The sequence below is a fragment of the Salibacterium halotolerans genome (genome assembly GCF_900115625.1).
Classification (GTDB): Bacteria; Bacillota; Bacilli; order Bacillales; family Marinococcaceae; genus Salibacterium; species Salibacterium halotolerans.
The window spans coordinates 1-45,914 of sequence record NZ_FOXD01000025.1; the positions used below are offsets into that span (position 1 = coordinate 1).

46 protein-coding genes are annotated in these 45,914 nt (G+C 50.7%); 7 read left to right on the top strand and 39 right to left on the bottom strand.

Annotated elements, in window-relative coordinates:
• Positions 1-207: 207 nt before the first annotated feature.
• The 6 genes from BM124_RS15750 to BM124_RS15775 all read right to left on the bottom strand — a co-directional run bounded on the left by BM124_RS15750 (position 208) and on the right by BM124_RS15775 (position 7,133).
• A complete protein-coding gene (locus BM124_RS15750) occupies positions 208-1,284 on the bottom strand; it encodes an Rpn family recombination-promoting nuclease/putative transposase (RefSeq protein WP_093338954.1) in 1,077 nt (358 codons plus the stop codon).
• A gap of 75 nt (positions 1,285-1,359) precedes the next feature.
• On the bottom strand, positions 1,360-1,611 hold the full coding sequence (locus tag BM124_RS15755) for a hypothetical protein (RefSeq protein WP_093338956.1): 252 nt from the start codon (positions 1,609-1,611) through the stop codon (positions 1,360-1,362).
• Between the two features lie 46 nt (positions 1,612-1,657).
• Positions 1,658-2,914 carry a glucuronate isomerase gene (locus BM124_RS15760; protein WP_093338957.1) on the bottom strand — a complete coding sequence of 419 codons (1,257 nt, stop codon included), beginning with the start codon at positions 2,912-2,914 and terminating at the stop codon, positions 1,658-1,660.
• A complete protein-coding gene (locus BM124_RS15765; protein ID WP_093338959.1) occupies positions 2,911-4,401 on the bottom strand; it encodes a tagaturonate reductase in 1,491 nt (496 codons plus the stop codon). The genes BM124_RS15760 and BM124_RS15765 overlap by 4 nt, the downstream gene beginning before the upstream one ends.
• A gap of 12 nt (positions 4,402-4,413) precedes the next feature.
• A complete protein-coding gene (locus BM124_RS15770) occupies positions 4,414-5,913 on the bottom strand; it encodes a UxaA family hydrolase (RefSeq protein WP_093338960.1) in 1,500 nt (499 codons plus the stop codon).
• A gap of 203 nt (positions 5,914-6,116) precedes the next feature.
• Positions 6,117-7,133: a LacI family DNA-binding transcriptional regulator gene (locus tag BM124_RS15775; RefSeq protein WP_093338962.1), complete on the bottom strand. Its 1,017-nt coding sequence runs from the start codon at positions 7,131-7,133 to the stop codon at positions 6,117-6,119.
• Positions 7,134-7,375: 242 nt separating this feature from the next.
• Between BM124_RS15775 and BM124_RS15780 the strand changes: the two genes are divergently transcribed.
• A complete protein-coding gene (locus tag BM124_RS15780; protein WP_170841178.1) occupies positions 7,376-8,005 on the top strand; it encodes a helix-turn-helix domain-containing protein in 630 nt (209 codons plus the stop codon).
• Positions 8,006-8,018: 13 nt separating this feature from the next.
• Here the strand turns inward: BM124_RS15780 and BM124_RS15785 are convergent, their stop codons facing one another.
• Both BM124_RS15785 and BM124_RS15790 read right to left on the bottom strand, forming a co-directional pair.
• Entirely contained in the window at positions 8,019-8,471 is a 453-nt protein-coding gene (locus BM124_RS15785) for a hypothetical protein (protein ID WP_093338965.1), read from the bottom strand.
• A 324-nt stretch (positions 8,472-8,795) separates the two neighbouring features.
• Positions 8,796-10,313 (bottom strand): C40 family peptidase, encoded by a 1,518-nt coding sequence (locus BM124_RS15790; RefSeq protein WP_170841179.1) that lies wholly within the window; start codon positions 10,311-10,313, stop codon positions 8,796-8,798.
• Positions 10,314-10,491: 178 nt separating this feature from the next.
• On the opposite strand from BM124_RS15790, the gene BM124_RS15795 reads away from it, so the two are divergent.
• Positions 10,492-11,793, top strand: coding sequence for a DUF2254 domain-containing protein (locus tag BM124_RS15795; RefSeq protein ID WP_093338968.1), 1,302 nt, complete (start codon positions 10,492-10,494; stop codon positions 11,791-11,793).
• Between the two features lie 341 nt (positions 11,794-12,134).
• Here the strand turns inward: BM124_RS15795 and BM124_RS15800 are convergent, their stop codons facing one another.
• Positions 12,135-13,133 (bottom strand): C40 family peptidase, encoded by a 999-nt coding sequence (locus BM124_RS15800; protein ID WP_093338969.1) that lies wholly within the window; start codon positions 13,131-13,133, stop codon positions 12,135-12,137.
• Between the two features lie 224 nt (positions 13,134-13,357).
• Between BM124_RS15800 and BM124_RS15805 the strand changes: the two genes are divergently transcribed.
• The 4 genes from BM124_RS15805 (at position 13,358) to BM124_RS15820 (ending at position 18,528) form a co-directional block, all read left to right on the top strand.
• Positions 13,358-15,016 (top strand): S-layer homology domain-containing protein, encoded by a 1,659-nt coding sequence (locus BM124_RS15805; RefSeq protein WP_170841180.1) that lies wholly within the window; start codon positions 13,358-13,360, stop codon positions 15,014-15,016.
• A gap of 392 nt (positions 15,017-15,408) precedes the next feature.
• Positions 15,409-17,847: a heavy metal translocating P-type ATPase gene (locus BM124_RS15815; RefSeq protein WP_093338973.1), complete on the top strand. Its 2,439-nt coding sequence runs from the start codon at positions 15,409-15,411 to the stop codon at positions 17,845-17,847.
• A gap of 249 nt (positions 17,848-18,096) precedes the next feature.
• Positions 18,097-18,273 carry a hypothetical protein gene (locus BM124_RS19045; protein ID WP_170841181.1) on the top strand — a complete coding sequence of 59 codons (177 nt, stop codon included), beginning with the start codon at positions 18,097-18,099 and terminating at the stop codon, positions 18,271-18,273.
• A gap of 18 nt (positions 18,274-18,291) precedes the next feature.
• Complete coding sequence (locus BM124_RS15820) at positions 18,292-18,528, top strand: hypothetical protein (RefSeq protein ID WP_139217142.1); 237 nt, start codon at positions 18,292-18,294, stop codon at positions 18,526-18,528.
• On the opposite strand, the gene BM124_RS15825 is transcribed toward BM124_RS15820, so the two are convergent.
• The 15 genes from BM124_RS15825 to BM124_RS15890 all read right to left on the bottom strand — a co-directional run bounded on the left by BM124_RS15825 (position 18,525) and on the right by BM124_RS15890 (position 30,370).
• Entirely contained in the window at positions 18,525-18,716 is a 192-nt protein-coding gene (locus BM124_RS15825) for a hypothetical protein (protein ID WP_093338976.1), read from the bottom strand. The genes BM124_RS15820 and BM124_RS15825 overlap by 4 nt on opposite strands.
• A 14-nt stretch (positions 18,717-18,730) precedes the next feature.
• On the bottom strand, positions 18,731-19,165 hold the full coding sequence (gene fabZ, locus BM124_RS15830) for a 3-hydroxyacyl-ACP dehydratase FabZ (RefSeq protein ID WP_093338978.1): 435 nt from the start codon (positions 19,163-19,165) through the stop codon (positions 18,731-18,733).
• Between the two features lie 53 nt (positions 19,166-19,218).
• Positions 19,219-19,506, bottom strand: a complete 288-nt coding sequence (locus tag BM124_RS19345; protein ID WP_093338979.1) for a DNA-directed RNA polymerase subunit beta — start codon at positions 19,504-19,506, stop codon at positions 19,219-19,221.
• Between the two features lie 45 nt (positions 19,507-19,551).
• Complete coding sequence (locus tag BM124_RS15840) at positions 19,552-20,394, bottom strand: flagellar hook-basal body protein (RefSeq protein ID WP_093338981.1); 843 nt, start codon at positions 20,392-20,394, stop codon at positions 19,552-19,554.
• A gap of 24 nt (positions 20,395-20,418) precedes the next feature.
• Positions 20,419-21,249: a flagellar hook-basal body protein gene (locus BM124_RS15845; protein WP_093338982.1), complete on the bottom strand. Its 831-nt coding sequence runs from the start codon at positions 21,247-21,249 to the stop codon at positions 20,419-20,421.
• 15 nt (positions 21,250-21,264) lie between these two features.
• Positions 21,265-22,269: a rod shape-determining protein MreB gene (gene mreB, locus BM124_RS15850; RefSeq protein ID WP_093338984.1), complete on the bottom strand. Its 1,005-nt coding sequence runs from the start codon at positions 22,267-22,269 to the stop codon at positions 21,265-21,267.
• Between the two features lie 243 nt (positions 22,270-22,512).
• Positions 22,513-22,791, bottom strand: coding sequence for a sporulation transcriptional regulator SpoIIID (spoIIID, locus tag BM124_RS15855; RefSeq protein ID WP_139217143.1), 279 nt, complete (start codon positions 22,789-22,791; stop codon positions 22,513-22,515).
• Positions 22,792-23,104: 313 nt separating this feature from the next.
• On the bottom strand, positions 23,105-24,766 hold the full coding sequence (locus BM124_RS15860) for a sodium:solute symporter family protein (RefSeq protein WP_093338985.1): 1,662 nt from the start codon (positions 24,764-24,766) through the stop codon (positions 23,105-23,107).
• 3 nt (positions 24,767-24,769) lie between these two features.
• Positions 24,770-25,105, bottom strand: a complete 336-nt coding sequence (locus tag BM124_RS15865; RefSeq protein ID WP_093338987.1) for a DUF4212 domain-containing protein — start codon at positions 25,103-25,105, stop codon at positions 24,770-24,772.
• Between the two features lie 109 nt (positions 25,106-25,214).
• Complete coding sequence (locus BM124_RS15870) at positions 25,215-25,400, bottom strand: hypothetical protein (protein ID WP_244504373.1); 186 nt, start codon at positions 25,398-25,400, stop codon at positions 25,215-25,217.
• A 484-nt stretch (positions 25,401-25,884) separates the two neighbouring features.
• Positions 25,885-26,775: a M23 family metallopeptidase gene (locus BM124_RS15875; protein WP_170841182.1), complete on the bottom strand. Its 891-nt coding sequence runs from the start codon at positions 26,773-26,775 to the stop codon at positions 25,885-25,887.
• Between the two features lie 81 nt (positions 26,776-26,856).
• Positions 26,857-27,849 (bottom strand): stage II sporulation protein D, encoded by a 993-nt coding sequence (spoIID, locus tag BM124_RS15880; RefSeq protein WP_093338990.1) that lies wholly within the window; start codon positions 27,847-27,849, stop codon positions 26,857-26,859.
• A gap of 540 nt (positions 27,850-28,389) precedes the next feature.
• On the bottom strand, positions 28,390-29,706 hold the full coding sequence (gene murA / locus BM124_RS15885; RefSeq protein ID WP_093338991.1) for a UDP-N-acetylglucosamine 1-carboxyvinyltransferase: 1,317 nt from the start codon (positions 29,704-29,706) through the stop codon (positions 28,390-28,392).
• A 199-nt stretch (positions 29,707-29,905) separates the two neighbouring features.
• On the bottom strand, positions 29,906-30,091 hold the full coding sequence (locus BM124_RS19195) for a hypothetical protein (RefSeq protein WP_212634974.1): 186 nt from the start codon (positions 30,089-30,091) through the stop codon (positions 29,906-29,908).
• Positions 30,092-30,139: 48 nt separating this feature from the next.
• Positions 30,140-30,370, bottom strand: coding sequence for a DUF1146 family protein (locus tag BM124_RS15890; protein WP_093338993.1), 231 nt, complete (start codon positions 30,368-30,370; stop codon positions 30,140-30,142).
• Between the two features lie 397 nt (positions 30,371-30,767).
• Here BM124_RS15890 and BM124_RS15895 point away from each other — a divergent pair, with 397 nt between their 5' ends.
• A complete protein-coding gene (locus BM124_RS15895; RefSeq protein WP_170841183.1) occupies positions 30,768-31,268 on the top strand; it encodes a DUF1722 domain-containing protein in 501 nt (166 codons plus the stop codon).
• A 335-nt stretch (positions 31,269-31,603) separates the two neighbouring features.
• Here BM124_RS15895 and BM124_RS15900 read toward each other — a convergent pair whose 3' ends face one another.
• The 15 genes from BM124_RS15900 to BM124_RS15970 all read right to left on the bottom strand — a co-directional run bounded on the left by BM124_RS15900 (position 31,604) and on the right by BM124_RS15970 (position 45,569).
• A complete protein-coding gene (locus tag BM124_RS15900) occupies positions 31,604-32,005 on the bottom strand; it encodes a F0F1 ATP synthase subunit epsilon (protein ID WP_093338996.1) in 402 nt (133 codons plus the stop codon).
• A 26-nt stretch (positions 32,006-32,031) separates the two neighbouring features.
• Positions 32,032-33,444 (bottom strand): F0F1 ATP synthase subunit beta, encoded by a 1,413-nt coding sequence (atpD, locus tag BM124_RS15905; RefSeq protein WP_093338998.1) that lies wholly within the window; start codon positions 33,442-33,444, stop codon positions 32,032-32,034.
• Between the two features lie 39 nt (positions 33,445-33,483).
• Positions 33,484-34,347, bottom strand: coding sequence for an ATP synthase F1 subunit gamma (gene atpG, locus BM124_RS15910; protein ID WP_093338999.1), 864 nt, complete (start codon positions 34,345-34,347; stop codon positions 33,484-33,486).
• Between the two features lie 54 nt (positions 34,348-34,401).
• Entirely contained in the window at positions 34,402-35,910 is a 1,509-nt protein-coding gene (atpA, locus tag BM124_RS15915; protein WP_093339001.1) for a F0F1 ATP synthase subunit alpha, read from the bottom strand.
• A gap of 22 nt (positions 35,911-35,932) precedes the next feature.
• Positions 35,933-36,472: a F0F1 ATP synthase subunit delta gene (locus BM124_RS15920; protein ID WP_093339002.1), complete on the bottom strand. Its 540-nt coding sequence runs from the start codon at positions 36,470-36,472 to the stop codon at positions 35,933-35,935.
• Positions 36,469-36,960 (bottom strand): F0F1 ATP synthase subunit B, encoded by a 492-nt coding sequence (gene atpF / locus BM124_RS15925; RefSeq protein WP_093339004.1) that lies wholly within the window; start codon positions 36,958-36,960, stop codon positions 36,469-36,471. The genes BM124_RS15920 and atpF overlap by 4 nt, the downstream gene beginning before the upstream one ends.
• Positions 36,961-37,054: 94 nt before the next feature.
• Positions 37,055-37,261: a F0F1 ATP synthase subunit C gene (atpE, locus tag BM124_RS15930; protein WP_093339005.1), complete on the bottom strand. Its 207-nt coding sequence runs from the start codon at positions 37,259-37,261 to the stop codon at positions 37,055-37,057.
• Positions 37,262-37,323: 62 nt separating this feature from the next.
• Complete coding sequence (atpB, locus tag BM124_RS15935; RefSeq protein ID WP_093339006.1) at positions 37,324-38,052, bottom strand: F0F1 ATP synthase subunit A; 729 nt, start codon at positions 38,050-38,052, stop codon at positions 37,324-37,326.
• Positions 38,053-38,130: 78 nt separating this feature from the next.
• A complete protein-coding gene (locus BM124_RS15940) occupies positions 38,131-38,517 on the bottom strand; it encodes an ATP synthase subunit I (RefSeq protein ID WP_093339008.1) in 387 nt (128 codons plus the stop codon).
• Positions 38,514-38,753, bottom strand: coding sequence for an AtpZ/AtpI family protein (locus tag BM124_RS15945; protein WP_093339016.1), 240 nt, complete (start codon positions 38,751-38,753; stop codon positions 38,514-38,516). Before BM124_RS15945 ends, BM124_RS15940 begins: the two co-directional genes overlap by 4 nt.
• 344 nt (positions 38,754-39,097) lie before the next feature.
• The gene (locus BM124_RS19555; RefSeq protein ID WP_280139756.1) at positions 39,098-41,365 is read right to left on the bottom strand and encodes a S8 family serine peptidase; all 2,268 of its coding nucleotides are present in this window, start codon (positions 41,363-41,365) and stop codon (positions 39,098-39,100) included.
• A 354-nt stretch (positions 41,366-41,719) separates the two neighbouring features.
• The gene (gene upp, locus BM124_RS15955) at positions 41,720-42,349 is read right to left on the bottom strand and encodes a uracil phosphoribosyltransferase (protein ID WP_093339019.1); all 630 of its coding nucleotides are present in this window, start codon (positions 42,347-42,349) and stop codon (positions 41,720-41,722) included.
• A gap of 225 nt (positions 42,350-42,574) precedes the next feature.
• Entirely contained in the window at positions 42,575-42,769 is a 195-nt protein-coding gene (locus BM124_RS19050; protein ID WP_170841184.1) for a hypothetical protein, read from the bottom strand.
• Between the two features lie 875 nt (positions 42,770-43,644).
• Complete coding sequence (locus BM124_RS15965; protein ID WP_093339010.1) at positions 43,645-44,886, bottom strand: serine hydroxymethyltransferase; 1,242 nt, start codon at positions 44,884-44,886, stop codon at positions 43,645-43,647.
• A 125-nt stretch (positions 44,887-45,011) separates the two neighbouring features.
• Entirely contained in the window at positions 45,012-45,569 is a 558-nt protein-coding gene (locus BM124_RS15970; protein WP_093339020.1) for a TIGR01440 family protein, read from the bottom strand.
• Positions 45,570-45,914: the final 345 nt, after the last annotated feature.

Consider the following 45,914-nt stretch of genomic DNA (forward strand, 5'->3'; position numbering starts at 1 on the left):
AAGTCTATCCCTCTACAATAGGAGATTTTTTTAGGCTTGTAAATGAAAAATAACCCATAAATGATACTATAAGGAAGTTGTTTGCAAGACTAGTGGTTTTCCCTATCGATTCTCCGTTTTTCTGTATCGTTTCTCCGTTTTTCTCTATCGATTCGCGGAGCCATGCCATCATTGACGTAAAAAACTGCCGGAAATTCCGCAGTTTGATCAGGAAGATGAGTTATCTTTTATTGATCGAACGGTTTCTTCGTCTAACCCGGTCAGTAGGCAGACTTCTTCGATCTCCATTCCCTTTTTCAGCATAATCTCTGCTACATCCTGATGACCCTGTTCACGCCCCTCTATGTGGCCCGATGCATGGCCTTCTGCACATCCCTCTGCACGTCCCTCTGCACGTCCCTCTGCATGTCCCTCTGCACGTCCCGTTTCATGTCCCTTTTCATGACCTTGTTGATGACCCCTTTGGTGACCTTTCTTTTCAGCTTCTTCTTCAGCCTCCTGCAAACGAAGTTCTGCTTCTTTTTCCCGGACAAGGTCGTCTTTGATTTGCATCCAGCGTCTTTCATACGCAATTCTATTCTTGATCTTGTCACTGAGGTATTCCCACTGTTCAAATGCGCCTTTCAGTGATTTGTCGCTCATTGCGATCTCCTCCAATTCATGATAAATGTCTTCGTATATCTGTTGATTGCGGCGGTCCACCATGCCGAGAAGCAGAAGCCATTTGGCAAGCAGGTGATGGGTGGTGTCCAATTTTCCTTTTCTCCAATGGATGATTAGGGTTGGTATTTCAATAAAGTGCATTTCAAGGTGGTTGGTCAGTTGATGGAAATGGTGCCGGTTTTGTATGGCGTAGGAATGGTGAAAGTCGGGTGCTTTTTCTTCCGGGAGCGGGAAATTCAGTATATTGATCATGATAACGGGCTGGAGCTTCCGATACGGCTCTCCCTGCCTGATGCGGGAACGATAGAGACCGGACCAATAATATAACGAGCGTTTGACCATATCATACTCATTTGTGAACTGGATTTCAATATTAATATATTCCCCTTTTTCGGTCAGCGCTAAGATATCAAGTCTCGATTTTTTGTCTTCTTCCTGATCTCCGGCAAATTCGGTGTTTTCGAATGAAATGTCATGTATGGTCTCGTTTCCCTCCCGATTCAATACAGCATTCAGAAATTCAATGGTAAGATCTTTGTTCCGATCCACGCCGAAAAGCTGTTTAAATGCGTAATCAATCTTCAAATCCATGAGTTCGTCCGGACGCAGCCGCTTTAACATTGTTCTTCGCCTCTATTCTGTTGTAATAGACTTTCTTCATTCATTATAACATGGAAAAAGAACAATTGTTCGGTTTTAGAGAAAGAACTTTTGTTTCGGTTGCGGCGTTTTATCGATTGATTTGGCGCAGGATTGAATTGTTTCTTCTTTATCTCGATTGATTTTCCTCATTTCAGTCTTTTTCTCTATCGATTCTACGTAAAATTCAATCGATTCTTCTTTTTCTCTATCAATTCTCTGCTCCTTTGCTGTTTTTCCTATCAATTCTCCGATTTTCTGCATCGATTCTCCCCATTTCCGCATCACAACCCGTGAATTCCGCGTCACTCCACTTAAAAAACCCCTGCTTCCAGAAGAAGCAGGGGGCATCTCTTTATTTTCGATAGTCTTTCTCGAGGAAGTTCCAGAAGTTTTCGTGGAACATGGCGGCGATGTCTTTTTGGATGTCTTCTTTGGCGACGGGCCAGCCGGTGCTGCGGACGTCTTCGTATTTTTCGGTGAGGACGTCTTTGAGCACGGTTTTGGTGTGGCGCCATTTGTAGACGACCTGTTCGAGCACGCGGGCGTCGGAGTGCTGCGGGATGAAGCTCGTGTTGAGGAGCTCGAGGCGCATGCGCGTGACTTCGTTCACGATGACAGGGTTATTCATAAACCACCAGCAGCCAAATATCATCAAATGCCGGAATTTACGCGCGAGGACGGCGAGTTCGTGCTGATTTTCACGCGACAGCATCGTGACGAGAAATTTATTTTCCTGGTTTTCGGCGAGCAGGTTCTCAAGCGCCCGGATGTCAGCTTTTCCGACGAAGTCACCGGCGTCGATCAAATCCGGGTTGACCCGTTTTTTCACACCGATCATGAGCGCGAACGGAATGTTATGTTTTTTCGTAACGGGAAGAATGCAGTCGCGGATGACGCGGCCGCGGTCGCTTTCTTCCGGGTAGGCGAAGCTCGGCGGCAGCGACACGGCCATGTAGAGCGGATTCATGATTTCGATCCAGTCTTCGAGGAATCGGTTCACTTCTTTGATCGTGCCCCCGTTCCAATCGTCCTGAACCTCGTATCCCCATTCCCTCAGCTTTTCTTTCGTGTTCTGAAAATCGTTTAAGAGCGGGTCGATGCGGAGTACCGCGTGAAAGGCGTCCTGCGGTCTGGTGCCCTCAAGCCAGATAGCACGTTCCTGTTCATCAAACGGATCATTTGTCATCACAATGTTGGAAACATTCGCCTGTTTCATGACGGCACCGACCTGGGCTTCTGCGGTGCGCCCGGCGAATTCGGCACGGTACGTATCCAGATTTTTCGTTTTCGGGTCAATGCCCATTTCTTTCAGCGTCGTCAGCACGCCGCGGGCCGCTTCGCTGACAGGGGTGCGTTCGACGAACAGCTTCTGCCAGATGAGTTCGGCCTGTTCTTTTTCCTCCATCCGCCAGAAGAGAGCCGGGTCCATGTCGGTCCAGCGCATGACTTCGGCGACGAGATAGTGATAGGTGAGCAGTTCGTCGATGTCCCAGAGCAGAATATCACCGAAATTCGGGGAAAAAAGATGCGTATGAATGTCGGTAATTTCCTGATTTTCGATGGCCTCTTCCACTGTGTTACGGATTCCTTTTTCTGTTGTAAGAATCATTGAATCTCCTCCTTTGCGTCAATATGAAACTGCTGAAGCACCGAAACGGCACCGTTTTCAAGCAATGCATCGATATACTCACCAACAAGCGGTGCATGGACGGAATCGTCCGTACACTCCTCCACGAGCGCGGCCGTAGAAAGTTCCTGCCTTTCGTGTCGGCGCCACAAGTCATACATTTTGTTTACCTTTTCCTCGGAATCGCGCAGCAGCATATCCCGGCCGAGCGCATACCCCTGTACTTTCTCCTGTCCTTTTTCCTGCGGCTGATAATACACAAGCAGCGCCGCCAGCGCCAATGTGAAATACTGGTTTGCCGGATCACGGCTGTCCCATTTCTCCCATATCGGCTGCACACGGGTGCCGAATTTCTGCATCCCATTCTGGCCGAGGTCGGTGAGCATGTGCCGCTGGTACGGGTTGTCAAAACGTTCGAGCACATCCCGGGCAAACCGGTCTTTTTCCTCCTTGTCGTACGGCAGCACAGGCTTGATAGCGTGATCCATGGCACCCTCGACAAAGGCGCGGATATCCGGATTCTGCATTGCTTCGTAAACCGTGTCCACCCCGTATAGGAAAGCAGGCGCGAACATCATCGTATGCGGCGCGTTCAGGAGTCGGATTTTCAGTTCCGCGTAATCCTCAACCGGACCGAAGACGGCGTTCAGTCCGGCATCCTCGAGCGGCAGCACGCGGCGCGCCCGCTCCCCACCTTCAATGACAAACAGATGATACGGTTCCGCCACGGTGAGCAGGCGGTCCTCGTAACCGAGCTTTTCCTGATATTCTTCGATACCCGCGGGATAGCCCGTCACAATTCGGTCCACAAGAGTCTGACAGAATTCATTGTGCTCTGTCACCCATTTCCGGAAGTCCCCGCTGAGCGACCAGTCCTCGATTTTGCGCAGAACGATGTCTTTCAGCACGTCCCCGTTCCGCTCAACGAGTTCACACGGCAGCAGGACGAGTCCCTTATCCGGGTCCCCATCAAACGCCGTGTACCGTTCATACAGAAGCTGCGTTGTTTTTCCCGGAAAAGAAAGCGGCGCCGCGTCCCGGTTCCAGTCTTCTTCCTGATACACGATTCCCGCTTCCGTCGTATTGGAAGTAAGGACTTCAAGCCCCGGCGCGCGTGCAACCGCCACCGCCTTCTCCCATTCCTCGTACGGATTGATGGAAGTGGAAATAGCCGTCACGAGATCGGCGCGGTCGATGGTTCTGCCGTCGAGCCGTCCCCGGAGCTGCACGGTGTAGGCGTTATCCTGAGCGTGCAGGTCCGGAATCTTGCGGCCATGCGGGGTCGGCTGAAGGGCTGCCACACTACCGTTAAAGAGCCCCTGCCGGTTCATATGCTCGATCATCCAGTCCAAAAAGCCGCGCATAAAATTTCCTTCGCCGATCTGCAGTACTTTGACCGGAAGATCCGCATTGTTCTTTAACTGATCCGGGTTGTTTTTTTTCAAATAATCATAGGATAACCGCTCCATGTTCGCCCTCCTTTACAAAATAACTCCGTCTTTGAAAATCGCGATCTCTTTGAAATTATATTTCTCATTCTGTGTCTGTTTCGTGCCGGACGCCCAGGCAATCATGTCATCCATGAACTCATCGGTCAGCGTCTCGAGCGGCTTGCCTTCGACAAATTCTCCGGCATTAAAGTCAATCCAGCGCTTCTTCTTCTCGGCAAGCGCCGTGTTGGTTGAAATTTTCACCGTCGGAACCGGTCCGCCGAACGGGGTGCCGCGTCCTGTGGTGAAAAGAATGATGTGGGCACCCGCTGCCGCCAGGTTGGTCACCGATACGAGATCGTTGCCGGGTCCCTGCAGCAGATTCAGCCCTTTCGTTGTTGCACGGCCGGCGTATTCGAGTACATCCACAACCGTCGCGCTGCCGCCTTTCTGCACGCAGCCGAGCGACTTCTCTTCGAGTGTCGTGATACCGCCGTCCTTATTGCCCGGCGATGGATTTTCATAGACGTTCTGGTCGTGGTCGAGAAAATACTGCTTAAAATTGTTGACGAGCTTGACCGTGTTATCAAACACCTCCTCGTTCTGCGCGCGGCTCATCAGCAGTTTCTCCGCGCCGAACATTTCCGGTACTTCGGTAAGAATCGTCGTGCCGCCATGGGCAATCAATCGATTCGAAAACGAGCCCACGAGCGGATTCCCCGTAATGCCGGAAAGGCCGTCGGAGCCGCCGCATTTTAAGCCCACTTTCAATTCGGAGACCGGAACCGGTTCGCGCTTGAAGCTGTTGGCGTAAGCGGTGAGTTCTCCGATCAGTTCCATTCCTTCTTCAATCTCATCATCCACGTCCTGCGCGCCGAGATACACCACTTTGCCGTTCGTTTTCTCCCCGATCATTTCCTGGAACGATTTGATGGTATTATTTTCACAGCCGAGCCCCATGACGACGACACCGACCGCATTCGGGTGCAGAACGAGGCTCGAGAGGACGCGCTGTGTGTTCGTAAGGTCATCGCCGAGCTGTGAACAGCCGAAGGGGTGCGGAAAATGGAATACGCCGTCCACTTCATCACTGTCCTCAAGCTCTTTGGACGCCATATCGGCGAGCAGTTCCGCCGATTTATTAATACAGCCGACCGTATTGATGATCCAGATTTCATTGCGGATGCCGACTTCCCCGTTCGGCCGGCGGTAGCCCTGAAACGTAAGCTCATCAACCGGGGCTTGGGCAGCCGGCTCCTCCCGCGGCTCATACGTGTAGTCGAGTTTCCCGCTTAAATTCGTCTTCGTGTTATGGGAATGCACCCATTCGCCTCTCTCGATGTCCCGTACCGCGTGACCAATCGGGTTGCCGTATTTGAGAATGTCCTCCCCTTCCTTAATCGGCTGAAGCGCCACCTTATGCCCTGCCGGAATGGATTCAAGCGGTGTAATGCGGATGCCGCCGGATACGATTTCCTCTCCCCCGGCCGCTTCCTCAATCGCCACCGCCACGTTATCCCGTTCATGAATATGAATAATCGGTTCTTTCATGCGTATCCTTCCTTTCCTTTATCATACAATCAGTTACCTACTACACTCGGAAGCCACATGACAAAGTCACCCCAGAACGTGACCGTTATCAGAACAGCCACCCAAACCGATAGATAAGTTCATCCCGATAAACCGATTTAGTATTAAGCATTAATCCGTAACATTCCCCTTATCGTTTTAAAACGCTTTCAAAACTGCATTTATCATGTGCGGTTCACCGTTTCCCTTTTTAAAAATGTTGGAGAAAATCTATAAATGCCCGGTGTTTTCTCCCTTTCATTAATTTCATCTAACAATAAGGAAGCGGCTTTGGCTCCTATAGTAAAGGCAGGTTGATCTATAGCTGTAATCGCCGGATTATACACACTGGCTAAAGGCATGTCGTCAATACTCACGATGCTTAATTCGTCCGGAATGACTATTGCCTGCTCTTTACAAAATCTCAGTACTTCCACCAGGGTCAAATCATTACTTGTCACAAGTGCCGTTGGCTTTCGAGCAGTTTGGAACCTGGATTTCAAATAACCAACCATATCTGTTAATGGAGCGGAATAAATAAAGTCTTCATTCACAGAGAGACTATGCCTGTGCATCGATTTGCGAAAACCCGACAGCCTCTCCGTCCGGGGAGTCATGGTGCTCTTCATCGGCGGGAGTACAAACCCTATATCCTTATGACCGTATTCCACAAAATGAGAGACAGCCATTTCCGCCGCTTGTTCATTATCTGTTAACACTGTGCTGACCTGCAGTTCGGGAATAATTCTGTCCACAAACACAAGCGGGATCTCCTGATTCAATAATTCCCGGTACAGTTCGTTATTGTCACCGGCCGGAAAAATAATAAAACCATCAACCTGCTTTGCCTGCAGCATCTCTACGTATTTTTGTTCTTTGTTTACATCCTCATCTGTATTGCACACAATGACATGGATATTCTGCTCATTGCAGACATCTTCAATAGTACGGATTACCCGTGTTGAAAATCCGTGAAGAATATTAGCAACGATAATACCTATAGTATATGTCTTTTTCTGTTTTAAGCTTTTTGCCAGAAAGTTCGGCGAGTACTCCAACTCCTTGATACTTTCCCTTATTCTTTTTTTCGTTTCTTCCCCCATGTATTCAAACCGCTCGTTTAAATACTGGGATACCGTACTTTTTGAAATACCGGCATGATTTGCAACATCTGAGATCGTGGGCCTTCTTCCGTTTTTCATTTGCTTCCCCTTCAATAATAAATCGATTTAGTAAACCGGTTTTGTTGCGTTTGATTAAATTGTAAGCGATAACAATAGTAGAGTCAACGAGAATTTCTTATTTTCTTATTCCATGATTCAATCAAAAGTGATATTGTTCTGTTCATCAAAAATAAACAATGTTTATTTTTGATGAACAAGATAGAGCCCTAGTCTGTTTTAATTCTTTTCTACTATGTAAAATAACAGCAGGTGATACAGCAATGGAAAAACGAACATTGGGCAATTATGTCAGAGATCTCCGGCTGCGGAACAATTTTTCCTTACGCGATCTTGCTAATGAAACAGATATCAGCTATTCTTACATTCATGCTATCGAAAGTGACCGGGTGACGCCTTCCCGCGAAATAGCAGCGTCTCTTGCCAATGGGTTGAAGGGAGCCCTCCCGGATGAAATGCTGCGGCTTGGCGGTTACCTGCCCGCCCAGCGGACGGTGGATCTAGCCGATGCCATTGATATGGAGCTCTTCGCTTTGAGGCTGGAGGAGCTTATGAGCGGCAATGACTGGAAGGTGGAAGCGCTGGCAGTGCGGACCAACATAAATAAAAATGAGCTGCATGGGTGGCTTCATCCCGGAATCTATCAGACTTCCTCATCCCAATCACCGGACATCATCAGCCTTTATAAACTGGCGGCGTTGTTTCATGTGACCCCTGATTATCTTGCCGGCGCCGTTCATGATCCAAATGTATTCGAACCTTCCTTCCCGCGCCCCAAAAACCTCAGGGATCTGCTGAACGGTGAAGCCCTCGTTCTGGACAACATCCCTCTGGATGAAGCGGACAAAGAGAGAATCATAGCTATCCTTTATGCCGCGTTCGATTCTAAGTAACAGGGATCTTCCCCTATTTTACCAACAGCCCTTTTTCCTGAAGTCGGGACAACGATATGTCCCAGTCTTCAGGATGAAGATAACCTTTCAGCTGGATTAAGCCAGGCTTATGCGTATGAATCAGCACGATTAAATCAATGATGAGCGGAGTGGCTATCCGCCCGTAGTCATTGCTGACACCGAGCATAATCAAGACCTCGTTTTGGTTCCTGTAGCAGGATAACTCCAAATACAGAAGGATGACATCTGTTGTGAACGTGCGTTTAATCTGAATATGGAAGTGGGAAGACCCGGTTTTCCGCAGGACCTCCGATTTTTCGGGGTAACGGACCATGTCACGGCATTGTGCAGCCTGTACGTACCGGCAGATATTTTCGTACAGCTTTGTCCATTCCTGCTGCGTAATGAAATCCGGCTTCAGATACACTTCCAGGGCTTCCAGTTCAAACGAAGAATTCGGTCCCATATCGTTCCCTCCTGCGTCCAAAGTCATGCTCATGTCTATTATTATATAACATTGTTCACTGTAAGAACACAGAAATACTAATATTTATCAGAAAAAATGACATTTTATTCAATGAAACACAGCTCTGGCATAACCGTCTCTGAATCAAAAAACGCTCCCGCCGATTATAAAGAGCAGCCCGGAGCGTTTATGATTGGAGGTAGACTTTGCTGCAAAAGGGGACTTATGGACACTATCAGACTGAAATCTGCGGATAGTGTCCATACCTGTCACCCATTAAAAAACCTCCCGCCGCACGGGAGGATTTTATCGTCTATGACTCGTCTAGTAGCGTTTTGCGCCAATGTAGCGCTTCGCCCAATAGTCATCTGTTTTATCGCTCACCGTGACGCCGGTGGATGTGCCGGCGTGGATGAACTGGTCGTTTCCGGTGTAGATGCCGGCATGGGATGGTCCGTCATTGTATGTTTTGAAAAAGATGATGTCGCCCACTTTCGGCTTTTCGACCGACGTTCCCTCGTTGTAAATGTCGGCGACGGTGCGCGGGAGTTCCACCCCGTTTTCATTGAAAACATACTGGAGAAAGCCGCTGCAGTCGAATCCGGATTCCGATGTGCCGCCCCATACGTATGGTGTTCCGATATGTTCGGAAGCATCGGCAACAAGATTCACCGCGTTGAAATCCGAATCGGAGGAGGCTACCGCAGCGTCCGGCTCTTCCCTCTCTTCCCCGGTCTCGAGCATCTCGTCCATCTTCTCCTGTGTTCTTGGACCGGCGATGCCGTCTACGACAAGTCCCTGTTCTTTCTGAAAAGATTTTACCGCTTTTTCTGTCACGCCGCTGAAGACTCCGCTTGGCTCCATCTTCATATAATCGAGGTCGCGCAGGCGTTCTTGAAGACCCGTTACCTCTTCTCCGCTGTCCTCGTATCGAAGCATGGATGACGAGCCGACGGCAGATGCTTCTTTTTGTGTTTCTCCGCGGGACTCCGAAGCGGGTTCCGGATTGTTCTTGAGAGCATTGAACGTCTTTGGTCCGGCGAGTCCGTCTGTTGTAAGACCCTGCTTCTGCTGGAAACGACGCACCGATTCTTCGGTCATCGGTCCGTACACACCGGTCACGTCCTTATTGTAAAAACCGAGGTCTTTCAGCTGACGCTGCAGGAGCGATACTTCACTGCCCTTATCTCCGCTTTCGAGAATCCGAAAGGTGGATTCCGATGCCGGCTCTGTCTGAAGCGCCGATGATACAGAGCCGATGACGCCCCGCATCGCCGCAAATGTCTGCGGTCCGGCGATGCCGTCCACCACGATTCCTGCATCCCTCTGAAAGCTTTTCACGGCATTTGCGGTGCGGCGTCCGTAATACCCATGCTGTCCGCCTTCAAAAAGGCCGAGGTTCTGCAGACGGCGCTGCAGTTCCCGGACCGCGGAGCTTTCTTCGCCGGTCCGCATCACCGTTGTCGACCCGAGCTCTTCTTTTTTATCCTCCCGGTCAAACGCGCCGGACGTCCGGGCGGTTGGTTCTGTTTTGCGCTGAAGCAGCACGCCGAACGTTTCCGGACCAGCGATGCCGTCGACCGTCAGCTGATGGGCACGCTGAAAGGATTTCACCGCTTCCACTGTCGATGTGTCATACACGCCGCTCACTGTTTCGTATGTATAGTGCCCGCGGTCTCTTAAACGTTCCTGCAGTTCCTGGACATCCTCGTTCTCCATTCCGTAGGACAACATCGTGTCGCCGACCTCGCCGTCTGCCACGGACGGCACGGCGGCCAAGGCTCCCACAGCAGCTGCCGAAGCCGCTGCGAGCTTCTTCGTGTCCATTGTCGTGTCAAACACTATGAAATCCCCCCTGCTTCTGCATAAACTGACATTCCGATTGAATTTTCTATCTTTTATTGTACATGCTTCTCTCGTATTCTTCCATCCTTTTTGTGATTTGAAGATTAAAATGTTGTAAAAAAAGGTATCATGTATTGTTGTGTCCGTCATCTAATAAAGTAGAGAGGAATTTTTTATGAGACAACAAAAATGGTACGTGCATTTACGGGAGAAATTCTGGTTTGTCCCTTCGATATATGCTGTCTTTTCGCTGCTGGCGATTTCTTTAATCTCTTATCTTATCAGTCTTGTACCGCCGGGATGGTATATTCAGGCTCCGGGCTTTCTTCCCATCACCATCTCAACGGCGAATTATTTGTACAGTTCCCTCATTACGGCCCTGCTGACGATGACCAGTGTGAGCTTTTCCTCCGTGATGGTCGTTCTGACTACCTATTCGACCCAGTTCACCCCACGGGCGCTGCAGGACTTCATGCAGAGCCGGATCACCCAGCATGTGCTTGGTGTGTTCACGTTCGGTTTTATTTTCTCCCTGGTGAATCTCATCCTTCTTTCACCGACGGACTCAAACCACTTGTTCATGCCGCTTATTATGGTGATGGTCTCTATTGTCTGCCTTGGCGCTTTCATTCTGTTTATTTATCACTCGACAAAGTATGTGCAGGTCAACCATTTGATTGGAAAAATACGAAATGATGCATCGCAGGCGATTGAAGAGGCGTATCACCTCCCGCACCTGAACGCTTACTCCGAATGGGAAAATCCTATTCCCGAGGAAGAGCCAAACGTCGTGTATGCGCAGAAATCCGGCTATACGCAGCTGCTTGAACTTCAGAATATCGTGAACTGGGCGTCGCGTTATGACCTGCGTGTGGAAAGCCTGATCCAGGTCGGGCATTACGTACACAAGGGGGAGCCGATTTTCCGGTTCTGGCCTGGCGATGCCGAGCCGGATGTGGCACAGCTGCGGGAATTTCTGCTTGTCGGCAACGAGCGGAGCAACGCCCAGGATATTGAGTTCTCCATGCAGAAACTTGTGGATATCGCGGTGCGCGCGATTTCTCCGTCTGTGAATGACCCGCACACGGCACTCAACTGCATTAACCGTCAGGCCGCCCTGCTCGCTGAAATAAGCATCCGTCACGAATCGCTGACGTATTTCGCCGATAACGACGGTGAACTTCGTTTCATTCTCTATCCGATATCGTTCCGCAGTTACCTGCACGGCAACTTCTTTCAGATCCGTATGTACGGCAAAGACGACGTATCTGTCATCGGCGGCTGTATCGATGCGCTGACCGTTGTCGCGCAAACCGGCCGGAACACGGTTCATGACGATCTTCGTTCATTTTTCGATTACATGAAAGAAGCCATTGATGAGGACAAGCTGAGCCAGTGGGACTATGATTACTGGCAGGAACGGCTCCGCCGCTTCGAAGTGGAACTTGAAGGAGAAGACCATGTATACCAAGTTTAAAATGTACGTTTCATATATCGGGGCGGGATTAAAACGGCGGCGTTTGATGCTACGCGTGGACACTACCATCGAAAAATAAATACGTAGTATCCACGGAGCAACATTTCGTGGACACTATACTGCTGAAAACGGGAACCAGTATCCCCCGGCGTAAATCAATGGACACTATCTGATGGTGCACCAAGTTTTAGTGTCCACCGACTTCACTCCCATGGACACTAAATCGTTGGGCAGTATACTTAGTGTCCACGGAGCTGCTCCGGCGATGCAGTAATAAAATGGTAAAAAATCCCGAACCATCTGTGCAGATGGTTCGGGATTTTTTATCCAAACCGCGGAGTTTAATCGAGATAGCGTCTGGCGTTGTGGAAGCTGCCGGCGTATTCGGATGCTGCGATCGTCACTTTTTCCACGGTGCTGTCTGAATTCGGAGAATGGATCATGCGGCCGTCTCCGATGTACATGCCGACGTGGTGGATGTTCCCGGTTCCGCCATTATAGGCGAAAAAGACAAGGTCGCCTTTCTGGAGATTGCTTCGTTCCACCGCTGTTCCGCTGCGCGCCTGATCCTTCGAGTCCCGCGGAATGTTGATGCCGTGGGCTTTATAAATGGTATGAGTGAAGCCGGAGCAGTCAAACCCAAACCCGGACGTGCCCGCCCATAAGTACGGCAGATTCATGAACTGTTCCGCGGTGGCCTGCAGATCGGAAGCTTCCGGCTCGGGGATAGTGCTCTCGTCTTCATACACTGTTACATCCCCCGAATCGATCCACTTATTGCCGTCCGACGGCGTGGCCACGAGCAGTTTGTTCTCTCCTTCAAAAACGACCGGGAGTCTTGTATTAAAACTGATTTCAAGGCTTTTCGTTTCCAGGCTGCGGTCGTCATACAGGAATGCGGTCGGGTCGGTTACCTGAGCTGTTTCGGCGTGCTGCAGCAGTTCAAATCTAGGACTTTCGGTGATCTGCTCTTTCGGTACCCAACCGGGATAGCCGGCCGCAAGCTTTGGCGTCTGCTGTTCTTCCACCGCAATTTTTGCCCAGTTTCCTTCCTCCTGCAGCACCTCCACTTCCATGCCGTATAACGCCTGGGTATCGAGATTGCCAAGCAGTCCGCGTTTATCCGCGGCCGACATCGACTCGGTCCACTGCCGCGGCTGCACCGGATTCTGAAGCGCCGGCGCGTCCATGTTTCTCGGTGCCTCCGGGGACGCCCAGACCGACAGAACCGACACATCTACGTAATGCGAATAGTCCTTTGAATCCGCTGCTCCCTGCATCGCTTCCGCCTCTCCGGCAAACGCCGCCGGCAGCATGAATCCGGTGAGTGTCAGCGCCATGATATGTTTAGAAAAAATAATCGTCCTCTCCTTTATGTGGAATGACTCTCTTTCTTTTATTCTATCAGACGGAAAAATTTTTTAAATCACTGAATCGAAAACGAATGCTGTCCCGTAGATAATTTTTGTGGAATTTGTTAGTAGCTTATGGAAATCCAAGTGAGTTTCATAGTATACTAACAATGGCACACAACATTATTTCCATTTTTTCAGGAGGGTACAATATGAAAAAGTTCTACGGCATTGCTTTATCAGCGGCACTTGCTGCTTCGCTGACATTTCCGGCCGCAGCCGGGGCACAGAGTTCTTTCAGTGATATCGGGGAAGATTTCTGGGCTGGAGATGCGATCAGCCATCTTGAGGAGCAGGGAATTATTTCAGGGTACGAGGATGGCACCTTTGGACCAAACAATGAAGTGACCCGCGGCCAGGCTGCCTTAATGCTGGCATCGGCACTGGATCTTGACACGTCAGACCGTCCGGACCCTGGTTTTTCGGATATTGAAGACGGCACCGAGCTTTCCGCAGCCGTAGCAGCTGTTGCGGATGAAGGAATTATCGAAGGCTACGAGGAAGAATTCCAGCCAAATGAGGATCTGACCCGCGCTCAGATGTCCAAAGTGCTGGCAAAAGCTTACGACTTGAGCGGAGACAACAGTGCTGATTTCTCCGATGTGAGCGAAGATTTCTGGGCTTATGATCACATCGACGCCCTGGCCTCAAATGGCATTACCACCGGTTATGAAGACGGTTCCTTTAAGCCGGGCGCTTCGACAACAAGAGCTCAGTTCGCCACATTCCTGTGGAACACGACCGGGGAAAGCGAACAGACTCCGGAGGCACCGGAGACGGATGAAGAAATCACCACCGTGCTCGAAGATGTGATGGAAACCCAGCAGAACCTCGAAAGTTATACATTTGACGGCAATATCGGCATCAACATAGATGTACCGATGGGAGAGCAGGACCTTACGGAAGAAGAGCAGCAGGCTCTTGAAGAATCCATGAACATGAACATGGAAATGCGCGGCACATTCCAGAAAGATCCAATGATTACCGAAGTGATCGTGGAGCAGAACATTCCGCAGTTTGACGAAACGATGGAGAATGTATCTCTTTCCACAAACGAAGCAAGCTATCAGTATATCAATGATGCTGCCATGATGGGATACCCGGAAGACTGGCAGGACAAATATATTGAAATGAACTACGAGGATATTCTGGGCGGTTCCTCATCAGACGTTCCTTTCGATATGGAACAGCAGCAGGAAATGGCTCAGGAAATCTATGACGTGTTCATCGAAAACTTCGGCACCGAGTACTTTGAGCTCACAGAAAGCCACGCGTCCATTCCGGACAGTGTCGAGTACGATCAGGTGATCAGCTTTGAACTGACCCATGACGATCTCAGCGATGTTATGACTATTCTTGAAGAAGACGTCATTCCGGAACTGGAACCGATTCTTGAGAATCCAGGCGCTGCCTCCGCCCTTGCAAGCGTCACAGGCTCCAGCTTCCAGGCATTGAATGAGGACGGAACTATGACCGAAGGCGGTATGAGCGAAGAGGATATCAACCAGGTTCTCGAAAGCCTGACGCTTGAAACCTTTGAAATGCATCAGGCCATCAACGAAAACAACCAGGTTGTCTATGATACCGGCGAGATCGAAGTAAGCTACACCGACGAACAGCAGGGTGAAATGTCCTTCGGCGTGGACTACGGCTTGACGTCAAGCAACTTCAACGAAGACGTCACGTTCGAATACGGCCTTCCGGAAAGCGAAGAAAACATCATCACGTATGATGAGCTCATGAACTGGCAGGAAGAGCAGATGCAGAACTTTGAAGAAATTGAGCAGGGAGATCTCGAAACCGTACAGTAATTCGGGTGTCTTCCGCCGGTCTCCAACACTCGGAGACCGGCTTTTTTTATATTCCAAAGACAGCAGCCTGGCCATTCCGGGCGCTGTCTTTTATTATGTTTTCCTCCCGTCCCGGCGCCGTTACCAGCCAAATGCGTTCATTTACATGCCAAAGTTGGTCCTTTACCAGCCAAACCGGCGGGAATACCTGCTGAATGCGTGGTTACCAGCCAGATTATTCTTTTTACAAGCCAAATCAAAGGATTTACCTGCCATAACTGCACCATTACCAGCCATTCCGACGGCTCTATCATTCAAATATATTTTTGAATATTGACTTTTTTATACTTGAATCATACACTAAAAGGAAACAATCAAACGGATATTTGAATGTAGTTATAGGAGGAAGGCATATGAATCAGGAGCAAAAGGAGAGAGAAGCAGCCTGCTGCTCTAATGACAGGCTGTCACAGGAGATTCCCGTGCAAACCGGATGCTGCGATACCCGCGATAGGAGCAGGGAAACAACGGAGAGTCACCCGGACAGCAGCGTGCTGGAATACAGGGTGGACGGGATGGACTGCCCGTCCTGCGCGGCAACCATTGAGAAAAGCTTAAAGAAGACAGACGGCATTCAATCCGTCGAGGTGCATTACGCTACGGGAAAAATGGCCGTCGGTGCGGATGATGCCGCCGTTCACGATGCCATTCCAAAACAGGTACGAAAACTGGGATTTGAAGCAGCACCCCTGCAGGAGGGGAAAAGCAGGGAAACGTACAACGTGCAGGGCATGGACTGCGGCACGTGCGCGATGACGATTGAGAAACATCTCAGCAGCCTGCCGGACGTGCAGGACGTCCAGGTGCATTTCTCCACCGGAAAAATGCAGATCGAGCACGTCTCCCATCCGGATACTATTAGAAAAGAAGTAAAGAAAGCGGGTTTCGACGCATCTCTGGACCGGGGAACGCGTGAACATTCCCAGGAAGAAAAGAAGAAAATCCGGATCTCGACCACGACGTTGTCAGGAATTTTTCTTATGCTTGGTTTTGCTGGATCGTTTACCGCTCTTCCCGGTTTTCTGGTTACAGTTCTTTATGCCGCGGCTGTTGTAACTGGAGGATTTAAGCCGGCTAAAGCCGCGTTTTATGCTCTAAAAAGCGGTTCGCTCGATATGAATGTGCTGATGGCGTCCGCCGCGATCGGCGCTGCATTGATCGGCGAATGGTTTGAAGGGGCGATGGTGGTGTGGCTTTTTGCGCTCGGTACTACGCTTCAGAATCGTTCCATGGAACGCACGAGGGCATCCATCCGCAGCCTGATGGATCTTGCTCCTCCCGAAGCCGTCGTTCTCGAGGGCGGAAAGCAGGTCCGTAAAGCGGTGGAAGAGGTCGGCATCGGGGACGTTCTTATCGTCAAACCCGGAGAAAAGATTCCTCTCGATGGTGAAGTGATAAACGGTTCCTCCAGCGTTAACCAGGCTCCGATCACCGGAGAGTCCCTGCCTGTAGACAAACAGGAGGGAAGCACCGTGTACGCCGGTACTGTCAACGAAAACGGTTCGCTCGAAATCAAGGTAACTACACTCGCCGAGGACACGACGATTGCCGGCATCATACACCTTGTGGAAGAAGCCCAGGAGAAAAAAGCACCGACCGAGGCCTTTATCGACCGCTTCGCCGCGGTGTACACGCCAGTCGTCTTCGCTCTCGCCGTGTCTGTCATGGTGCTCCCTCCTCTCTTTGGCTTCGGAACCTGGGGGGAATGGCTCTATAAAGGTCTGGCATTACTCGTTGTTGCCTGCCCGTGTGCCCTCGTCATCTCCACGCCGGTGGCCATTGTGTCAGCCATAGGAAATGCCGCAAAGAACGGCGTGTTAATCAAGGGCGGCACCTTTCTGGAAAAAGCGGGACGGATAGAAGCCATGGCTTTCGATAAAACAGGAACCTTAACGGAAGGAAAGCCGAACGTGATCGAAGCGACGGCGCTGCACGGCAGCGAAGAAGGGCTGCTTGCTGCGGCGCGGACCATTGAAGAACATTCCACCCACCCGATCGCCCTGGCTGTCACCGCGTATGCCGAAGAACGCGGAATACCTGCGGAAAATGGCAGTCATTTTCAGACGATGGCCGGCAAAGGGGCCGCAGCTTCTATCGACGGCATTGACTATTTTGCCGGAAGCCCCGCGTGGTTTCAGGAGATGGATGTTTTTCTCCAGGAAGCCGGGCAGCGTATGCAGACCCTGCAGGAGGACGGAAGTACCCTCGTCGTAGTCGGTACGCGGTCCCGCGTTCTCGGCATCATTGCCGTCCGGGATACGATCCGTGCCCATACCGCCCAGTCCATTCAGGCACTGAAACAGACAGGTCTGCCGGAGACGGCGATGCTGACCGGCGACAACCGCGGCACGGCAAAACGAATCGCCGAAGAAGCCGGCGTCGACCGCTCCTTTGATGAATTGCTTCCCGCAGACAAAGTAACCGCTGTGCGCGCACTGCAGCAGGAGGGAAAACGTGTCGCGATGGTCGGGGACGGGATCAATGATGCTCCCGCTCTGGCATCGGCTGATCTTGGCATCGCGATGGGAGGCGCGGGCACCGATACCGCGATGGAAACCGCCGATATCGTGCTGATGGCCGATAATCTCGAGCAGCTGCCACGCACGATTCGTCTCAGCCGCAAAGCTTTAGCGATCATTAAGCAGAATATCTGGTTTTCGCTGCTGACGAAAGCCGCCGCCCTCGTGCTCATCTTTCCGGGATTTTTGACGCTGTGGATGGCGGTGTTGAGCGACACCGGCGCGGCCCTGCTTGTTATACTCAACAGCATGCGGCTCCTGCGGACGCAATAGTTGAGCGACATGATGGGGTGTTGGCCTGGATCGAGACGGAAATCCGGCGTTGTGATTGATATATTGGGAGAATCGATAAAGAAAATCGGAGAATCGATAAGGAAATGCTGAGAATCGATTGAGAAATTTGCTGAAATGCGAAGAATCAATACAGAAACGAGAGAATCGAGACCATTTTCCGGAGAATCGATAGGGAAAATCCGGGCAAATTGAGCTGATACCCGCTCCGCTTCACCCCCTGCTGCATTGATGCCGTTTCAGTCCGGATCGAGACAGAAATCCGGCGTTGTGATTGATATATTGGGAGAATCGATACAGAAAATCGGAGAATCGATTGAGAAATTCGCTGAAATGCGAAGAATCAATACAGAAACGAGAGAATCGAGACCATTTTCCGGAGAATCGATACAGAAAAATCTTAATTAGCCGGGAATCAATCAAGAAATGAGAGTATCAATGCCAAAAGCGCAGTCACCGCAAAGTCTTTTCCAAAAAAAGGGGCTGTATCAAAAGGTACAGCTCCTTTTCAATAATATAGAAAATTCACCTCAGGCAGAAACGGAAGGCGGCGACGCCAGCGGGAAGAGCAGCGGCCGAAGATCCCATCAAACGGCGGTTTTACCGTTTGATGTAGCTGAGGCGCTGCCCGCGGCAAGCGTCCGCCTGCAGTGGATGCCTTAACGCTTAATGGCTTTTGATACAGCTCCTTTTTTGTTTTCCCACGTCATCAGTCCGATCAGTATCGCACTGCTTATGATGCATCCTACAACCGGCCCTATAATATTACCAAGCTTCGTCGTTGCGCCGATCATGGAAGCTACGAGCGTAATAACGACCAGTACAGCGGCTCCAATCCATACTGCTTTCACAATAAGGACCTCCTTTATTCTTCCGGATCCTGAATCGCAAACATCAGATCCAGTTCGCATACCACCGTATCGTCCACTTTCGCGGTGCCTTTTCCTTTTCCGATTTTGCCACGCAGTCTCGTAATTTCCGTTTCCAGAACGAGCTGGTCCCCGGGTTTCACCTGGGATTTAAAGCGGCAGTTCTCGACGCCGGCAAAGAAAGCCAGTTTCCCCTGGTTTTCCTCTTTTTTTAAGATAGCGACGGCGCCGGTCTGGGCGAGCGCTTCGATAATCAGTACCCCGGGCATGACAGGATAATCCGGAAAATGACCGTTAAAAAATTCTTCATTCGCTGATACGTTTTTCAATCCGACAGCCCGCTCCCCTTCTTTCAGCTCCGTAATCCGGTCCACCAAAAGAAACGGGTAGCGGTGCGGAATAATGTCTTTGATTTCTTCACTGGAGAGCATGTTTTCCTCCCTGCCGTCTTTACACATACAATACAAAAACAGACGGCTGCAGATTAATTTCCACGGATAAATTCAAGCAGGCGTTCCCAGCTGCCCCATTTCAGCACATCGAGACCGTTTCCTTCTCCTACGATAGTATAACCTGTTACAAGGCCGGCAAGAAGACTTAAAACGAAAACAGCAAGGACAATCAGAAGTCTGGCCCAGATTGGAACCATCCGGATACGTTCCCGCCTGCGCTCTTTCTTGGAGGCCGCAGTGCTGTCTTTTCCCTCCTGCTCTTTTTCCTGCCTTCGCTCCTGCCTGGATTGGCTTTGTGTTGTTTCTTCATTATAAGTCATGATTTTAACTCCGTAACGTTATACTCTGTCTTACGCGGATCATAATCAGCCGCGCAGGCTGTTAATGAGACCCATCATCTGGTCTCCCTGCGAAATCGCACGTGCGTTAAAGGAATACTGGCGTTGTGTCATCATCATGTCCGTCATAGCCTGACCGACATCGACGTTGGACTGTTCGAGCGATCCCTGTTTCAATGCTTCTTCAGCCCCTGGGACAAACTCGAGTACATCATCTTCTTCCAGTCCGAGTTCACCAAGATCCGGGAAAGCGTAGTTATTACCATTGACCCGGTCAAGAAGCTGGGGTTTGGTCACCTCCGCGAGTTCCATCTGTCCGATTTCAATCTCTTCTCCCGCCTGATTTACCGCATTAAGCGTTCCATCTTCCTGCAGAGAAAAATCACTGGCTCCCGCCGGAACTTCCATCCTCTCCCCATCTGCTCCAAGAAGATAATCCCCCTGGTTATTAACGAGAGTCCATCCTCCCGGTTCTTCCGGGTTCTCCGACAAGTAAAACGAACCATCCCGGGTGTACTGTGTTTCCGGCTCTCCACCGGTCATCGATTCCACCTGGAAAAACTGATCTTTTTCCGTAATGGCAAAATCCAGTTCACGGCCTGTGTTCTTAAGCGCACCCTGTTCCATCCGCAGCGCAGTCTGCGCGACACCGGCTCCGGCACCCGTGCGCAGGCCGGCCGGCGTTAGACGGCCGGCTTCATTACGCTCATCCTGCAGATTGTTCGTCTGTTGATATAACATATCGGAAAACGTCGTTTCGGTCCGCTTATAGCCCGTTGTATTACTGTTTGCAAGGTTGCTTGAAATGCCGTTAAGCTTGTGCTGCAGCTGACCCAGCGTATTTGCCGAGGACAATACCGATCCGTACATGATGCCTCTTCTCCTTTCACCTGGTTATCTCAGACTGCCGATTTCATTTGCCGCGCGCTGCATACTTTGATCGTACGTCCGCAGCATACGCTGGTTGGATTCAAAAATCCGGTAAGAATTCATGAGTTCTGTCATCGTTTCACCCGGATCCACGTTGGAACGTTCCAGAGATCCCTGGTTAATGGTGTAGCCAACTCCATCCGCTCCTATAGCCGTAGGAAGAGCTTCTGCCCCGTCTTCGGTTTCCAGGCGGAAAAGGCCGTTCCCCTCTTTTACAAGGTTATTGGCGTTATCAGCGTAGGCGACACCCAGTTGACCGGCTTCGGCTCCAGCATCATCGGTGATCACGCCATTCTTATCGATGCTGAAATTTTCATTGCCGACCTGTATGGGTTCATCATCCTGCCCCAGGACATAGTTTCCCTGACTCGTTGTCAGAAAGCCTTCACCGTCCACGGTCCAGTTCCCATTGCGGGTATAGCGTTCTTCCCCGTCCGCGTTCGATACACGGAAAAAGAGGGAACCCTGCTCCCCGTCTTCACCTTCGGGCATTTCCTGCTGCCAAATGGCCGCGTCCGCTGTATTGCCGGTCTCACGAAGATTCCCTTGACTGAAATCCGGTGTGCGTTCCTGCATATAGACACCCGTCGCCAGCTCCCCAATCGGCGCCGGACGGCTTCCGGGAAAGTTTTCTGCGTTCTGCGCCTGAACCAGCATTTCGGGAAAGGTCCGGTTGGATCCTTGATCTGCTTTGAATCCCGGGGTGTTAAGGTTCGACAAGTTTTCTGAAAGCATCTGTGTCTGCCGCTGCTGGGCTAGCATACCGGATGCCGCGCCGTAAAAACCTCTCAGCATATGTCGGGCTCCTTCCTAGATCTTGACTTTTTTGTTTGCCATTTTGTCAAGGTTTTCGAGAATGATGCCTGTTCCGTTTGCCACACAATTCATCGGTTCTTCCGCGATGATGACGGGTACGCCGAGTTCATCACCGAGAAGTTCATCTATACCATGCAGAAGGGCTCCGCCGCCGGTGAGAATCACGCCGCGGTCGATAATATCCGCCGACAGTTCCGGCGGTGTCTGCTCCAGGACATTCTTCGCCGCGTGAACAATGTGGTTCACCGATTCGGTTAACGCCTCGTATATTTCCTTTGAGTTAATCGTGATAGTGCGGGGGAGTCCGTTCACCATATCCCGTCCGCGGATTTCGAGCTCACGGTTGGAACCGTTTGGCGCGACCGTGGCCACTTCTTTTTTCACTGTTTCCGCCGTGCGGTCACCGATCAAAAGCTTGTATGCCTTTTTGATATAATTTAAAATGTCGAGATCAAACTGATCACCCGCGATTTTGATGGAGTCCGCCGTAACAACGGACCCCATCGAGAGAACCGCGACATCCGTCGTACCGCCGCCGATGTCGACGACCATATTACCGCTCGGCTGGAAAATATCCATGCCGGCGCCGACCGCTGCCACTTTCGGTTCTTCTTCAATAAATACATTCTTACTGCCGCTTTTTTCGGCGGCTTCAATGATTGCTTTCTGCTCAACGGATGTTATATTGGTCGGACAGCAGATTAATATCCTCGGCTTGGACATCATGCTTTTAGCGTTCACTTTCACGAGAAAGTGGTTCAGCATGGCTTCCGTCTGATCAAAGTCGGCAATCACACCGTCTTTCATCGGTCTCGTTGCGATAATGTTTCCCGGGGTGCGCCCCACCATACGAAAGGCTTCCTCCCCCACAGCCATCACGCTGCCGCTCTTCCGGTCCATGGCTACGACCGAAGGCTCATCCAGTACAATGCCCTGTCCTTTAATATGTATCAATACGTTTGCTGTTCCCAAGTCTATACCGATATCCCTGCCAAACATGGCGTATATTCCTCCTCATCGATTCTAAGCCGGTCTTTACATATGGATGCTCTTACCCATTAGTATAACATCAAAAGACATAGTCCATGCTTTCTTATATCAAACGTTAGTCTCTATTGTATGATTTTATCATATTTTATCGGCCAGCGGAATATATCACCCCGCTTCTTCCAAATTTGTTTTTCGAAGACTGTCTAAAAACGAAAAAGCTTGTTCTTTTCAGACAGCCTTTTGAGAAAATGACTAAAGGGTCAGCTCTGTCTCCACACTTTTCCGGTCATTCTCGTATTTCGTACGGGTGGCTTCCCCGCCGCGCAGGTGGCGGATCGATTTGTGATAATTCAAGACATACTTCACGTCTTCGGCAAGCTCCGGATTGATTGTTTCGAGCCGTTCGGTTAAATCTTTATGGACCGTGCTTTTGGAAACGCCGAACTCTTTTGCTATCACCCGCACTGTCTTGCGCGTTTCGACAACATACCGTGCCATCCTGATCGTTCGTTCTTTGATGTAGTCATGCACACCACTCGCCTCCTACCGCAATCTTGGTGAATTAGTACAGTTTATTAAAGAGGATCGGCGGATATACCAAAAAGTCTGATAGGACAAGGGTTAAAGCAGGATAAAAAACGGCAGGCAGTCCGGAACCCGGCACCTGCGGTAAGTATTTTTTTCAGGCTGCAACGTGAAAAAGCAGCAAAGGGTGGCGTCTTGCCGGCTACAGTCACTCGAAACGTGTCATTTCCCGGGAAATAATTCGGTGCGTATATGGATGAATGTAAAAAATCAGCGGCCGTTACGCCGCTGATTTCAGCTCAGTCGAAAGGGTGCGGTTTTAATTTTGTGTACCATCGTTGATCCATACTTCCCCGTCCTTGTATGTCATCTGCTCGGGGTAACGCAGATCGATGACATCATCCTGCAGGTGCTGCGGTGGTGCCGGCGTGTTTTTCGATACGAGGATGCAGACGAGGAAATTGATCGGAACTCCAATCAAGCCGGCTCCAGTGTCCTGAATCCCCAAAAGCGTTATGCCGCTCATCGCAAGGAATATATAGCTGAGGGTACAGGCAAGCCCGGTGATCATTCCTGCTACAGCCCCCTGGGTGTTCATCCGCTTCCACCATATGCCGAGAAACAGAACTGGGAAGAACGTTCCGCCGGCAAGGGCAAATGCCCACGCTACAATTTGCGTAATCACACCAGGTGGGTCGAGCGCGACAAGCCCGGCGATAACCGTTGAAAGGACAATCGCGATCCGCCCGGCACGGAGTCTTTTTGCATCGGAGGCATCCGGCTTTATCAAACGGTAATAGATATCGTGGGCAAAGGAAGAAGAAATCGTAATGAGCAGGCCTCCCGCTGTCGACAGGGCAGCAGCCATCGCGCCGGCCGCGACGAGACCGATTACAAACATGCCAAGCTGGGCGATTTCCGGCGTTGCCATCACAACGATATCCTCCCCTACAGACAGCTCGGTCCACTGCAGGATGCCGTCTCCATTTTGGTCGGCCGTCTGCAGAAGTCCGGTATCCATCCAGCTTTGGGTCCAGGCCGGTAGTTCATTCATCGGGCTGCCGGCTACCTGCGTCATCAGGATGAAGCGCGAAAAGGCGGCATAGGCCGGTGCCGACAAATAAAGAATACCAATAAAAAGCAGGGCAAAGGCTCCGCTCCAGCGCGCCGCTTTCATCGTACTGACAGTAAAAAAGCGGACAATAACGTGTGGCAGTGCCGAAGTACCAACCATTAACGTGAACATCAAGGCAAGAAACTGGCTTTTGTCACTTTCTGTGAAGGGAGCAAAATATTCCGATAACCCAAGCTCCCGGTCTATCTGCCCTATCCGATCAACAATGCCGCCATACGTCAGCCACGGAATTGGATTACTGGTTATCTGCAGGGATATGAAAACAATGGGAATAATATAGGCCACAATCAGAATCATGTATTGTGCGACCTGCGTCCAGGTCACCCCTTTCATCCCGCCGAGCGTCGCATAGATGGCAATGATCACCACGCCAATCATCGTACCGTAAACAGAAGGTATGTTAAACAGTCTGCCTATGACGACGCCCGAGCCCGATAACTGACCGATAATGTAAGTAAAACTGATAATGACTGTTGCTATGGCGGCAATCAGCTGGGCTGTATTACTTTCAAACCGGTCCCCGATAAATTCAGGTACCGTGAAGCGGCCGTATTTGCGCAGCTGCGGGGCAAGCAGAAAGGTTAGAAGCAGAAAACCTCCCGTCCAGCCCATAATGTAAGGCAGTCCATCATAGCCAAGAGCCATCACCGTGCCGGCCATGCCGATAAACGAGGCAGCACTCATCCAGTCGCCGCCGATCGCCATCCCGTTCCACATTGGAGGAATCCCACGGCTCGCGACATAAAAGTCCGATGTCGCTCTGGCCCTGTTGTATACAGATATAACAATATAAAGAGCAAATGTTGCTAAAATAAGTCCAAGTGACACAAGCATTTGTGATTCCATCTTTTACATTCCCCTCTCTTCTGTAACATGCTGTGTATTATTCCTGCGTGTGTTCCGGTCACTGACAGCAGCATTGGCTGTATCATCGATTCCATACTTTTTGTCAATCCGGTCACTTAATACAGCGTTCAGAAACAGACATAGAATAAAGACAATAACTGCTCCCTGCGAACCCATGTAATAGTGAAATTCCACGCCCAGGAATTTGAATTGGGAAAAGAATTCTGCAAATGCCGCCACCCCGAACGATACGATAAACCCTATACTTAAAAAGATAATAATCAGTCTTGTGCGCATCCTGAAATAGGCCTCTGCTGTCTTCTTATCTACTTTTTTCAATGTACCCACCTCCGTTTTGTATGTCTTTATGCCAAGTGGACGGTTAATCCTGAAAAATACTGTATCTACCTCCTTTTTAATGTAATCGTTTTCAAAAAAGTCGTGGATGTTACCGCATTCCCATAATCATCTGAATGGTTTCCCACAACGGAAGCGGCACCAGGATAATCTGAACAGCAACGTACAGGCCCATCGCAGCAAATGGTGCGGCCAATAGAATCGGTTTTTTCCATTTCAGCATCCCGGCAATCGCAGCAATGGCGAGAATCCAGAACGCAATAAGAATGGCCATCATCCTCTTCCCCTCCTTCCTTTACTTATGAGTACTCCGAGAGGCCGGTAATATGACCTGTTTGACCCCAGCTTTTATATTGTTATAGTACACATTATTTCAAATATTCTGCATATCAGTCAATTTATTTTTCACAAAATGTTCAAATATTTTTCAACAAATTGTGACATTTCACCAATGCCTGATCAAGGGGTGCTGCGTGATGTGTATACTAACAACGCGGAAAACAGAAATAATGTCCACCGATACATCCTGCGTGGACACTGAAGCGCTGAAAAGAAAGGATAGTGTCCTCCGGCAGATGTCCGGAACTACTAATCACCAGCGCCGGTTTTGTAGTGTCCATGGAATCACCTTCCGTGGACACTACAGACAGGATTGTGCGGTCTAGTGTCCATAGCACTTCACCATACCCGCTGCAGTATAAAAAACCCGGACGATGTCTCGACGATCATCGTCCGGGTTCTGCCAGGCAGCCTATCCCCTGTTATCCATTGTTCTCTGCATTTTCTTCGTTATTGTTATTGTCATCGCCTTCCAGAATCGGGAATTCCTCAAGACCGGAAGAGTCTTCTTCATTGTCCGAGTCATCTCCCTCGTCATCGCGGGCTGTCTGCTCTTCTTCACCATTTCCATTTTCATTTCCATTTTCACTGCTCAACGCCGTCAGTTGTTGATGGAATGCTTCGTCCGGATCAAGCGGTTCCCCGTTTTTACGGACTTCAAAGTGGGCATGGACCCCTGCATCTTTGTTATAGAGATTTTTTGCAGCTGTTCCGATAACGGAGCCCTGTGTGATGGTATCGCCTTCGGAGACTGTCACATCATTCAGGCTGCTGTAGGATGTTACGATGTTATCGGTGTGTTTCACATCCACCACCTGTCCAAGAATTTCATCGTCTTCTACATTTACGACTTCACCCGTAGCGGCCGCTGTCACTTCGAACGGTTCGCCTTCCTGGCCGGCAATGTCGATGCCTTTGTTCTGATAATACATATTATTGTAGTATACTAGAGAATCCTGCTGTTCTTCAGCTGAAGCGTCATGATCGTAATAATACCCAATAATATCTACATTATCTTCATTCATTACCGGCATCTGCAGCGTTTCATCTCCGGAAGCGGCAGGTAAGCTGTCTCCGCCTTCCATCGTTCCTTCATCTTCCTGTGCATTCTGCTCTTCCTCTGGAGCCTGTTCTTCTTCGGCCTGATCGGTGCCGGCCGGACTCTGGATGAGAAAGTACGTGCCGAGCAGAAAGGCGCAGGCACTCAAGTAAGCGGCGGGCCAGAACCATTTTTGTTTGGACCACGCGCGCAGTCTGTCTTTCATTCCTCTGCGTTCTCTGGCTGCGGCTTGTTGATTTTCCTTATTTTTCATGATTATCACCTCAGCTCCCATTCTGATCAGGAGTGAGGAAAATTATACACTGCATCGATAATTTTTTTTAAAAGTATGGGATCAAGACAGTCCTGTTATCTCTACGCCCTTATAATAGTGCTTCACAATCTCCTTATAGGTTTTTCCCTCGTCAGCCATTCCATCGGCACCGTACTGGCTCATGCCGACGCCGTGTCCCCAGCCTTTCGTGGAAAAAACCATGTCATTTCCCTGGCGGCTCACGGTGAAATCGGTGGAATCAAGCTCCAGCTTCTCCCGGATTTCCCGGCCCGAAAATGTCTCACCGCCGAACTCCATCTCTTCCACCCGGCTGCTTTCTGTGTGGCTCAACACCGTTCCGGCTGCACCTTTGGAAAGCGAAATTCCCAACGCCTGTTCTACTTCTGCGACGGGAATGGTTATTTCATTGGAATAGCGGGGGGAGGATGTATCCCACGGGCTTTCCACACTTTGCAGATAGGGCTCCGAGTTCTGCCAATAGTCCTCTGCGTTCTCTGTATGACCGTTGCTCGTGGAAAAAAAGGCAGCGGTAATCGGCTTTCCCTCATACGTTAAAACCTGTCCCTCCGTAGCACGAACCGCTTTGTTGACCTTCTCCATCTTCCATTCAAAATCGCTGCCCCATTCTTCCTTGAGCTCCTCTTCATTCTGATATACCTGGTGCATGGTCGTATCGGTGACGAGCGCTCCATCCGGCAGGTTGATTTCTGAGGGAGAGGCAATCTGTTTCGCCGCATACGTCCGTGCTGTCAGCGCCTGGGCTTTCAAAGCTTCTATGTCAAAAGAAGCCGGCATCTCGGAGGCGACCACGCCCGCCACATATTCCTCCAGGCCGGTTTGCTCCACGGTTTCGGTTTCACTGCGGAATACGGGAATGGTCTGCTCTGATCTTTCAGCGGGCCGGGTCAGCGGCTGTTGTTCGTTCTGGTCTGACGCGGTTTCCGTTGTTTGTGTGCCTGGTGAACCAGATGACCCCCATACACTGATGAATACCACCGGAATCAGAAAAAACAATCCGAAAAGAAAAACGGAGACCACGACTCCTCTTTTCATCCATTCACCGCCTCCTGCTTTCTTTCATTGTGCACAACACACTTTCCATAAGTATGCCGCGCATCCACAGGGTATGATTGGTTTTTACGGCAGCGGGGGGTTTTCACCAGTGATCAAAAAAGGGAGTCCGGGCATGCGGTTGTTCCGAACCCGAGCAGTTCCGTGGACACTAAACCGCCTGACAGCTTACGTAGTGTTCACGGACCGGGGATCCGCGGAAACTAAGACTCCGGCACCGGCAGGTAGTGTCCATTTAATTCCATCGATGTACACTAATTCCTGGTTTCCGCATCCTAGTGCCCGCCAAACGGTGATCCATGGACACTAAACTCTCATTTTTCGATCGTAGTATCCATGGCCGGGCCGGATGACGGGCAGCCGTAAGGACCCCGCTGAAATAACCAGCATGCGCTGCAGGCGGGCGCTTTTTCTCCATAGTAAAAGGGCAGCATCAAAAGCCGCCGCCCTCCACTCTTATCCGAAGTTACATCCTCTTTCATAAAAAAGGAGCTGTATCTTTATGATACAACCCCTCTGGATTTAATGATTGACGGTTCGTAGTACGTTTTCTTCGTTAGCAGGCTTCGTTTCCATTTCTGTCACTTCGACACGTTCCACACGCGCTCCAAGTTCCTGCAGCTTCTTGTGGAAATCGACGTAACCACGGTCGAGATGACGCAGTTCGGTCAATGTCGTTTCCCCATCGGCCACGAGTCCGGCGATAATTAATGCGGCGCCGGCGCGCAGATCGGTTGCTGCCACTTCGGCTCCCTGCAGGCGGGTCGGTCCGCTGACGATGGCCGCCTTTCCTTCGATTTTCACATCCGCATTCATACGTCGGAATTCTTCCACATGCATGAAGCGGTTCTCAAATACGGTTTCTGTGATGACAGCCGTACCTTTTGCCTGCGTCAGAAGCGCCATGAACTGAGCCTGCATGTCTGTTGGAAAACCGGGATGAGGCATTGTTTTTAAATCTACCGGCCGGAGAATATCAGGTCCGATGACTCTCATGCCATTATCCTCTTCTTCAATAATCACGCCCATTTCACGAAGCTTCGCGACAAGCGGACGGATATGCTCGTGGATGGCCCCTTCGACAAAGACGTCGCCGCCGGTGATGGCGGAGGCAATCATCAGCGATCCCGCTTCAATGCGGTCGGGAATGATGGAATGTACGGCCCCTTTCATCTGCTTGACGCCTTCGATCCGGATCGTACCGGTACCGGCACCACGGACTTTGGCTCCCATGGCATTGAGGTAATTCGCGAGATCGACGATTTCCGGTTCTTCCGCGACATTCTCAAGGATGGTCGTTCCTTCAGCGAGGGTGGCCGCCATCATAATGTTTTCTGTCGCTCCCACACTTGGGAAGTCGAGGTAAATCCGGGCTCCCTGCAGGCGGCCCTCTACTTTTGCTTCGATATAGCCGTTGCCGATTTCCACTTCAGCTCCCATGGCTTCAAAACCTTTAAGATGCTGATCAATCGGACGAGACCCGATGGCGCAGCCGCCGGGCAGTGCAATGTTGGCACATCCCTTTCTCGCAAGCAGCGGTCCCATAACCAGGAAGGATGCCCGCATTTTGCGGACATATTCAAATGGAGCTTCCGTCGTCAGTTCTCCGGCTGCGTTGGACGTAAACACCCCGTCTTCAAAATGGACGTCCGCATCCATATAATTCAGTACATTTTTCATTGTAAATACATCAGCTAAAGTCGGGACATCATATATAGTGCTCGTTCCTTCTTCAGCGAGCAGGGAAGCGGCTATAACCGGAAGTACAGAATTTTTCGCGCCTTCTGCTTTCACGTTACCCTTCAGCCGCTTTCCTCCTCTTACTAATATTTTTTCCAACGTTTTCCCCTCCGCGTCCGTTATAGTTCGTATTTGTTTCTGCATGAGCCATGACGTTCCCGTCTGTTTTCACGCAGACAGAATTAATCATCTTTTTATTATGGATATTCATTCGTCCATTTAGGCGTGCCCTGTCCAGTAAAGAAACGGGTGCCCATTCTCGTCTGGTGTGCGTGTTCATTTACTTTTCCTGCTGCGTTTAGTCGTCGTCACAGGCATCCAGGTTACAGATTACCCAAAAAAACGCCGGTTTGGGAAGATCAGACGACCCATTTCCCGGCTGTTCTCCTTTTTCATCTGTTTTTTCGACAAATTGACTGTCCTCATGCATCGGCGGAACACGACACCCAAAAACAACTCCCGGACGCAGGACCCTATTTCTCATTTTCACCGGAGGAAGCACGGTCATACGTGGAAGATGGAGGGAGCCTTTTTAGAAAATATACCTAAGCGTCAAGGACCCTTCTAAGTATGCAATAAAAAACGAACTGACAAGGTGGCTCAGCGCAATCGTCACAAGCACCATGAGCAGTTTCGCTTTCGGTCCTTCCGGATTTCGGAGAAAAACATCGAAACGAAAGGACTGTAAACTCCACCATACAATAACCAAAAAAATGAGGTTGACAGTAATATGTAAGATCGCGTCCTGCCCTTCAGGATTCATCGCTGAAAACTCCTTAACAGCCCTCTTCACAATCCAAGGTGTATGTTAGGGCATTTTGCTGAAAGGAAAAAGAGTCCTTTCTCTCATTCAAACACATCACTTTATTGTAACATATCCGACCACTCTCGACAGCATCTGCCGATATAAGACATTTTCATAACGGCTTGTTCAGCAAAATAATGGCCACTATTATCATGACATAGAAGATATACCTCAATTATAATAAAAAAAAACTGATTTTTGTATAAAAATTGTACATTTTTTAAAATTACATTACATTCGATAATAATGTTGTAACATAAATGTAAGAATCAGAAGACAAGAAAGAATATGTCAGCCCCTTTGTTTCAGGGTTTTTATGCAAAAAACGGGACACAGAAAACGAGGAGGACTTTTGTTGGAACCTGTTGAAAATCTCCGAATCGCACGGAGCAGCACTGAAAGAATATGGGCAGCCGCAAAATATGATGTCATGGCCAGGGGGTACCAGCACTATAAATCGTTATCCAAACAGGCAGGACGGCTTCACGGTTTGTCCGACGTACACACTTTTTTTCATAGTCTGCGCATCGTTTCCGGCAGACCTTATGACCGCAGGGGCTGTATCAATACATTGGAGCATATGTGGGGATATGTAAAAAAAGACGCGGGATCCGAAGAAAAAGAAACATTTCAGCATTTGCTGAGCGAAGCGGGGAAGCTGCCGTACAGCCATTTTTATGAATGGCGCGGGGCCATGGAACAAACCCGCCTGCTGCTTTGCCGCTTATCGAAAAAGTATGCGAAAGATTATCTGCTCGAGAGCATCATTTTGTTTCCGGACACTCCATACTACATCCTTCATAACCGGAAAGGAACGTTCATGTTGTCAGATGACATGTTGTGGAAGATAAACTGAGCGGAGGATTCGGGAAGCATGCTGCCAGATGTCAGTCACGGCATTTCATCCGGAATCTGGGCTGGAAGACAGTCTTTTTCATGAATCCGGTTCGATGTGTGAAGGCGCGAATGCCCCAGTGTTTCTGTATCGATTTAAAGCAGAATCGAATCGTTTCTCTTTTTTATCGATCGATTCTCCTCCTTTTCGCGTTTTTCTCTATCGATTCTCTCGATTTCTGTATTGATTCTCTGCATTTCTGTATCAATTCTCTGAAATTATGCATCAGTTCCACTCTGATCACACAAAAAAGGCTGTTCTACAGCGGGGCTCCCCGCGTGAGAACAGCCTTTTTATTACTCGCCTGCTACCTCGATCCGGGTAACGGCGCGTTGTAAAGCGAGCTGTGCCCGCTTATAATTGATTTCTTCCTGTTTGGCACGCTCGATGCGGTCCTCCGCCCGTTCCTTTGCTCGACGGGCACGGTCGACATCGATCTGGGACGGTGTCTCCGCCGATTCAGCGAGAATCGTAACACTGTCGGGACGAACTTCAACAAAGCCTCCGTTGACCGCGACAAGATGAACCCTGGATTCATAATTGAGGCGGACAGCGCCGACTGAAAGCGGTGCTACCAACGGAATGTGTCCAGGCAGAATACCCAGCTCCCCGCTCTGGGAACGGGCGCTGACCATTTCCACATCCCCTTCATAAACCGCGCCATCAGGAGTGACAACATTGACATTGATCGTCGACATGATTCCTCCTCCTTACCGCAATCCGCTTAGGACATGGCCTTCGCTTTTTCGGTGACATCTTCAATCGGACCACAGAGTCGGAAGGCATCTTCCGGAACATCGTCGTGTTTGCCGTCAAGAATCTCACGGAACCCGCTTACCGTATCTTTTACCGGCACATAGGAGCCCGGCTGACCGGTGAACTGCTCAGCCACGTGGAAGTTCTGTGACAGGAAGAACTGAATCCGGCGTGCGCGGTGCACGACCATTTTGTCTTCTTCGGACAGTTCATCCATACCGAGAATCGCAATGATATCCTGAAGTTCACGGTATTTCTGCAGCGTCTGCTGTACTTCCTGGGCCACGGCGTAATGGTCTTCCCCGACATACTCAGGCGCAAGCGCGCGGGAGGTGGAGTCCAGCGGATCCACTGCCGGATAAATACCCATTTCCGTCAGGCGGCGTTCCAGGTTGGTTGTCGCATCAAGGTGCGCAAACGTTGTGGCAGGAGCCGGATCGGTATAGTCGTCGGCTGGCACATAAATCGCCTGGATCGATGTAACCGAGCCTTTCTTCGTAGACGTAATCCGTTCCTGCAGCTGCCCCATCTCGGTGGCAAGTGTCGGCTGATACCCAACGGCCGACGGCATCCGGCCGAGAAGCGCGGATACTTCGGAACCGGCCTGGGTGAAACGGTAGATGTTGTCGATAAACAGCAGCACGTCCTGGCCGTCTACATCACGGAAATGTTCCGCGAGAGTGAGACCGGTCAATGCTACACGCATCCGCGCTCCAGGCGGCTCGTTCATCTGACCGAACACCATGGTTGCTTTATTGATCACACCGGAATCCTGCATTTCAAAGTACAGGTCGTTCCCTTCCCGTGTCCGTTCGCCGACTCCGGCAAATACAGAAATACCACCGTGTTCCTGCGCGATATTGTTAATCAATTCCTGAATCAATACGGTTTTTCCGACACCGGCACCGCCGAATAGGCCGATCTTTCCGCCTTTTACGTAAGGGGCAAGAAGATCAACGACTTTAATGCCTGTTTCAAGAATTTCCGTTTCGGTTGAAAGTTCATCAAATGCCGGAGCTTCGCGGTGAATAGGGTCCTGCTTCACTTCCGGTCCAATCGGCTCCCTCTGGTCGATCGTCTCGCCGAGAACGTTGAATACACGTCCCAGGGTTTCTTCGCCGACGGGAACAGAAATCGGACCGCCTTTATCAATAACTTCCGCTCCCCGGATCAATCCGTCCGTCGAACCCATGGCGACGGTGCGGACCGTATCATTTCCCAGATGCAGCGCAACTTCAAGGGCGACTTCCACATCCATGATGTTGTCTTCATGCCCTTTCTGGGAAACCGTGAGCGCGTGGTTCAATTCCGGCAGTTCACCGCTTGGAAACGAAACGTCAACTACCGGACCCATAACCTGGGTGACGCGTCCATTGCTCATATTTTTCCCTCCTAAACTGTGTCTCAAGCTACATTCGAATTATTCCAGAGCCGCAGCGCCGCCGACAATTTCACTGATTTCCTGCGTGACCGCAGCCTGTCTGGCCCGGTTGTAGGACAATGTCAGATCGTCAATAATGTCATCAGCGTTGTCGCTTGCCGCGCTCATTGCTGTCATTCTGGCGCCGAATTCACTTGCCTTGGCATCAAGCAGCGCTCCGAAAATCAAACTTTCCGCGTACTGCGGGAGAAGCTGTTCCAGGATAGCTTCCTCGGATGGTTCGTATTCATAACTCTGAGCCGCTGCGTCTCTGCCTTCGCCGATATCGGTCAGCGGCAGCAGTTTCGTCTCTTTGACTTCCTGCTGGATGGCGCTGATGAAATGGTTGTACCAAATGTACAGCTGGTCGATTTCTTCTTCTTTGTACATGTTCACGGCGAGCCGTGTAATGTTCTTGATATCCTGAAAATCGGGTTCGTCCGGAAGTCCGGTTATTTCATCCATAACGGGAATACCGCGGCGCTTCAGCAGATCTCTGCCGATTCTGCCGAGAACGATAACGCCGTACTCGTCACTCGAGCTGTGACGGGCGGCGACCTGGTCCATAAAGGAGCGCAGGAGGTTGGCATTATATCCACCGGCAAGCCCCTGGTCAGAAAAAATCATGATATAGGCTGTTTTTTTCACCGGACGTTCCTCGAGCATCGGGTGGGTAGCGCCGGAATTCCCGGAGGCGATACCTGCCACCACTTCCCGGATCTTTCTTGTATAGGGTTCGTAAGACTGCGAATTAGTCTGGGCCCGGTTTAACTTCGAAGCAGAGACCATTTCCATCGCCTTGGTAATCTGTTTCGTCTTTCTCGTCGAGCCGATACGGTTTTTTATCTCACGTAAAGAGGCCACTTGGGTTCACCACCTTTTCTTCACACCGGTGCAAAGCCTTTGCCGGTGCCTGGCTTATTTGGAAACGTTGAAGGTCTTCTTGAAGCCGTCGATGGCACTGTTGAAGTCTTCGGATTCCGGCAGTTGTCCAGTTTCACGGATGGACTGCAGCAGTTCTTTGTGATTCGAATCCAGATAGGCAAGAAGTTCAGACTCAAAGCGCCGAATGTCGCCGACTGGAATATCATCCATAAAACCGCTTGTCAGGGCGTAAAGAACTGCTACCTGGTTTTCAACCGCCATCGGCTGGTGAAGGTCCTGTTTCAGGAGTTCCACGGTGCGTTCCCCGCGTGACAGTTTCGCCTTGGTTGCTTCATCAAGATCCGAGCCGAACTGTGCGAAAGCCTCGAGCTCACGGAATGATGCCAGGTCGAGACGCAGTGTACCCGCCACTTTTTTCATCGCTTTGATCTGTGCGGAACCGCCGACACGGGATACGGATATCCCCGGGTTAACGGCAGGACGTACACCGGAGTGGAACAGGTTCGACTGCAGAAAGATCTGTCCGTCCGTGATCGAGATGACGTTCGTCGGAATATAGGCACCGACGTCACCGGCCTGCGTTTCGATAAACGGCAGAGCGGTCAGCGAGCCGGCTCCCATATCATCACTGAGTTTAGCGGCACGCTCCAGCAGACGGGAGTGCAGGTAGAATACATCCCCCGGATAGGCTTCACGTCCCGGCGGGCGGCGGAGCAGTAGTGACAGTTCACGGTACGCGGCCGCCTGCTTCGTCAGGTCGTCGTAAATGACGAGGACGTGTTTTCCGTTGTACATGAACTCTTCACCCATGGTCACCCCGGCATATGGCGCCAGATACAGAAGCGGTGCTGGATCGGCTGCGCCTGCGTTCACGACAATCGTGTAATCAAGGGCACCTTTTTGGCGGAACGTTTCCACAGTTCCTGCAACGGTCGATTCCTTCTGACCGATGGCTACGTAAATGCAGATGATATCTTCATCTTTCTGGTTCAAAATCGTGTCGACCGCAATCGATGTCTTCCCGATCTGACGGTCACCGACAACGAGCTCACGCTGTCCGCGGCCGATGGGAATCATCGAATCAATGGCCTTGATTCCGGTCTGAAGCGGTTCATGAACAGATTTACGGTCCATGACACCCGGTGCGGCGCCCTCAATCGGCCGTGATTTCGCTGCTTCATGTGGACCCTGCCCGTCAATCGGCTGACCGAGCGGGTTTACGACACGTCCGATCATTTCTTCACCGACGGGCACCTCCATAATCCGGCCGGTTCGCTTGACTTCGTCCCCTTCGCGGATACCGGAGTCCGATCCCATAATAATAATACCAACGTTGTTTTCTTCCAGGTTCTGCGCCATTCCCATCACGCCGTTGGCAAACTCAAGAAGCTCGCCGGCCATGACGTTTTCCAGGCCGTGGGCACGCGCAATACCGTCCCCTACCTGGATGACAGTTCCTATTTCATTCGCCTGTACATCAGACTGAAAATTTTCAATCTGCTGTTTCAGAAGAGAGCTAATTTCGTCCGATTTAATGCTCATTAACGTTCACCCCTATCCTCTATCATTTTCCGGAGACCAGCCTGCGTTCCATTCTGTTAAGCTGACCTTTTATGCTGCCGTCAAAAACCAGATTCCCAAGATCAACTTTCAGTCCGCCGATCAGCTCGGAATCAATTTCATTCCTGATATAGAGGGTATTTCTACCGGTTTTTTCAGCAAAAGTTTCCGAAATCATGCTGCGTTCTTCATCAGAAAGCGGCTTGACGGTCGTAACGAGCGCATGTCCCACTTTCCATTCTTCATCCACGAGATGCTGGAATTGTTCAATCATGTAAACGACAGAATCAATTCTGTTCTTTTCAAGCATGAGAAGCAGCGTCCGCTGCACCATGTCACTCATGCCGGAGAAACCATTCTTCAGCAGGTTCTCCTTCTGCTCTTTCGGCACTTTCGGATGTTCGAGCGTTTCAGGGAGTTCCCTGTTACCCGCAAACACCTCTTTTACTGTGTCGAGTTCAACGCGTACCTGCTCCAGCATGTTTTGGTCTTTTGAAAGTTCAAACAGGGCCTGGGCATACCGGTTGGCTGCTGCTCTTGTCATAGCCGTCCGCCTGCCTCTTTGACGTAATCTTCAATGAGCTGCTGCTGTTCTTTTTCATCCAGCTCTTTTTCGATAATTTTGGAAGCGATCATCACAGACAGCGAGCCGACTTCTTCACGCAGCTCGGCGATGGCCTGTTCCTTTTCCCGTGCAATATCAGCCTGGGCGCTTTCTTTCAGGCGCTCGGCTTCCGCGCGGGACTGATTGATGATATCCTCTCCCTGTTTTTCACTGGTCTTTTTCGCATTTTCGATGATGGTCTGTGCCTCTTCTTTGGCACGTTCCACTTCCAGGCGCTGTTCTTCCACATATTTTTCCGCATCTTTGCGGTGTTTTTCGGCATTTTCGATTTCAGAGGAAATGTGTTCCTCCCGCTCTTTCATTACATTCATGATTGGTCCCCAGGCAAATCTGCGCAGGAGAAGCAGAAGAATAATGAAAGTAACAATCGAGAAAACCACGTCTCCCCAAGTAATAACTTCCGGCACGGAATTCACTCCTTTCGGTGATTGATACAAAAGGAATGGCGAAGTGTCGCTTGATGGACTCCGCCATTAATCCCAGCGGTATATGTACCCGCTGCTACATAACGATGAACGCGATAACAATCGCAATGATCGGCAGGGCCTCAACAAGCGCGATACCTGTGAACATGATCGTCTGCAATGTGCCGCGGAGTTCCGGCTGGCGGGCAACCCCTTCGAGTGTCGATTTCACGATAAGTCCGTTACCAATACCTGCCCCGATTGCTGCCAGTCCTGCTGCGATAGCTGCTGCTAATGCTCCCATTTAAAAGTCCTCCTTAAATATAATAAATGATTGTTTGTTTCTGAAAGATCTGTATAATGCGTTTAGTGTTCGTCCAGCACTTTATGTGACAGATAAACCATTGTCAGCATGAGGAAAATAAAGGCCTGGATAGCTCCGATAAATATACTGAAACCCTGCCACGCGATCATCGGTATGCCGGCTCCTGCGGCTCCAAGAATACTGGCTCCCCCGATACCGGTTAAGAGTGTCAGAAGAATTTCCTTTGCGTACAGGTTACCGAACAGCCGCATTCCAAGTGTCAGCGTGTTGGCGAATTCCTCAATGATGTTGAGCGGTAAAAGGAACGGTACCGGGCGCAGATAGTCTTTCCCGTACTCTTTGATTCCTTTCATCTTGATGCCGTAAAAATGCGTAAGCACAATGACCATGACTGCAAACGTCATCGTAATAACTGGATCTGCTGTCGGTGATTTCCACCAAAGCTCATGCGTCTCATGGTTAACGATCATAAATGGAATACCGAGCATATTCGACACGAAGATAAGCAGAAAGATCGTAATGCCGAGTCCGAAAAACCGTTCTCCGGTTTTCCAGTCCATCGTGCTTGAAATGGTGTTTTTGATAAAATCAATAATCCATTCGAACGCGTTCTGCATCCCGGACGGTTTCATTTTCAGATTTCTCGCACTAAAAAACCCAATACAGAACACAATCAGCGCAGCGACGGTCAGCATTATAATATTCGACAGATTTACGTGGAATCCCGGAATCCCAAAAATATCATAATAAATCGGAGATTCGTGTTGCATTTGCTTCCCCCCTTACTCTTCGTTAATGGTTCCCTGGTTCCCTGTTGCCGCTTCTTCGCCCTTTGTTTTGTGCGTGTGTTACGTTTCTTCCGGGTTGTTCGGGTTTTTTTTAAACAAGGAGTGAAGAAGAATGATAATGTAGGGTGTCATTATGCCGGTAACAAGGCCCAACAGATGAAAATGCCCGGGGAACTGAAGGAAAAGAACGGCAGCAAGCGCTCCTGACGCAAGCCGCGACACCATCCCTGCGGAAAATGCCGATCTGTTCTCCTCTGCTGCCTTTCCGAGCTTTTTAACGTCCCGGTACATGCTCCAGAAGTTAAAGAGACCGAGTCCCGTTCCGAGCACGGCACTTATAAAAAACATCTGGTACGGGCTCATTCCCCACCCGATGACGTACAGTGCCAGCGCATAAAACGTATACTGGACATGACGCCTTGTCTCTCTCTGAAAAATCTGGTTCATTTCCGGTCGTCTCCGTCTTTAAGATAGTGCTCGAGCAGACGGGTCACTCCGTATACTCCGGCGGCAAGTCCTGCCAGAAGGCCGATGATCATCAAAAAAGGGGATGTTCCCCATTTATCATCCAGCCACCTTCCTGCGAATATGCCGATCAACAGGGGTCCGACTAAATAAGAGAGCACGGCTGATGTTAAAGCCGCAGACTGGAACGGTTTTGGAGACTTATGCTTGTCCGCCATGTTACCCTCCATTCGCGATGTTTCCTAACTGCGCCGAAAAAAGGGACGGCGCTTTTTCGATGGACAGCCGAATCTTTCTGACAATTCAACAGAAATCGACTTCGGCCTTTGTGTCCTTCCATCATCGTGCAGCCGTCACCGAAATATGTAAACCCTCTCACATACCCTCTGTCATCGTACAACAGCACCCCCTTTCTGTCAATCCTCCACAAGGAAAAAATCCTTGTCACAGCAGGGTTCTCCGAATCATCGATTGTGTCGATTAAGTGACAATCCCAGACAGAAATAAAAAAGGTGCCGGCTGAGGTTTTCAACTCTGCCGGCAGCGCTTTTGTATCTTTCGTTTACGTTCTCGGTTCCGGGGTCTTCTCCACTCTCTGCCGGCGCAGGTGGACGAGCGTTTCAAGCGTCTCTGCTTTCGTCCCTGATACAGCATGGATGACCGCTCTGTAAACACCCGGGGCGACAGAAAGCTCCTCTTTTTTCAATGTTTCCCTGAGAAGGCCCGGCTTGACGTTCTCTTTTTCGTCCAATACGCCGGCAAAGGCAAAGGTATCCGGATCATACAGCCTGATCTGAAATGTGTCAGCACCACCCGGCATATAGACTTCGTACTGAAAAGAGGACGCCTTTGGATCCGGCTGCAGTTCAAATGCACTGATTCGCGGATACTGTGGTTCATTAATCAGCATCAGATAGGGCAGTGTAACCGGATTCTTTCCGCCTGTTACTGTAATCGTACCGTGAAGTTCATCTGTTTCCACCACACCAGGCTCCAGTTCTGCCTCAACGTTTACTTCCTCTGCTTCACCCGGCGGTACAGTAATTTCATCCGGAATATCCCATTTAATACCGAAAAATGGTTTATTTTCAGCGTCTAACGTATACGTCCGTTTCTGCTTGGAGTGATTTTCGATTCGCAGTGTCTGTTCATATACAGCCTGTTCCCGCCCGAGCGGACGGACACCGAAAGAGAGCGTTCCAGGGCTGACGAGCGTTTTGGTCTTTAATGCTTCCGCGATATCCACCCGTCCCGCGCCCTGTACAAACGCCGGATACATGCTCCCGCTCTCATCGGTCAACGGAACAGCTGCATTCATGAGCACCGTTTTAATCTGCTCCGGGGTCCACTCCGGCCTTGCCTGTTTCACAAGAGCCGCCGCTCCGGCAACATGGGGAGCAGCCATACTCGTACCATTGAGTGACAAATAACCTTCCGGCACGGTGCTGTTAATGTCAACGCCGGGTGCGACAATGTCGGGCTTTACGGTCCAGGACTGTGTCACCGGTCCCCTTGAACTGAAAAATGCCATATGATCTGTTTCTTCTTCCAGAATCGTACGCAGGGCGGGGGGAGCGTCGTTTTCATTTTCCTGTACAGCTTTCTTTAAATGTTCGCCGTCTTCTTTTGAAATAGTAATAACAGGAAGAGGGAGCTCTTTTTGCGATACCGCTGTAAAACCTCCCGCTACATTATTGTAAAGTATAACAGCATCAGCGCCTGCTCTCTTTGCGTTGGCCATTTTCCGAACGAGCGGGATACCCCCGCGTTCGATGAGAACCGCCCTGCCTTTTACACCTTGAAGGTCTTCTTTGCGTCCCAGCCCGGCGAATGTAAGCGGCAGATCCCGTCGGAATTCCCACGATGCCGTTCCTTTCACCGGCTGCAGATCAATGGATAATTCCGGATCATCCACCAGCGCCAGCTTCGGCATGCGCAAGGGGGGAATAGAGGCTCCGACCGATATTGCTTTCTCCGATGTGCCGGGGGATCCGACACTCCACATCTCCGGTCCGCTGTTTCCGCTCGATGTAACAGCCGTAATCCCTTCTTCCACCGCTTTATCGAGAGCGCGGCTCGTCGGCCAGTCCGCTCCGTTGATGGGACTTCCGAGCGAAAGATTTAATACATCCACCTCATCTTCAATCGCCTTCTCCACCGCTGCCAGAATCTGCTCTGTTGACCCCTGGCCTCCAGGACCAAGCGCTCGGTACATGTAAATATCAGCTTCCGGCGCGACGCCCCGGACAGCCCCGTCCGCCGCGATAATTCCGGCGACGTGGGTGCCGTGCATCGTCGGCTGTCCATTTTTCTCCGGCTTTCCTTCCAACGGATCCCCGTCCTGATCGACAAAATCATAGCCACCTTTATAGTTATTTTTTAGATCAGGGTGATGATAATCGATACCGGTATCAATAATGCCGACTTTTACCCCCTTGCCGGTAAGCGGCTCACCGTTTTTGTCCCGTTCGCTGCGGACCGCCTCCGCTCCGATAAAGGGAACACTTTCGTCGATCTCTGTTTGATACACAGCCGCTTCATCCGTCCGCTTAATGCCGTCCAAACGATTCAGGGACTCCACTTGGTCTGCCGGCATTTGTACCGCAAATCCGCGGAATCCCTTTTCGTACGTTTCTTCCACACGCAGACCGGGGATGCTGTTTTCCATACTGACGCGCAATGCGTCCAGCGGTGTTTGATCCTCCGCTGCCACAATAAATGTGGGTTCATCTGCCGCTTGAAGCGTTCGTGCTTCCATTGTCCATACCGCCGCTGCGAGCACCAAAGCGCAGCAGACGTTTAAGATTTTTTTCCCCATTTCGGCTGTCATCGCTGTTCCTCCTGTTCTTTCCTTAGGTTGCAGCAGACAGCCGGATTTATACAGGGATGCCTTCTGTGTCTTATCTGCAGACTGTGTATGGATACTACATTCTGAAAATCAGCGGGTAGTGTCCTCGGATCACCTTTTAGCGGACACTATGCTAAGGAAATCTTACATTAGTGGTCCCCGGCCGAAATCAATGGACACTGGCTGCCGGTGCCTGGATTCTTAGTGTCCCTCGATCCCCCTTCCGTGGAAACTAAGTATGCTGCCTGGCGATTTAGTGTCCACAGAGCCGGACCGCCCTGAAATTCAGATCACGGACATTGCAAAAAAGCTTCAGCGCGCAGCTGAAGCTTTTCATTACTTGGTACCGAAGAGGCGGTCTCCTGCGTCTCCAAGTCCTGGTACGATATAGCCTTTGTCGTCGAGTTTTTCATCGAGGGCTGCAAGGTAGATGTCTACTTCCGGGTGCTGTTTATGCACTTCTTCCACACCCTCCGGCGCGCCGATCAGGCACATTAGCTTAATATTGGTGGCCCCGCGCTGTTTCAGACTGGAAATGGCATCCACAGCTGATCCGCCGGTGGCAAGCATCGGGTCGACGACGATGAATTCGCGCTCCTCGACGTCACTTGGAAGCTTCACATAATATTCGACCGGCTTCAGCGTTTCAGGATCACGGTACATGCCGACGTGTCCTACTTTCGCGGCCGGAATCAGTTTCAAAATACCATCCGACATACCGATTCCTGCGCGCAGAATCGGTACGACACCCAGTTTTTTGCCGGCAAGCGCGTGTGATTTGGAAGGCCCGACCGGTGTTTCCACCGTCACTTCCTGCAGCTGCAGATGGCGGGTGATTTCAAACGCCATCAACGTAGCTACTTCATCGACCAGCTCGCGGAATTCCTTCGTCCCTGTGGAAACATCCCTGATATACGTCAGCTTATGCTGAATCAGCGGATGATCAAATACGTGTACGTTTCCCATATCGTGCACAGCTCCTTTATACGGGGGTTCCCCGGGTTCTATGTATGGCGCGGCAGCAGGCATACAACTTCATTCTTATGAAATTCTACAGAAAAAGCTTTTCCCCTTCAAGGGCTTGCAAATAGAGCTGCGATTCAGATTTTTTGTGTAAAAGAATACTTTCCGTTTAGATAAAAGATGTGCTGATGGGGTGAAAACATATAGATACCCGCTGTATGTTCCGGTTTACCCGCCGATTCCCATCCAATACCTGCCAATGGAATCATAATACCAGCCAAATGATGCATTACCGGCCGAACAGGACCCGTTACCAGCCAAGATCAACGCTTTACCTGCCAAATAAGCAGGTTTACCCGCCAACCCCGCCGTGCCGCCGGGATCCATCCATCCTGCATCCAACGTAAAAAGAGTCCGGGACAAAAGTAAAATAGGCGGAGGAAAACACGAATGTCTTGCGGCGTTGTTCATCAGTCGTATAGCAGCGGAGCCAAAATGCTTCGACTCCTGCTCAGAACAGCACGAGTCGCGGGTACCCCGCAGGATGTTCGGTCAGGGTCGGCGCCCGCACGTGACGTACTTCCACAGGATAATGACGTTTACGGGGCGTTGATTGCCTTATGACTATTCATCCCTCATTTCACGCAGCGGCAGGCGCTCTTTGTTGCGTCGGCCCGTTCATTTTCCCGCTGACGCAACCTCGATTCGTTCATGATGACGTTTACCGGGGCACGAAAACCTCTAAAGTGCTTTATGAATCATTCATAGTGACGTTTAAGGGTGCACCGGACACTCTAAAGTGTCTCATGAGCCATTTCTAACGACGTTTAAGGGGGCCTTGTACCCCCTAAAGTGCCTTTGGACCCATTCCCAACGAACGTCCGTCCACCTGCTTTCCACCCAACCTGAACGCAACAAACAAACGCCTGCATTTTTCTGCATCTGTACTGCCGGAACTGCTCCCTTTTCCTCCGTTATACCGGTTGGCGTCGTGATCACATCGCGGAGCAGCTCAGGTGCGGTTTCGATTCCGGCAAACGGGTCCTGGAACGGCCGGAGTCCATCGGTTACGACAAGCAGGTGATCCGGTAGGACCGCGGCCGCGAGCCGTGCCCATGGCATAGAAGACACGATGAGCCCCGGCGAATCGATGCCGCCCTTGTGCTCTGGAGTAAAAGCAAAGCATTTTGGCGCAGCAGTGTATCTCAGAAACGAAGCATGCCGAACGATTAAAAAAAATCGTTCGGCATGCTTCTATCTTATAAAGGTTTTGTCCCAGCCTCTTTGCATTTCTTTTCTTACAGTTCCGGATACATCGGAAACTGAGCGGTCAGGGCGTCTACGCGGCGTGCCGATTCTTTCAGGGCTGCATCGTCGTCGTGGTTTTTCAGTGTGTGCGCCATGATGGCTCCAATTTCGTCCATTTCTTTTTCACCGAAGCCGCGGGAGGTGACAGCGGCGGTTCCGATGCGGATGCCGCTTGTGACAAACGGGCCTTCCGGGTCGAACGGAATCGTGTTTTTGTTCGTGGTGAGTCCGACTTCATCGAGCGCTTTTTCCCCAATTTTTCCGGTGATGCCAAGGCTCCTCAGATCCAGAAGAAGCAGGTGGTTGTCCGTTCCGCCGGATACGATGTCGATGCCGTTATCCTGAAGGGCAGACGCGAGACGTTTCGCATTTTTTACGATATCTTCCGAATACGTTTGGAACGAATCCTGCAGCGCTTCACCGAAAGCAACGGCTTTGGCTGCGATGACGTGCATGAGCGGGCCGCCCTGCAGTCCCGGGAAGATAGCCTTGTCAATCTTTTTGGCAAAATCCTCCCCGCAGAAAATCATGCCGCCGCGCGGGCCGCGCAGGGTTTTGTGTGTGGTGGTCGTTACAAAGTGCGCATGCGGCACCGGATTCTGATGGACACCGGCGGCAATGAGTCCGGCGATGTGGGCCATGTCGACCATTAAGTACGCGCCGACTTCATCAGCGATTTCACGGAACGCCGCAAAATCAATTTCGCGCGGATATGCGCTGGCGCCGGCAACAATCATTTTCGGCTGATGTTTTTTGGCTGCCTGGCGCACCGCTTCATAGTTGATAACCTGATCTTCCTCGGTAACGCCGTACTCGACGAAATTGTACTGGACGCCGCTGAAGTTCACCGGACTGCCGTGGGTCAGGTGGCCGCCGTGGGAGAGGTTCATGCCTAGCACGGTATCTCCCTGCTCAAGCGCCGTGTAGTAGACAGCCATGTTCGCCTGCGCGCCGGAATGGGCCTGCACGTTTACGTGTTCCGCGCCGAACAGTTCTTTGGCACGGTCGCGCGCGAGATCCTCCACGACATCCACGTGCTCACAGCCGCCGTAGTAGCGGCGTCCGGGATAGCCTTCCGCGTATTTATTCGTGAGTACCGAGCCCTGCGCTTCCATGACGGCCTCACTCACGAAGTTTTCGGATGCGATGAGTTCAATTTTGTCGCGCTGGCGCTGCAGTTCATCCTGCATCGCAGCGTAAACGGCTGGATCCTGGTTTTTTACTGTTTCCATTTTTCGTTACCCCTTTCTCTCCTTGTGCTCTCTCATTCGTGTTTCGTTATTTATTATGATTTCCTGCCGTATTGTAACATGAATTTTTACGCTGAATCCGTAATTTTTTTAAAAAAATCATACAATCATTCAGATTCAGGATAAAGGGCCCGCGCTCCACCTATGAGTTTCGGCCGGGTGACGGCCATCGTGACGTGTGCGTTTCCCACCCGATCCACGGAGCCGCGGATGGGCACAGCCACATGTTTCAGATGCATGCCTATGAACGTATCCCCGATGTCGATGCCGGCATCCGCGCGGATATGCTCCACCACCACCGGATCGGTTAACGACACGTAAGCGTGCGACGCCATGGCACCCCCGGCCCGGCGGTGCGGGACAACAGCCACTTCCTCCCCTCCGAACCGGGCGGCCGCGGCGCGTTCCATCACCAGTGCGCGGTTAATGTGTTCACACCCTTGATAGGCGAGATGAACGCCGGTATCCTGTTGAAAAAAAGCCAGTACATCATACAATGCTTCGGCGGCTTCCTCCGATCCCGCCGTCCCGATACGGCCGCCGGTCACTTCGCTCGTACTGGCGCCAATCACAAGCAGCCGGTCCTCGTCAAGCGTGATCCGTTCCCGCAGCGCATCCAGGCAGGCCTGCAGAGACGTCTGCCATTCCTTGATATCATGAGTCATACCGATCACCTCTTCTCTAAAGCATACCACATCCGGTTTGTTTTTCGAAAAAAGATGGACACGCAGGACGTTCCCGCGTCTAAGGGTCACAATTGCTGCTTCCGGGTTCCTATGTGGCGGTCGGTACACTTCTAAGCCCATCTTTTTGCCTTCCCTCCTGAAAAAGTGATCCTTGAGCTCTTTCTAAGGGTTACATTTCTCTTTCGAAACGGGTGTCGTTACCCTTAAGATTTTCTCCTATGAAAAGGGGCTGTATCAAAAGCCCTTAACTAAAAAGCCATGGACGCCATCTTCAGATGGTGACCATGGTTTTTTACGTATTTTTAAAGCCAGCTTATACAGCTG

Bases quoted from the DNA above. Each gene is read 5' to 3' on its own strand.
- BM124_RS15940 (WP_093339008.1), bottom strand. From the start codon at position 38,517: ATGAACCAGATTTTTCAGAGAGAGACAAGGCGTCATGTCCAGTATACG.
- BM124_RS15800 (WP_093338969.1), bottom strand. From the start codon at position 13,133: ATGGCGCTGACACTCACCGGATTCATGCTGCCGGCGGCGTTTGCCGGA.
- BM124_RS15860 (WP_093338985.1), bottom strand. From the start codon at position 24,766: ATGGAATCACAAATGCTTGTGTCACTTGGACTTATTTTAGCAACATTT.
- BM124_RS15760 (WP_093338957.1), bottom strand. From the start codon at position 2,914: ATGATTCTTACAACAGAAAAAGGAATCCGTAACACAGTGGAAGAGGCC.
- BM124_RS15770 (WP_093338960.1), bottom strand. From the start codon at position 5,913: ATGAAAGAACCGATTATTCATATTCATGAACGGGATAACGTGGCGGTG.
- BM124_RS15785 (WP_093338965.1), bottom strand. From the start codon at position 8,471: ATGGGACCGAATTCTTCGTTTGAACTGGAAGCCCTGGAAGTGTATCTG.
- upp (WP_093339019.1), bottom strand. From the start codon at position 42,349: ATGGGAAACGTACACGTATTTGATCATCCGCTGATTCAGCATAAGCTG.
- mreB (WP_093338984.1), bottom strand. From the start codon at position 22,269: ATGTTTGGCAGGGATATCGGTATAGACTTGGGAACAGCAAACGTATTG.
- BM124_RS15920 (WP_093339002.1), bottom strand. From the start codon at position 36,472: ATGACAAGAGCAGCAGCCAACCGGTATGCCCAGGCCCTGTTTGAACTT.
- BM124_RS15945 (WP_093339016.1), bottom strand. From the start codon at position 38,753: ATGGCGGACAAGCATAAGTCTCCAAAACCGTTCCAGTCTGCGGCTTTA.
- BM124_RS15795 (WP_093338968.1), top strand. From the start codon at position 10,492: ATGAGACAACAAAAATGGTACGTGCATTTACGGGAGAAATTCTGGTTT.
- BM124_RS15890 (WP_093338993.1), bottom strand. From the start codon at position 30,370: ATGAATCCTGAAGGGCAGGACGCGATCTTACATATTACTGTCAACCTC.
- BM124_RS15900 (WP_093338996.1), bottom strand. From the start codon at position 32,005: ATGTCGACGATCAATGTCAATGTTGTCACTCCTGATGGCGCGGTTTAT.
- BM124_RS15805 (WP_170841180.1), top strand. From the start codon at position 13,358: ATGAAAAAGTTCTACGGCATTGCTTTATCAGCGGCACTTGCTGCTTCG.
- BM124_RS15775 (WP_093338962.1), bottom strand. From the start codon at position 7,133: ATGAAAAACGGAAGAAGGCCCACGATCTCAGATGTTGCAAATCATGCC.
- BM124_RS19555 (WP_280139756.1), bottom strand. From the start codon at position 41,365: ATGACAGCCGAAATGGGGAAAAAAATCTTAAACGTCTGCTGCGCTTTG.
- BM124_RS19345 (WP_093338979.1), bottom strand. From the start codon at position 19,506: ATGACTTATAATGAAGAAACAACACAAAGCCAATCCAGGCAGGAGCGA.
- BM124_RS15965 (WP_093339010.1), bottom strand. From the start codon at position 44,886: ATGGAAACAGTAAAAAACCAGGATCCAGCCGTTTACGCTGCGATGCAG.
- BM124_RS15815 (WP_093338973.1), top strand. From the start codon at position 15,409: ATGAATCAGGAGCAAAAGGAGAGAGAAGCAGCCTGCTGCTCTAATGAC.
- BM124_RS15845 (WP_093338982.1), bottom strand. From the start codon at position 21,249: ATGCTGAGAGGTTTTTACGGCGCGGCATCCGGTATGCTAGCCCAGCAG.
- spoIID (WP_093338990.1), bottom strand. From the start codon at position 27,849: ATGAAAAGAGGAGTCGTGGTCTCCGTTTTTCTTTTCGGATTGTTTTTT.
- BM124_RS15750 (WP_093338954.1), bottom strand. From the start codon at position 1,284: ATGTTAAAGCGGCTGCGTCCGGACGAACTCATGGATTTGAAGATTGAT.
- atpE (WP_093339005.1), bottom strand. From the start codon at position 37,261: ATGGGAGCATTAGCAGCAGCTATCGCAGCAGGACTGGCAGCAATCGGG.
- BM124_RS19195 (WP_212634974.1), bottom strand. From the start codon at position 30,091: ATGAGAAATAGGGTCCTGCGTCCGGGAGTTGTTTTTGGGTGTCGTGTT.
- BM124_RS15820 (WP_139217142.1), top strand. From the start codon at position 18,292: ATGAGAGTATCAATGCCAAAAGCGCAGTCACCGCAAAGTCTTTTCCAA.
- atpA (WP_093339001.1), bottom strand. From the start codon at position 35,910: ATGAGCATTAAATCGGACGAAATTAGCTCTCTTCTGAAACAGCAGATT.
- BM124_RS15870 (WP_244504373.1), bottom strand. From the start codon at position 25,400: ATGATGGCCATTCTTATTGCGTTCTGGATTCTCGCCATTGCTGCGATT.
- atpB (WP_093339006.1), bottom strand. From the start codon at position 38,052: ATGCAACACGAATCTCCGATTTATTATGATATTTTTGGGATTCCGGGA.
- atpD (WP_093338998.1), bottom strand. From the start codon at position 33,444: ATGAGCAATGGACGCGTCACCCAGGTTATGGGTCCGGTAGTTGACGTT.
- BM124_RS15970 (WP_093339020.1), bottom strand. From the start codon at position 45,569: ATGACTCATGATATCAAGGAATGGCAGACGTCTCTGCAGGCCTGCCTG.
- BM124_RS15875 (WP_170841182.1), bottom strand. From the start codon at position 26,775: ATGAAAAATAAGGAAAATCAACAAGCCGCAGCCAGAGAACGCAGAGGA.
- BM124_RS15780 (WP_170841178.1), top strand. From the start codon at position 7,376: ATGGAAAAACGAACATTGGGCAATTATGTCAGAGATCTCCGGCTGCGG.
- BM124_RS19045 (WP_170841181.1), top strand. From the start codon at position 18,097: ATGCCGTTTCAGTCCGGATCGAGACAGAAATCCGGCGTTGTGATTGAT.
- BM124_RS15840 (WP_093338981.1), bottom strand. From the start codon at position 20,394: ATGTACGGATCGGTATTGTCCTCGGCAAATACGCTGGGTCAGCTGCAG.
- BM124_RS15765 (WP_093338959.1), bottom strand. From the start codon at position 4,401: ATGGAGCGGTTATCCTATGATTATTTGAAAAAAAACAACCCGGATCAG.
- fabZ (WP_093338978.1), bottom strand. From the start codon at position 19,165: ATGCTCTCCAGTGAAGAAATCAAAGACATTATTCCGCACCGCTACCCG.